This window comes from Lentzea xinjiangensis, from assembly GCF_900110955.1.
In the GTDB taxonomy this organism is placed as follows: domain Bacteria; phylum Actinomycetota; class Actinomycetes; order Mycobacteriales; family Pseudonocardiaceae; genus Lentzea; species Lentzea xinjiangensis.
The window spans coordinates 1-56,407 of record NZ_FOFR01000028.1 but is presented as its reverse complement, the minus strand read 5'-3'; the positions used below and the strand labels follow the sequence as shown (position 1 = coordinate 56,407).

50 protein-coding genes (1 of these 50 cut by a window edge) are annotated in these 56,407 nt (G+C 71.6%); 26 read left to right on the top strand and 24 right to left on the bottom strand.

The window, feature by feature from the left end:
* The 3 genes in view from BMW88_RS37030 to BMW88_RS37020 are tightly spaced (at most 19 nt apart) and all read left to right on the top strand, a layout consistent with a single transcriptional unit that may run on beyond the window.
* On the top strand, window positions 1-718 hold the 3' portion of the coding sequence (locus BMW88_RS37030; protein WP_089960547.1) for a bile acid:sodium symporter. 194 nt of this gene lie to the left of the window's left edge; 718 of the gene's 912 nt are visible here — the last part of the coding sequence; the start codon falls outside the window, past its left edge; it ends in the stop codon at window positions 716-718.
* Window positions 719-737: 19 nt separating this feature from the next.
* Window positions 738-1,055: a Cd(II)/Pb(II)-sensing metalloregulatory transcriptional regulator CmtR gene (cmtR, locus tag BMW88_RS37025; protein ID WP_089960545.1), complete on the top strand. Its 318-nt coding sequence runs from the start codon at window positions 738-740 to the stop codon at window positions 1,053-1,055.
* The gene (locus tag BMW88_RS37020) at window positions 1,048-1,674 is read left to right on the top strand and encodes a cation efflux transmembrane domain-containing protein (protein ID WP_089960543.1); all 627 of its coding nucleotides are present in this window, start codon (window positions 1,048-1,050) and stop codon (window positions 1,672-1,674) included. The genes cmtR and BMW88_RS37020 overlap by 8 nt, the downstream gene beginning before the upstream one ends.
* Before the next feature lie 41 nt (window positions 1,675-1,715).
* Here BMW88_RS37020 and BMW88_RS37015 read toward each other — a convergent pair whose 3' ends face one another.
* Both BMW88_RS37015 and BMW88_RS37010 read right to left on the bottom strand, forming a co-directional pair.
* The gene (locus BMW88_RS37015; protein ID WP_089960541.1) at window positions 1,716-2,096 is read right to left on the bottom strand and encodes a hypothetical protein; all 381 of its coding nucleotides are present in this window, start codon (window positions 2,094-2,096) and stop codon (window positions 1,716-1,718) included.
* Window positions 2,089-2,469, bottom strand: a complete 381-nt coding sequence (locus BMW88_RS37010; RefSeq protein WP_089960537.1) for a hypothetical protein — start codon at window positions 2,467-2,469, stop codon at window positions 2,089-2,091. Before BMW88_RS37010 ends, BMW88_RS37015 begins: the two co-directional genes overlap by 8 nt.
* 148 nt (window positions 2,470-2,617) lie before the next feature.
* Here BMW88_RS37010 and BMW88_RS37005 point away from each other — a divergent pair, with 148 nt between their 5' ends.
* Window positions 2,618-3,088: a GNAT family N-acetyltransferase gene (locus BMW88_RS37005; RefSeq protein ID WP_245778318.1), complete on the top strand. Its 471-nt coding sequence runs from the start codon at window positions 2,618-2,620 to the stop codon at window positions 3,086-3,088.
* 8 nt (window positions 3,089-3,096) lie between these two features.
* Here the strand turns inward: BMW88_RS37005 and BMW88_RS37000 are convergent, their stop codons facing one another.
* Both BMW88_RS37000 and BMW88_RS36995 read right to left on the bottom strand, forming a co-directional pair.
* Window positions 3,097-3,813, bottom strand: a complete 717-nt coding sequence (locus BMW88_RS37000; RefSeq protein ID WP_089960535.1) for an anti-sigma factor — start codon at window positions 3,811-3,813, stop codon at window positions 3,097-3,099.
* Window positions 3,810-4,412: a sigma-70 family RNA polymerase sigma factor gene (locus BMW88_RS36995; protein ID WP_089960532.1), complete on the bottom strand. Its 603-nt coding sequence runs from the start codon at window positions 4,410-4,412 to the stop codon at window positions 3,810-3,812. The genes BMW88_RS37000 and BMW88_RS36995 overlap by 4 nt, the downstream gene beginning before the upstream one ends.
* Window positions 4,413-4,589: 177 nt before the next feature.
* Here BMW88_RS36995 and BMW88_RS36990 point away from each other — a divergent pair, with 177 nt between their 5' ends.
* Window positions 4,590-5,495 carry a S1 family peptidase gene (locus BMW88_RS36990; RefSeq protein WP_089960528.1) on the top strand — a complete coding sequence of 302 codons (906 nt, stop codon included), beginning with the start codon at window positions 4,590-4,592 and terminating at the stop codon, window positions 5,493-5,495.
* Window positions 5,496-5,722: 227 nt separating this feature from the next.
* Here BMW88_RS36990 and BMW88_RS36985 read toward each other — a convergent pair whose 3' ends face one another.
* Together BMW88_RS36985 and BMW88_RS36980 are read right to left on the bottom strand one after the other, a co-directional pair.
* Window positions 5,723-7,348 (bottom strand): long-chain fatty acid--CoA ligase, encoded by a 1,626-nt coding sequence (locus BMW88_RS36985; RefSeq protein ID WP_089960525.1) that lies wholly within the window; start codon window positions 7,346-7,348, stop codon window positions 5,723-5,725.
* 104 nt (window positions 7,349-7,452) lie between these two features.
* Entirely contained in the window at window positions 7,453-8,301 is an 849-nt protein-coding gene (locus tag BMW88_RS36980) for a LysR family transcriptional regulator (RefSeq protein WP_089960522.1), read from the bottom strand.
* Between the two features lie 69 nt (window positions 8,302-8,370).
* On the opposite strand from BMW88_RS36980, the gene BMW88_RS36975 reads away from it, so the two are divergent.
* From BMW88_RS36975 to BMW88_RS36965, 3 genes are all read left to right on the top strand, one after another.
* Complete coding sequence (locus BMW88_RS36975; protein WP_245778316.1) at window positions 8,371-9,231, top strand: EamA family transporter; 861 nt, start codon at window positions 8,371-8,373, stop codon at window positions 9,229-9,231.
* A 26-nt stretch (window positions 9,232-9,257) separates the two neighbouring features.
* On the top strand, window positions 9,258-11,258 hold the full coding sequence (locus tag BMW88_RS36970; protein ID WP_089960651.1) for a neutral/alkaline ceramidase: 2,001 nt from the start codon (window positions 9,258-9,260) through the stop codon (window positions 11,256-11,258).
* Between the two features lie 323 nt (window positions 11,259-11,581).
* Window positions 11,582-12,517 carry an alpha/beta hydrolase gene (locus BMW88_RS36965; protein ID WP_089960516.1) on the top strand — a complete coding sequence of 312 codons (936 nt, stop codon included), beginning with the start codon at window positions 11,582-11,584 and terminating at the stop codon, window positions 12,515-12,517.
* Here BMW88_RS36965 and BMW88_RS36960 read toward each other — a convergent pair.
* Genes BMW88_RS36960 through BMW88_RS36945 form a run of 4 tightly spaced genes read right to left on the bottom strand, consistent with a single transcriptional unit; the run spans window position 12,514 to window position 20,945 of the window.
* On the bottom strand, window positions 12,514-12,912 hold the full coding sequence (locus BMW88_RS36960; protein ID WP_089960514.1) for a hypothetical protein: 399 nt from the start codon (window positions 12,910-12,912) through the stop codon (window positions 12,514-12,516). The genes BMW88_RS36965 and BMW88_RS36960 overlap by 4 nt on opposite strands.
* Window positions 12,913-12,918: 6 nt before the next feature.
* Entirely contained in the window at window positions 12,919-13,770 is an 852-nt protein-coding gene (locus BMW88_RS36955) for a universal stress protein (protein ID WP_089960511.1), read from the bottom strand.
* 58 nt (window positions 13,771-13,828) lie between these two features.
* The gene (locus tag BMW88_RS36950; protein WP_245778315.1) at window positions 13,829-17,128 is read right to left on the bottom strand and encodes a CARDB domain-containing protein; all 3,300 of its coding nucleotides are present in this window, start codon (window positions 17,126-17,128) and stop codon (window positions 13,829-13,831) included.
* A gap of 52 nt (window positions 17,129-17,180) precedes the next feature.
* On the bottom strand, window positions 17,181-20,945 hold the full coding sequence (locus BMW88_RS36945) for a galactose-binding domain-containing protein (RefSeq protein WP_245778314.1): 3,765 nt from the start codon (window positions 20,943-20,945) through the stop codon (window positions 17,181-17,183).
* A 472-nt stretch (window positions 20,946-21,417) separates the two neighbouring features.
* Between BMW88_RS36945 and BMW88_RS36940 the strand changes: the two genes are divergently transcribed.
* Window positions 21,418-22,245, top strand: a complete 828-nt coding sequence (locus tag BMW88_RS36940; RefSeq protein ID WP_089960502.1) for an NmrA family NAD(P)-binding protein — start codon at window positions 21,418-21,420, stop codon at window positions 22,243-22,245.
* Here BMW88_RS36940 and BMW88_RS36935 read toward each other — a convergent pair.
* Entirely contained in the window at window positions 22,230-25,307 is a 3,078-nt protein-coding gene (locus BMW88_RS36935; RefSeq protein ID WP_143116433.1) for a S8 family peptidase, read from the bottom strand. The two genes, BMW88_RS36940 and BMW88_RS36935, sit on opposite strands and share 16 nt — an antisense overlap.
* A 105-nt stretch (window positions 25,308-25,412) precedes the next feature.
* Between BMW88_RS36935 and BMW88_RS36930 the strand changes: the two genes are divergently transcribed.
* A complete protein-coding gene (locus tag BMW88_RS36930; protein WP_089960494.1) occupies window positions 25,413-26,003 on the top strand; it encodes a TetR/AcrR family transcriptional regulator in 591 nt (196 codons plus the stop codon).
* On the opposite strand, the gene BMW88_RS36925 is transcribed toward BMW88_RS36930, so the two are convergent.
* On the bottom strand, window positions 25,993-27,237 hold the full coding sequence (locus BMW88_RS36925; RefSeq protein WP_089960492.1) for a cytochrome P450: 1,245 nt from the start codon (window positions 27,235-27,237) through the stop codon (window positions 25,993-25,995). The two genes, BMW88_RS36930 and BMW88_RS36925, sit on opposite strands and share 11 nt — an antisense overlap.
* Before the next feature lie 95 nt (window positions 27,238-27,332).
* Window positions 27,333-27,749: a VOC family protein gene (locus BMW88_RS36920; protein WP_089960488.1), complete on the bottom strand. Its 417-nt coding sequence runs from the start codon at window positions 27,747-27,749 to the stop codon at window positions 27,333-27,335.
* Between the two features lie 65 nt (window positions 27,750-27,814).
* On the opposite strand from BMW88_RS36920, the gene BMW88_RS36915 reads away from it, so the two are divergent.
* Window positions 27,815-28,453 carry a GntR family transcriptional regulator gene (locus BMW88_RS36915; RefSeq protein WP_089960486.1) on the top strand — a complete coding sequence of 213 codons (639 nt, stop codon included), beginning with the start codon at window positions 27,815-27,817 and terminating at the stop codon, window positions 28,451-28,453.
* 214 nt (window positions 28,454-28,667) lie between these two features.
* On the opposite strand, the gene BMW88_RS36910 is transcribed toward BMW88_RS36915, so the two are convergent.
* The 4 genes from BMW88_RS36910 to BMW88_RS36895 form a co-directional block, all read right to left on the bottom strand.
* Window positions 28,668-29,273, bottom strand: a complete 606-nt coding sequence (locus BMW88_RS36910; protein WP_089960483.1) for a response regulator transcription factor — start codon at window positions 29,271-29,273, stop codon at window positions 28,668-28,670.
* Window positions 29,270-30,331, bottom strand: coding sequence for a sensor histidine kinase (locus BMW88_RS36905; RefSeq protein WP_218148361.1), 1,062 nt, complete (start codon window positions 30,329-30,331; stop codon window positions 29,270-29,272). Before BMW88_RS36905 ends, BMW88_RS36910 begins: the two co-directional genes overlap by 4 nt.
* A gap of 10 nt (window positions 30,332-30,341) precedes the next feature.
* Entirely contained in the window at window positions 30,342-31,082 is a 741-nt protein-coding gene (locus tag BMW88_RS43745) for a hypothetical protein (protein ID WP_089960478.1), read from the bottom strand.
* A 108-nt stretch (window positions 31,083-31,190) separates the two neighbouring features.
* On the bottom strand, window positions 31,191-31,583 hold the full coding sequence (locus BMW88_RS36895; protein ID WP_177221595.1) for an ATP-binding protein: 393 nt from the start codon (window positions 31,581-31,583) through the stop codon (window positions 31,191-31,193).
* 91 nt (window positions 31,584-31,674) lie between these two features.
* Here BMW88_RS36895 and BMW88_RS36890 point away from each other — a divergent pair, with 91 nt between their 5' ends.
* The 4 genes from BMW88_RS36890 (at window position 31,675) to BMW88_RS36875 (ending at window position 38,778) form a co-directional block, all read left to right on the top strand.
* Window positions 31,675-32,958 (top strand): hemolysin family protein, encoded by a 1,284-nt coding sequence (locus BMW88_RS36890; protein WP_089960472.1) that lies wholly within the window; start codon window positions 31,675-31,677, stop codon window positions 32,956-32,958.
* Between the two features lie 64 nt (window positions 32,959-33,022).
* On the top strand, window positions 33,023-33,961 hold the full coding sequence (locus BMW88_RS36885) for a sigma-70 family RNA polymerase sigma factor (RefSeq protein ID WP_089960469.1): 939 nt from the start codon (window positions 33,023-33,025) through the stop codon (window positions 33,959-33,961).
* Between the two features lie 166 nt (window positions 33,962-34,127).
* Window positions 34,128-35,942 (top strand): S8 family peptidase, encoded by a 1,815-nt coding sequence (locus tag BMW88_RS36880; protein ID WP_089960466.1) that lies wholly within the window; start codon window positions 34,128-34,130, stop codon window positions 35,940-35,942.
* A gap of 55 nt (window positions 35,943-35,997) precedes the next feature.
* Entirely contained in the window at window positions 35,998-38,778 is a 2,781-nt protein-coding gene (locus tag BMW88_RS36875; protein ID WP_143116432.1) for an AAA domain-containing protein, read from the top strand.
* Here BMW88_RS36875 and BMW88_RS36870 read toward each other — a convergent pair.
* Both BMW88_RS36870 and BMW88_RS44195 read right to left on the bottom strand, forming a co-directional pair.
* Window positions 38,759-40,261, bottom strand: a complete 1,503-nt coding sequence (locus BMW88_RS36870) for an alpha/beta hydrolase (RefSeq protein ID WP_089960460.1) — start codon at window positions 40,259-40,261, stop codon at window positions 38,759-38,761. The two genes, BMW88_RS36875 and BMW88_RS36870, sit on opposite strands and share 20 nt — an antisense overlap.
* A gap of 95 nt (window positions 40,262-40,356) precedes the next feature.
* The gene (locus BMW88_RS44195; RefSeq protein WP_281249501.1) at window positions 40,357-40,491 is read right to left on the bottom strand and encodes a hypothetical protein; all 135 of its coding nucleotides are present in this window, start codon (window positions 40,489-40,491) and stop codon (window positions 40,357-40,359) included.
* A 269-nt stretch (window positions 40,492-40,760) separates the two neighbouring features.
* Between BMW88_RS44195 and BMW88_RS36865 the strand changes: the two genes are divergently transcribed.
* From BMW88_RS36865 to BMW88_RS36855, 3 genes are all read left to right on the top strand, one after another.
* Window positions 40,761-41,744, top strand: a complete 984-nt coding sequence (locus tag BMW88_RS36865; protein WP_089960647.1) for a ribose-phosphate diphosphokinase — start codon at window positions 40,761-40,763, stop codon at window positions 41,742-41,744.
* Between the two features lie 167 nt (window positions 41,745-41,911).
* Window positions 41,912-42,541 (top strand): TetR/AcrR family transcriptional regulator, encoded by a 630-nt coding sequence (locus BMW88_RS36860; protein WP_089960458.1) that lies wholly within the window; start codon window positions 41,912-41,914, stop codon window positions 42,539-42,541.
* Entirely contained in the window at window positions 42,538-44,091 is a 1,554-nt protein-coding gene (locus BMW88_RS36855; protein WP_089960456.1) for an MDR family MFS transporter, read from the top strand. The genes BMW88_RS36860 and BMW88_RS36855 overlap by 4 nt, the downstream gene beginning before the upstream one ends.
* A gap of 79 nt (window positions 44,092-44,170) precedes the next feature.
* Here BMW88_RS36855 and BMW88_RS36850 read toward each other — a convergent pair whose 3' ends face one another.
* The 3 genes from BMW88_RS36850 to BMW88_RS36840 are packed head-to-tail and all read right to left on the bottom strand — an operon-like array spanning window position 44,171 to window position 47,956.
* A complete protein-coding gene (locus BMW88_RS36850; protein WP_245778313.1) occupies window positions 44,171-45,616 on the bottom strand; it encodes an aldehyde dehydrogenase family protein in 1,446 nt (481 codons plus the stop codon).
* Window positions 45,617-45,646: 30 nt separating this feature from the next.
* Window positions 45,647-46,408 carry an IclR family transcriptional regulator gene (locus BMW88_RS36845; RefSeq protein ID WP_089960454.1) on the bottom strand — a complete coding sequence of 254 codons (762 nt, stop codon included), beginning with the start codon at window positions 46,406-46,408 and terminating at the stop codon, window positions 45,647-45,649.
* Between the two features lie 24 nt (window positions 46,409-46,432).
* Entirely contained in the window at window positions 46,433-47,956 is a 1,524-nt protein-coding gene (locus BMW88_RS36840) for a hypothetical protein (RefSeq protein WP_089960452.1), read from the bottom strand.
* Between the two features lie 37 nt (window positions 47,957-47,993).
* On the opposite strand from BMW88_RS36840, the gene BMW88_RS36835 reads away from it, so the two are divergent.
* From BMW88_RS36835 to BMW88_RS36825, 5 genes are all read left to right on the top strand, one after another.
* On the top strand, window positions 47,994-48,737 hold the full coding sequence (locus BMW88_RS36835; protein ID WP_089960450.1) for a phosphotransferase: 744 nt from the start codon (window positions 47,994-47,996) through the stop codon (window positions 48,735-48,737).
* 22 nt (window positions 48,738-48,759) lie between these two features.
* Window positions 48,760-48,912, top strand: coding sequence for a hypothetical protein (locus BMW88_RS42480; protein ID WP_177221594.1), 153 nt, complete (start codon window positions 48,760-48,762; stop codon window positions 48,910-48,912).
* Between the two features lie 16 nt (window positions 48,913-48,928).
* The gene (locus tag BMW88_RS42475) at window positions 48,929-49,096 is read left to right on the top strand and encodes a hypothetical protein (RefSeq protein ID WP_177221593.1); all 168 of its coding nucleotides are present in this window, start codon (window positions 48,929-48,931) and stop codon (window positions 49,094-49,096) included.
* A 22-nt stretch (window positions 49,097-49,118) separates the two neighbouring features.
* Window positions 49,119-50,114, top strand: a complete 996-nt coding sequence (locus tag BMW88_RS36830) for a YdcF family protein (RefSeq protein WP_089960447.1) — start codon at window positions 49,119-49,121, stop codon at window positions 50,112-50,114.
* A 127-nt stretch (window positions 50,115-50,241) separates the two neighbouring features.
* Window positions 50,242-50,697 carry a DUF4396 domain-containing protein gene (locus BMW88_RS36825; protein ID WP_089960445.1) on the top strand — a complete coding sequence of 152 codons (456 nt, stop codon included), beginning with the start codon at window positions 50,242-50,244 and terminating at the stop codon, window positions 50,695-50,697.
* Between the two features lie 4 nt (window positions 50,698-50,701).
* On the opposite strand, the gene BMW88_RS36820 is transcribed toward BMW88_RS36825, so the two are convergent.
* The gene (locus BMW88_RS36820; protein WP_089960444.1) at window positions 50,702-51,148 is read right to left on the bottom strand and encodes a hypothetical protein; all 447 of its coding nucleotides are present in this window, start codon (window positions 51,146-51,148) and stop codon (window positions 50,702-50,704) included.
* A gap of 201 nt (window positions 51,149-51,349) precedes the next feature.
* Here BMW88_RS36820 and BMW88_RS36815 point away from each other — a divergent pair, with 201 nt between their 5' ends.
* On the top strand, window positions 51,350-53,614 hold the full coding sequence (locus BMW88_RS36815; protein WP_245778312.1) for a glycosyl hydrolase family 18 protein: 2,265 nt from the start codon (window positions 51,350-51,352) through the stop codon (window positions 53,612-53,614).
* A 139-nt stretch (window positions 53,615-53,753) separates the two neighbouring features.
* Here BMW88_RS36815 and BMW88_RS36810 read toward each other — a convergent pair whose 3' ends face one another.
* Window positions 53,754-54,335, bottom strand: a complete 582-nt coding sequence (locus tag BMW88_RS36810; protein ID WP_177221592.1) for a maltokinase N-terminal cap-like domain-containing protein — start codon at window positions 54,333-54,335, stop codon at window positions 53,754-53,756.
* Window positions 54,336-54,468: 133 nt separating this feature from the next.
* Here BMW88_RS36810 and BMW88_RS36805 point away from each other — a divergent pair, with 133 nt between their 5' ends.
* Together BMW88_RS36805 and BMW88_RS36800 are read left to right on the top strand one after the other, a co-directional pair.
* Entirely contained in the window at window positions 54,469-54,903 is a 435-nt protein-coding gene (locus BMW88_RS36805; RefSeq protein ID WP_245778311.1) for a helix-turn-helix transcriptional regulator, read from the top strand.
* A gap of 10 nt (window positions 54,904-54,913) precedes the next feature.
* Window positions 54,914-55,336 (top strand): VOC family protein, encoded by a 423-nt coding sequence (locus BMW88_RS36800; RefSeq protein WP_089960639.1) that lies wholly within the window; start codon window positions 54,914-54,916, stop codon window positions 55,334-55,336.
* Window positions 55,337-56,407: the final 1,071 nt, after the last annotated feature.

Here is a 56,407-nt window from a genome sequence, read left to right as displayed (position 1 = left end):
GGCCGCGCTGGTGGTGAACTTCGCGGTGGTCCCGCTGCTGGTGGCCGCGATGACCGCCGTCCTGCCCGCGGACCGGGCCGTGCGGCTGGGCGTGCTGCTGGTCCTGCTCAGCCCGTGCGTGGACTACGTGATCGTCTTCAGCGGGCTGGCCGGCGGGGACAGCCGGCGCCTGCTCGCGGCGACGCCGCTGCTGCTGATCGCGCAGGTGGTCCTGCTGCCCGGCTACCTGCTGCTCCTCCTCGGGCCCGGTCTCGCGGACGTCGTCGAGCCGGGGCCGTTCGTCCAGGCGTTCGTGGTGCTGGTCGTGCTGCCGCTGGCCCTGGCGTGGCTCACCCAGCGGCGGACCCGGCTCACCGAGGTCATGAGCACGACGATGGTGCCGTTGATGGCCGCGACCCTGTTCGCGGTGGTGGCCTCGCAGGTGCCCCGGCTCGGCGGCGACCTGCCGCAGGTCGCGCGGGTGGTGCCGGTCTACGTGGTCTTCCTGGTGGTGATGGCCTTCGCGGGGCTGGCCGTCGCCCGCGCTTTCCGGCTGGACGTCGCGTCGGGGCGCGCGATCGTGTTCACCGGCGCCACGCGGAACTCGCTGGTCGTGCTGCCCCTGGCGCTGGCGGTGCCCGGCGACCTCGCCGCCGCGGTCGTGGTGACGCAGACGCTGGTGGAGGTCGTCGGCATGGTCGTGTACGTGAAGGTGGTGCCGCGCCTGATCGTTCAGTGAGCGCTGTACAGTTCAGCGCATGCTGACCTGTGAGACGAGGGAGTCGGCGCTCGCCCGGCTCGGCCGCGCGCTGGCCGACCCGACGCGCTGCCGGATCCTCGTGGCGTTGCTCGACGGCCCCGGCTACCCCGCGCGGCTCGCCGAGAAGCTGGAGCTGACCAGGTCGAACGTCTCCAACCACCTGTCGTGCCTGCGGGGCTGCGGCCTGGTCGTGGCCGCCCACCAGGGCAGGCAGGTGCGGTACGAGCTGGCCGACCGGCACCTCCGGCGGGCGCTGGGCGAGCTCCTGGACGTCGTGCTCGCCGTCGAGCCGGGCGTGGAGTGCGTCGATGGGTGACGCCTGCTGCACACCGGTCGTCCCGGACGGGCGCGCGCTGCTGCTCCGGCGCCGCATCCGGCTGCTCGTGGCCGTGACGATCACCTACAACGTCGTCGAGGCGGTCATTGCCCTCGCGGCGGGCTCGGTCGCCGGCTCCACGGCCCTGATCGGCTTCGGCCTCGACTCGGTGATCGAGGTGGCGTCGGCGGCGGCCGTGGCCTGGCAGTTCTCCGGGAGCGACCCGGAGAGGCGCGAACGCACGGCGCTCAAGGTCATCGCGGTGTCGTTCTTCGCGCTGGCGGCGTACGTGGCGGTCGAGTCCGGGTTGTCGCTGGTGCAGGGCGACCGGGCGGGCCACTCGACGGCCGGCATCGTGCTCGCCGCGGTCTCGCTGCTGGTGATGCCGGCCCTGTCCCACGCCCAGCGCAGGGCGGGACGCGAGCTCGGGTCGGCGAGCGCGGTGGCCGACTCGAAGCAGACGTTGCTGTGCACCTACCTGTCCGGTGTGCTGCTGGTGGGACTGGTGGTCAACAGCCTGTTCGGCTGGTGGTGGGCGGACCCGCTGGCGGCTCTCGTGATCGCCGTCGTGGCGGTGCGGGAGGGGCGCGAGGCGTGGCGGGGGCAGCACTGCTGCTGAGCCGGCGCTCGCTCGTCCTCGATCGCGCGGGCGTCAGGCCGTCACGCCGTCCTGCGCAACCACAGCAACCCGAGCACGGGCAGCACGAGCGGGATGAACCCGTAGCCGATGCCGAACGACGACCACACCGTCGCGTCCGGGAACGCCCGCGGCACGAGGAGGCTGACCAGCCCGACCACGACCACCCCGGCCAGCTCGACCCCGCACGCGACGAGCGCCACCCGGTGCGAGCCGCGGGCCAGTGCGACGGTCGCCAGCACGTACACGACGGCGGCCAACGCCGACAGCAGGTACGCCACCGGCGCCTGGTCGAACCGCGTGGCGAGCTGCACCGCGGACCGCGAGGTCGCGGCGAGCGCGAAGATCCCGTAGACGGCGATCAGCATCCGGCCGGGTCCCTGGCGGGTCGCCGCGTCACGCATGCCCGGCCCAGATCTGCCCGAGCCGCACGATCATGACCGGCACGCTGAGGCACGCCACCGCCAGCACGCCGCCGCTCCAGCGGGTGCGCTCGCCCGCAGCCCAGACCACCGCGACCGGGATGATCACGACGGGTCCCGCGAGGTAGCCGGCGAACGACAGCCGGTCGATCTCCCGGTCCAGGCCGAGCATCCGCACGACCCCGATCACGGCCTGCGCCAGCAGACCGGCTTCGAGAACAGCGAGCAGGCCCAGCAGGCCGCGGTTCGCGGTCGTGAGCGGCAGCAGCGCCTGGTCGCGCACGACCAGCACCACCGACCAGGCGGCGCCCGCCAGCGCGAGGACGGTGAGCACCGTCGGCAACACGTCGATCATGAGGCTCGTTTCCGAGGGGACAACTACCGCGGGAAACTAGCAACACGGGGGCGGCGGAGACGTGCTGGGGTTCCCGCTCAGGTGGCCGTCCGGTTTACCGGTGAACTGGGTCTTCCGAGAGGCCACTTGCGCGACGAGCATCGTCGTCGTGACGACTCAGCACACCACCGCCAGCACCGCCAGCACCGTCGGCACCAGCACCGTCACCGAGCTGACCGGCGACGACACCGCGCTGGCCTACGACGCGCTCCGCGAGCTCCGCCCGCACCTGGCCTCCGTCGACGAGTTCGTCGAGCTGGTGCGCGTCCAGCGGCGGGAGGGCTACCGGCTCGCCGCCTCGTTCGGCGCGGACGGCCGGGTCGCCGCGGTGGCGGGGTTCCGGCGGATCACCAACCTCCACGCCGGACCGCACCTCCACGTCGACGACCTGAGCACGCTGCCGTCCGCCCGCAGGCAGGGCCACGCCGCCGCCCTGCTGCGCTGGGTCGACGAGGAGGCCCGCCGGCTCGGCTGCGCGGGGGTCCACCTGGACTCGGGGACCCAGCGCCACGGCGCCCACCGGCTCTACCTCGGCGCCGGGTACGTCATCCCGGCGTTCCACTTCTCCAAGGCCCTCTGACCCACCCGTCAGGTCAGCGCGATCACCACCACGGGATCGCTGGTCGGGTCCTGCGACCCGCCCGCGGGTTCGACGGTGAGCGCGGCCTTCTGGGCGCCCGACACGCCGTCCGTGACGTGCGGCGCCGTGGGGGAGGCGAGCACCCCGGCGCCGCGAGGACCGTGGGCGTCGATCAGCCACAGCTGGTAGACGCGGTCGCCGGGCAGCGCAGGCAGGTCCCTGCTGAGGAACAGCAGCTCGTCGCGGCTGGGGGAGACGACCGCGGTGCCGGTGGCGCCGCCGGCACCGGTGGCGGTGACGAGCCGGGCGTCCGGTGTGGACAGCAGGTCGGAGAACCTGCCGTACTGGCTGGACAGCTGCGCCAGCCGGTCGTCGTCGGAACCCGTGCGCTGCACCGTCACGAAGGCGACGGCGACCAGGCACGCCGCGGCGAGCAGCCCGCCCGCGCGGCCCCAGCCACGCGCGCGGGGCAGCCGCGGGGTGTGCGGGGAGAGCTGCCGGGTCTCGGCCGCGGCGGCGAGCACCCGTGCGCGCAGCTGGGGTGGCGGCGCGAACTCGACCGCCAGGCCCAGGCGGGTGGCCGTGGCCGTGAGCTCGGCGACCTCCGTCGCGCAGCTCTCACAGCGGAGGAGGTGCGTCTCGAACGCCGCGCGTTCGGTGTCGGTCAACGCGTTCACGGCGTAGGCGCCGGTGAGCGTGTGCAGGTCCGCTGAGGTGGTTCTCATCCGGTCACCCCCATGCAGTCGCGGAGCCGGATCAGGCCGTCGCGCATCCTCGTCTTCACCGTGCCGAGCGGGATGCCCAGCAGGCTCGCGACCTCCGGGTACGAGTACCCCTGGTAGTAGGCGAGCAGCACGGACTCGCGCTGCAGGCCGGTCAGGAAGCTCAGGCAGCGGCGCACCTGCCGTTGCTCGAGCCGGCCGGAGACCTGTTCGCTCACCTCGTCGAACGGCCGGGCGGGGTCGAGCCGCGCCACGTGCTCCTCGCGGTGGGTCGCCGCCTGCGCGGACCGGACCCGGTCGACGGCGCGCCGGTGCGTCATCGTCATGATCCAGGTGTTGGCGCTGCCCCTGCCGGGGTCGAACCTGGTCGCGGTCCGCCACACCTCGAGCATCACCTCCTGGAAGACCTCCTCCGACTGCGCCTGGTCCCGCAGGACGCGCCTGATCAGGCCGAACACCGCGCCGGACACGACGTCGTAGAGGCGCTCGAACGCGGCCTCGTCGCCTCGTGCCACCAGGGCCAGCAGGTCGTCGGCCGTCGGCTCTGCGGTGGGCCCGGCGTCGGGCGGAAGGCTCTGCAGCGACCGCTCGCGCTTCGGCATCTCGGGGTCCTCTCCTGGAGCGTTGACTCCTGACGTTCGGAGCGGGAGCGCCGTTGGATCGGTCGGGATCGCACCCGTTGCGGTGAACCCGCCTCAACCGAGCCGGCTCGCCGCACGTACACCCGGACAGGAGCGGAACTCAGCCGGCTCGACCGCGACAGCACGAGAGGGCACCACATGGGCGCGCACCACCAGGACGGCCGCAGGAGCAGGGTGATCGCGGCGGCGGTCGGGCTGCTGGCGGCGGCGATCACCGCCACGACCTTCACCGCGAGCCAGGCGGCGCAGGACGAGCGCACGTCGTCCGCCGACGCCACCGCCGTGCTGCGGCAGAAGGCCTCGGCACCGGGCACCGCCTGGGCCGTCGACCCGGCGACCGACGAGGTCCTGGTCACGGCGGACGGCACGGTGACAGGTGCGCGCTGGGACACCCTGGTGGACACGGTGGAGGCGATGGGATCCGGAGTGCGGTTGCAGCGCGCTCCCGGCACGTTCCGCCTGTTCGCCGAAGGCGGTGACGCCATCTTCGCGGGCCGCAACCGCTGCTCGCTCGGCTTCAACGTCGTCACCGGCGACGGGCGCCCCGGCTTCCTCACCGCGGGCCACTGCACGGCCGCCGGACGGCAGTTCTCGCTCGCCGCCGGTGGCAGGCCCGCGGCCACCGTGACCGAGTCGACGTTCCCCGGCAACGGCGACTTCGCGCTGCTCACCTACAACGACCGCGGCGCCGATGCGCCCAGCGAGGTCGACACCGGCAACGGCCGCACCGTGCGCATCGAGCGCGCGGCGGAAGCACAGGTCGGCAGGCAGGTGCAGCGGATGGGCAGCACCACCGGACTGCGCTCCGGACGCGTCACCGGCCTGAACGCCACGGTGAACTACCCGGAGGGCACGGTGACCGGGCTGATCCAGACGACCGTCTGCGCGGAGGGCGGTGACAGCGGCGGACCGCTGTTCGCCCGCAACGGCGACGCGCTCGGGCTGACCTCGGGCGGCAGCGGCGACTGCCGCGGTGGCGGGGTGACGTTCTTCCAGCCGGTCACGGACGCGCTGGAGGCCGTGGGCGCCCGCATCGGCGACTAGGCCGCCGTTGCCCCCGGTTCCGGCGCGGGCTTGGGGGCGGCATCGCCGCGGCACCCGAATACGTCCGGTACGACAGGCGTTGCGGCGGCACCGCCCCCGGAACTCTCGTGCGTGACTTTCGTCGAATGGACTCCCGGGACACGCCTTGGGCCACCGCCACCGCCACCGCCACCCCCGCTCCGGCGCGGGCGCGGGCTTCGGCGGCGGCACCCGCTCCGGCGCAGACGTCAGTTCCAGGCCTGGGCGACACGCGCCGAAGCCCGCAGTTCGGTCTTCGAGAGCTTGCCGGTGCCCGTCTTGGGCAGCGCGGTCATGAAGACGACCTCGTCGGGCAGCCACCACTTGGCCACCATCGGCGTGATGTGCCGCAGGAGCTCCTCGCCCGTGGCGGTGCTGCCGTCGCGCAGGACGACGTAGGCGACGGGCCGCTCCACCCACCGCGGGTCCGGGCGGGCGATCACGGCGGCCTCGACGACGTCGGGGTGCGAGACGAGGGCGGCCTCCAGCTCGACCGAGGAGATCCACTCGCCCCCCGACTTGATCAGGTCCTTCATCCGGTCCACGAGCCGCAGGTAGCCGTCGCCGTCGATGGTGGCGAGGTCGCCGGTGCGCAGCCAGCCGTCGGTGGTGAAGCGGTCGTCCGCGTCCACCTGGAAGTAGCCGCCCGCCACCCAGGGCCCCGCCACCTGCAGCTCGCCGACCGCCCGGCCGTCGCGCGGCAGCTCCTCGCCCGTCTCGACGTCGGCGATCCGCAGGGTCACGAGCGGCAGGGGCTGGCCCTGGGAGGCCCGCACGGCGACCCGGTGCTCGGCGGAGGCGTCCCGGTGCTGGGTGCGGGTGCCGCCGATGGTCCCGACCGGGCTGATCTCCGTCATCCCCCAGGAGTGGGTGATGGGCACGCCGAGCGCGGCGCGGTAGGTCTCGGACAGCGCCGGGGCGATCGCGGAGCCACCGCCGAGCAGGAACCGGGTGGCGCCGAGGTCGTGGGAGCGCAGGCCGGGCACGAGGCTCGTCCACACCGTCGGCACGGCGCCGGCGACGGTGACCCGCTCGGACTCCATCAACCGCAGCAGGTGGTCCGGTTCCGCGGACGGGCCGGGGAGGACCAGCGAGGCGCCCGCCATCATCGCGCCGTAGGGCAGACCCCAGGCGTTGGCGTGGAACATGGGCACGATCGGCATGACGACGTCGCTCTCGCTGAGACCGATGAAACCGGCCGCGAGCGTTCCCAGGCAGTGCAGGACCGTCGAGCGGTGGCTGTAGAGCACGCCCTTGGGCGGTCCGGTCGTGCCGGAGGTGTAGCACAGCCCCGAGGCGAGGTTCTCCTCCGCGAGCGTGAACGAGTCCTCGAACGAGCCCGCGAACGGATCGGCGGCGGCGACCAGCTCGTCGTAGTCCAGGACGCGGGGGTCGGCCGGGATCTCCGCGCCGCTGTCGTCGGGCAGCACCACCCAGTGCCGCACCCGCGGCATCCGGGCGGCGCTCGGCCAGATCCGGGGGAACAGCCCCCGGTCGACGAAGACCACGTCGTCCCCGGCGTGGTTGACGACGTACTCGAGGTGCTCGGCGGAGAGCCGGATGTTGATCGAGTGCAGCACCCGCTTCGTGACCGGCACCGCGAGGTACAGCTCGAGGTGGCGCCGGGTGTTGGTGGCGAACGTGGCGACGCGGGCGCCTGCCGGGACGCCGAGGGAGTCGAGCGCGGTGGCGAGGCGCCGGGTCTGCCCGGCCACGCCGGCGAAGGTGACCCTCTCGACGCCGGCCGTGACGACCTGCTTGTGCGCGTAGAGCCGCTCGGCCCGCTCCAGGACGTGCGCGATGGTGAGCGGCCGAGGCTGCATGAGCCCGTCCATGACTTCGGTCCCCCTTCGGTGTGCCCTCAGTCACCGTAAGTGCGCTCCCGGACGGGCAGGAGGGGAGAACCTTCCACTCATTCGCCTGCTCCGGAGGCGTTTCCTCACACTCGATAGGCGTCGCACGCGAGCGTGATCAGGTCGTTCAGGTGCTGCGGCGGCTGGTCCTTCCACCACGCGAGCCACACGGCGATCGGCGGCGCGTCCACCACGGCGCGGTAGGCCACGCCGGGGCGCGGGTTGAGGCTCGCGGTGGCCTCCGACGTCATGCCGACGGCCTGGCCCGCCGCGATCAGGGTGAGCCACTCGTCGACGCTGCGCGTGTTGCGTACGACGGCGGGCGCCGTGCCCGGCTGCCAGAGGTCCAGCGTGGTCGTCCCGGTGCGGTCGTCCACCGCCAGCGAGTACCGGGTGAGGTCGGCGAGTCGCAGCGAACGCTTGCGCGCCAACGGGTTGTCCGTCGCGACCACGCCGTAGCGCCGTTCGGTGCCGAGCAGCGCCGTCTCGAACCGCGGGTCGTCGAGAGCCTTGCGCACGACCGCGACGTCGGCCGCGCCGTCCGCGAGGCCCGCGGTGGGCGTGTTCGACTGGACGAACACCAGCGGCAGGCCGGGGTGCGCCGCGGCCCAGGCCTTCTGCACCCGCCGGGTGTGCTTGCCCAGCGCCGCCCAGGCGTAGCCGATCCGCAGCTCGGTCAGCGACTGCGCGGCGATCCGGTGCAGGTGCGCGACCTCGTCCAGCACCCGCCGGGCGGTCGCGAGCACCTGGGTGCCCACCGCGGTGAGCGCGACGTGGCGGGTCGACCGTTGCAGCAGGCGCACGCCCAGCGCGGCCTCCAGCCCGGCGACCGAGCGCGACACCGACGCCTGGGTCAGCCCCAGTTCCCTTGCCGCGTCGGTGAACGTGCCCGCGTCCACGACCGCGACGAACGCGCGCACCTGCCGGAGATCCATGCGTTCAGCGTATGACTGTCGCGGCTCATGCATTTCTCGTATCGATCCCGGGATCGCAGGCTGGGCCGCGTGAAGAGCATCGGTGGATTCGCGACGATCACCGCGAGCGCGGCCAGCAACCAGCTCGGCGCCGCCGTGGGCGCCCACGCGTTCGGCGCCATCGGCCCGGCCGGTGTCGTGGCGGTGCGCCAATTCGTGGCCGCCGCGGTGTTGCTGCCGGTGGCCCGGCCGGACCCGCGCACGTTCACCAGGGCGCAGTGGTGGCCGACGATCGCGCTGGGCCTGGTGTTCGCCACCATGAACCTCAGCCTCTACGTGGCGATCGACCGCATCGGCCTCGGTCTCGCCGTCACGCTGGAGGTCCTCGGGCCGCTCGGCGTCGCGCTGGCCGGTTCGCGCGGCCGGCGGGACGTCCTGTTCGTGCTGCTCGCGGCCGTGGGGGTGTACGTGCTGGTGCTGCCGGGTCCCAGCAGCGACTACCTCGGGGTCGGGCTCGGCCTGCTCGCGGCGGCGTGCTGGGCCGCGTACATCCTGCTCAACCGGCTGGTAGGCGCGCGGCTGCCCGGTCTGCAAGCGCCCGCGGTGGCCACGGCGATGTCGGCGGTGCTCTACGTCCCGGTGGCCGTGCTGCTGGTGCTGCACGGGAAACTGACCGGCACGGCGATCCTGTACGCGATCGGCGCGGGCGTGTTCTGCAGCGTCGTCCCGTATGCCGTCGACGTCATCGCGCTGCGGAAGGTGCCCGCGCGCCTGTTCGGGCTGGCCATGAGCGTGCACCCGGTGCTCGCGGCACTGGCCGGGCTGGTGGTGCTCGGCGAGCGGCTCGAGCTCCACCACTGGGCGGGAATCTCGCTCGTCGTCACGGCGAACGCACTCGCAGTCACTTGCTCTCAGTGGTCTGGGTCACCTACCGTTCGTCCTGAAATGTGAATCCAATTCACTTAGCGGGGGTGTCGATGCGGACCACAGTCTTGACGGTCGTTGCCGCGCTGGCCGGTGCGGTGCTGGTCAGCGGTCCGTTCGCCTGGGCGGAACCCGAGCCCTACCTCGTCGGCCGCGGCATCTCCGACGTCACCGGCCCGGCCGCCGAGAACGGCATGATGGGCTACTCGAAGTTCGACCAGAAGACGACGGGCATCCACCAGCGGCTGCGGTCACGGGCCTACGTCGTCGTCGACCGCGAGACGAACAAGCGGGTCGCCTACGTCAACGCCGACCTCGCGATGATCTTCCGCGCGGTCCAGGAGGGCGTCCTGGACAAGCTGCGGGCCAGGTACGGCACCACCTACACGCGCGAGAACCTGCTGCTCTCGGCCACGCACACGCACAGCGGCCCCGGCGGCTACTCGCACAACCTCGCCTACAACCTCTCGATCCTCGGCATGCAGCCGCAGGCGCTGGCCGCGGTGGTCGACGGCATCACCGAGTCGGTCGTCGAAGCGCACGAGGACCTCGCGCCCGGTTCGATCAGCCTCGGCTTCGGCGAGCTCACCAACGCGAGCGTCAACCGGTCGCGCGCCGCGTTCGACCGCAACCCGGACAGGGGGTTCTTCCCGCAGGGCATCGACCCGCAGATGACCGTGCTGAAGTTCCGGCGGTCGGGGGCCGACGTCGGCGCGATCAGCTGGTTCGCCACGCACAACACCTCGGTCACCAACGCCAACACGCTGATCACGCCGGACAACAAGGGCTACGCCGCCTACCAGTGGGAGCACGACGACGAAGGCGTGCGCTACCTGGACGACGCGCCCGGCTTCGTCGCGGCGTTCCCGAACACCAACGCGGGCGACATGTCGCCGAACCTCAACCTGAAACCCGGTTCCGGTCCCACCGAGGACGAGTGGGAGAACGCCCGCCTCATCGGCGAGCGGCAGAACCGCAAGGCGCAGGAGGTCTACCGCGGTCCGCAGGCCGAGGTCTCGGGCGGCGTCGACCACCGGATGCGGTTCGTGGACATGTCGACCGTGCAGGTCGACGGCCGCTACACCACCGACGGCAAGCCCGGCACGACCTGCTCCGGTGTCGTCGGCGCGTCGACGATCGCGGGCAGCGTCGAGGACGGTCCGGCCATCCCCGGCTTCTCCGAGGGCATGCAGTCGCCGCTGAAGAAGCTCTTCGAGCCCCTCGGCGTGGAGGTGCCGCAATGGCTGCGGGACTGCCAGTTTCCCAAGGCCTCCCTGGTGCCGACGGGCCTGGTCGCCGCGACGCCGAACGTCCTGCCGCTGCAGCTCGTCCGGATCGGGCAGCTGCACCTCGTCGCCGTGCCGGGGGAGGTCACGATCACCGCGGGCCTGCGCATCCGCAGGTCGGTGGCGCAGGAGCTGGGCGTGCCGGTGCGGAACGTGCTGATCCAGGGCTACGCCAACGACTACAGCCAGTACGTCACCACGCCGGAGGAGTACGACTCGCAGCAGTACGAGGGCGGCTCCACGCTGTTCGGCCGCAACACCACGCCCGCCTACCAGCAGGAGTTCGGCAAGCTCGCGGCATCGATGCGGACCGGGTCCGCGCTGCCCGCCGGTCCCACGCCGGGCAAGCCGCCGTTCACCGACATCAACCTGCAGACCGGCGTCGTGCTCGACGACAAGCCCGCGGACAAGAAGTACGGCGACGTGGTCTCGTCGCCCAAGTCGTCCTACGCGCGCGGTGAGACCGTCACGGCCGTGTTCGTCACCGGGCACCCCAAGAACAACCTGCATCGCAACCACACCTTCCTGGAGGTGCAGCGGCAGGTGAACGGTCAGTGGGTGCGCGTCGCCGACGACGGCGACTGGTCCACGCGCTACCGGTGGGAACGGGTCGGCATCGCCTTCTCGAACGCCACGACCACCTGGCAGATCCCGGCGGACACCCCCGCGGGGACCTACCGGATCGTGCACCACGGAGACGAGAAGAGCGGCTGGACCGGCAAGATCACGGGCTTCACCGGGGCGACGGCCGGCTTCACCGTCAGCTGATGATCCCGGCACCCGCCGCGGTGGTGAGGCCAGGGTCGAAGGCGGTCGCGGGCGTGCCAGCGCCGGGCTCGCCTTCGCCCCATGGCGAGTCGCGCCGCCGGCCAGCCGGCCGGTGGCGAAGCGGCGCACCGGCCGCGATCACGGCCGCCCTCGGTGAGGCCTTGGAGCGGCGCGGGAGGCTCGGCTCGTGGCAGGGTTGGTCGCGGGCTGCTTCGAGGGGGCGGTCGAGCTATTCCCGGGCATGATGAGTCCGTGATTACATTGTGCACGATTTAATCGTGTACTAGCTTTATGGCAGCACCCCGGACCGCCAGGAGGAAGCCATGAAGCGCCCAGTTCTCGAGCCCGCCGCCGCCGAGTTCGCCGCCGCCACCGCGAAGCCGCCGTTCCTGTTCGAGCTCACGCCGGACGAGGGCCGCAAGGCCGTCGACGAGGCGCAGTCGGGCGAGGTCGACAAGCCCGCGATCGACGAGCAGTGGGTGGAGCTCGACGGCTTCAGGGTCCGCGTGGTCAAGCCGGCCGGTGCCACCGGGCAGCTCCCGGTCATCCTCTACATCCACGGCGCGGGCTGGGTGTTCGGCAACGCCCACACACACGACCGCCTGGTGCGCGAGCTGGCCGTCGGCGCGGGTGCCGCGGTGGTGTTCCCCGAGTACTCGCTCTCGCCGGAGGCCCGCTACCCGGTCGCCATCGACCAGAACTACGCCACCGCGCGGTGGATCGTCACCGACGGCGAGGAGCACGGCCTCGACGCATCGCGCATCGCGGTCGCCGGTGACTCGGTCGGCGGCAACATGGCCGCGGCTCTCACCCTGCAGGCCAAGGAACGCGGTGACGTCCCGCTCAAGGCCCAGGTGCTCTTCTACCCGGTGACCGACGCGAACTTCGACACCGACTCGTACCTGCAGTTCGCCGAGGGGTACTTCCTGCGCCGCGACGGCATGCAGTGGTTCTGGGACCAGTACACGACGAACCCGCTGGAGCGCGCCGAGATCACCGCGTCGCCGCTGCGCGCCACCAGGGAGCAGCTCGAAGGGCTGCCGCAGGCGCTGGTGATCACCGCGGAGGCCGACGTGCTGCGCGACGAGGGCGAGGCCTACGCCGACAAGCTGCGCGAGGCCGGCGTGCCCGTCACCGCCGTCCGCTACGCGGGCGCCATCCACGACTTCGTGATGCTCAACGCGTTGCGCGGCACGCACGCCGCCGAGGCCGCGATCACCCAGGCCACCGGCTTCCTCCGCGCGGCCCTGGGCGACTAACCGCGCCGGGTCCCGGTGACGTGGAACGGCGTGCCCTGCTGGCAGGTCGTCGTCGCACCGGGCTCGGCCCTCCCGCTCACCTCCACCACGGCGCCGGCCACCGCGATCGCGGGGTCGGCGCCGAGCAGCAGGTACTGGGCGGTGCCGGTGGCGAGCAGGAGGCAGCCGGACTCGGCGCCCGCCGACACCGTGCCCCGCACCGTCGTCTCGCCCTGGCCCGGCACCCGTGACGGCGTCGTGGTGAGCGCAGCGGAGGAAGGCGGCAGCGGCGCGGGTGCGGACGTGCCAGGAGGTGCGACGGGCAGCTGAGTGCCCGACGCGGGACCTTGTGGCGGTGCTTGATCGGCACAGCTCGTCAGGACCAGGCACAACACCACGGCTGCCAACCCGCGCATCTCACGTCACCTCCGATGGACCACCGCGACGGTGCACGGCGCGTGGTGGAGCACAGCGTGGCTCGTGGAACCCAGGATCGCACGCTTCACCGCCCCACGGCCGTGACTGCCTACGACGAGGAGTGCGGCGCCATCGGCTGCTTGGAGCAACGCGTGTGCCGGTGCGTTGAACGCGACCTCTTGCGCCACGTGCACGCCGGGATGGCGGGAGCGGTGCGGGGCGAGCTGGTCGTCGAGCAGCTTCGCCAGATCCGCGCGGACGTGGTCGACGTCCTGCTCGGGCAGCTCGGCCCAGCCGGCGTCGTTGAACGCGTGGACCGCCAGCAGTTGACGGCCGTGGCGTTCGGCGTAGGAGAAGGCGTGGGCGATGGCTTCGGCGGAGATGTCCGAGCCGTCGACGCCGACGACGACCCGGCCGTCCAGCGGACCGGTGCGGGTGACGACGACCGGACGGCCGCCGGCCGCCACCAGCTCGGCGGTGGTGGAACCCAGGACCATCCCGGCGATGCCGGTGCGGCCGGACGAGCCGAGCACCAGGACGTCACCGGGCTCGCCGGCGAGGACGTCCGCCGCCCGTCCGACCCGCACGCGGGTCTCCAGCCGCAGGTCCGGCCGGGCCGCGCGGAGCTCCCGCGCGAGCCCGGCGAGCTCGTCCTCCGCGGCACGGGACAGCGTCTCCTCGGACACGAACTCGCGGACCGGGACCGACATCGGGGTGAAGACCGGCTCCGGCAGCGGTGCGCGCACGGCGTGCACCACCCGCAGGTCCGCCCCGGTGCGCCCGGCTTCCTCCGCGCCCCAGAGCACCGCCCGGCGCGCCTGCTCGGAGCCGTCGAACCCCACAACGACCGTGGACATGGGAAACCACCTCCTGCCGGGGGCTTACCCGGCAGGAGGTGGTTCGAAAGGTGATCCGCTAGTTGATGACGAACTGGGAACCCGGCTCCACGGTGATGTCGCCGTCCCTGGAGTTGGTGATCGTGACGTTCGTCAGCCGCGCCGAGCCCTTCGCCTGGGCCATCGCGAGGATGCCGGAACCGTTGTTGGACCTGTCGATGCGCACGTTGGTGATCTGCACGCCGGGCATCCCGGTGCCGCCGCCCTTGAACTGGATCCCGTCGAACGTGGAGTCCAGGATCTCGGTGTCGCGGATGACGACACCGGGGATCGGCAGGTTGTCCGAGAACAGCGTGATGGCGCCGAACTCCTGCGCCTCGTTCCAGAACGCGCCACCGGTGCGGTGCAGGGCGTTGTTGGCGAGCAACGTCGTACCGCCGAAGGGCAGCGGGTCGTGGTCGGTCGCCAGCATGATGCCCGGGTAGTTGGCGGTGTCGGAGACGATGTTGTTCTCCGCCCGGTTGTTCGACCCGCCGTAGATCGCGATGCCGTTGGCTCGCCACGGCAACGAGATCGTGTTGTTGAGGAACGCGCTGCCGCTGCCGACGTCCACGTTCTGGTCCTTCACGTGCTTCGACGCCCACACCGCCAGCGCGTCGTCGCCCGTGGTGCGGAACGACGAGTTGTAGACGGTCGAGTTGCGCGTGCCGTTGGTGAAGTTGATGCCGTCGGCGTACGTGTCGCGGATGCGCATGCCGCTGAACTGCAGGCCGTCACCGGGGTTCCAGCGGTCGGGCAGGTTCGCGTAGTCGCGGCCGACCCAGACGCCGACGTTGGCGTGCTCGATCCACACGTTCGTGATCTTCGTGTTCTTGCCGAACCGGCCGTTGAGACCGACGCCGCCCTCGGCGTTGCCGTCACCGCCGCGGATCCGGCCGGAACCGAAGATCGCGATGTCGGAGATCTGCGTGTTGTCGTCGATGTCGAACCCGAAGTTGCCCTCGTGCGGGTGGTTGATCGTGCCCGCGTCCTGCGGCTGGATCAGCGAGAACAGCTGCGAGTGCCACATGCCGGCACCGCGGATCGTGACGTTGCGGATGCCGACCTGGTTGTAGCCGCCGCTGCCGAACTGGGTCAGGACCTTCTTCTCCTGCCGGAACCGGCCTTCCGGGATCCAGACGCAGGGGATCTCCCCGTTCTGGTCCGCCGTCACGGCCCGCTGGATCGCGTCCGCGTCGTCGGTCTGGTCGTTCGCCGTGGCACCGTACTGCGTGATCGAGACGCAGTCCGCGGGCTTCTGCGCGGCCGGCGCGACCTGCTCCAGGTCGACCAGGTCGATCACGTAGAACTGCGCGCTGTCACCGGAGTCGCGCTGGAGCTTGAAGCGGGTGCCAGCCGGGTAGCTGTTCGCGAGCAACGCCGAGGACTCGTCGAACAGCCTGCGGGCGTCGCCACCCGGCCGGTTGGTGAGGCACTCCGGCTCGTCGCAGGTGCCGTAGAGCCAGCTGTGCCGCGAGGACAGCGTCAGCTTCTGCACGAACTGGTCGTTGGCGTACAGGCTGATCGTCGCTTCCTGGCCGCCGCCACCTGCCGCGTCCGGGATGGAGTTGCGCACGACGATCGAGTTCGTGCTGACCGTCGAGGTGATCTCGACGAACTGGCCCTGCGCGTCCAGCCGCACCGACTTGCGGCCCGAGGACTCGGAGCCGAAGTTGGTGTGCCCGAACGTGCGCTTCGCGTCCGCCTCCAGCAGTTGGCCCTGGTAGCGGCCGGACTCCGCCTCGTAGGTCGTGAACGGCACCGCCGCGCCGCGTCCGACCACGATGGACCGGGTGGCGGTGTTGTTGTTCTCGTTGGTCTCCGCGACCTGGTTCGTCGCGTCCGCCGTGGCGGTGGCGGTGGCACCGCCGTTGGTGGCGGTCCAGGGACCGACGTTGACCGTTGCGGTCTGACCGGCGTTGACGGCTCCGGTGCTGGCGTTGAGCGTGCTGCCGCCGACGACCACACGGGTCACCGAAGCGCCCGCCGCGGAGGTGCCGCGGTTGTTCACCGACACCGCGAACGTCACCTGCTGGCCCGCCGCCGGGCTCGACGGGTTCGGCGTGACGCCGGTGATCTGGAGGTCCGGTCCCGGTGCCTGGCCGACGACCAGGGGAGAGCCGGAGGTGAAGGTGTTGTTGCCCTCGTTGGTCTCCGCGACCTGGTTGGCGGGGTCCACGGTGGCCGAGGCCGCGTACGACCCGGCACCGCGCCGTCCGGCGTCCACGGCGACGGTGGCGGTGGCACCGGCGGCGAGCGCGCCCACCTGGGCGGTGCCCGCGGCGGTGCCGCCGAGCGCGACGGTCAGCGTGCTCGCGCCGGACGCGACGGTGCCGCCGTTGCGCACGGTCGCCGTGAGCCTGATCGCGTCGGCCTCGCTCGGGTTCTGCGGGGTCCACGTCAGGTTGGTGACGGTCAGGTCGGGAGCCGGAGCGGTGGCGCCGAACACCTGGAACTCGGCGACCTGGCCACCGGGCGCGCCGGTGTTCGAGTAGAAGTGCAGCCGCACGTCCGACGCCCGGCCGGTGACGGGGATCGTCACGGTGTTGCCCGTGGCCGGGTCGAACCGGTAGTCCGCCCGTGCTTTCAGGGTGGCGAACGCGGTCGCGCTCGCCTCACGGCCCAGCACCTCGAAGTTCTGCGTGCGCGCACCCCATGCCGAATCGGGGTTGAGCTTCACGACGACCGAGGTGAGGTCCGCGTTCGAACCGAGCTTCGCGGTCAGGTGACCGGGAAGCCCGCTGGACTCCCAGTACGAGCCGGTGTTGCCGTCGACGGCGTTGCCCGGCACGAAGTCGTGCACGTGCCCGGACTCCTCCACGGGTTTGCCCGCCGCGAGGTCGTCACCGGGCGGCGGGTCGGCCGAACCGGGCTCGCCGTGCACCTCGAACTCGCTGAGCTGGGCGGCCTGCCAGCCCGTGTTCGCGGTGACCGTGACGCGCACGTACCGGGCGCTGGTGGCCGCGAAGTCCAGTGTCACCGTGTTGTTCGAGCCGGGCGAGAACACCCGGCCGCTCGACCCGGCGATGTCGCTGAACTGCGCTCCGTTCGAACTCCCCTGCACGGCGAGGGTCTGCGTGCGCTGCTCCCAGTCCGAGGGCAGGCGCAGCACGACCTTGCTGACGCTCTTCGCGGCACCCAGGTCGGCCTGGATCCACTGGGGGAACGCGCCGTTCGCGCTCTCCCAGTAGCTGCCCTGGTTGCCGTCGCCGACGTTCCCGGCGCCGTACGCGCCGTTGCTGCTCGACGCGGTCAGGTTCGCGGACAGCCGGGCGACCGCTGCTCCCGCCGTGGGTGTCAATCCGACCAGTGCGAGTGCGCTGACCAAGGCAGCGCTCATCGCACGCCTCACTAGCGTGTTCTTCATTGAACTGTCCTTCGCGGCAGGGGTGTCAGTTGTTGATGACGATCTTGAAGGTGGAGGTGGTGTTCCTGATGTCCTGGTGGTTGTTGCTGAACCTGAGGCCGTTGAACGTGACCTCGCCGACCGCGGGGCCCTGGCCCTGCTCCGGCATCTCGTTGGCCCACAACCCGAACCCGGACTTGGCGTCGAACTCGTCGCCGCTCTTGCGGGCACCCGAGATGCTCACGTTGGTGAGCACCGTGTCCTGGAAGGTGTTCTCGGGACCGCCGTTGTACTTGGTCTGGAACATGATCCCGCTGTACGTCGGGTCGATGATCTCGACGTCGTTCACCCGGATCGCGGTGTACTTCTTGGACGCCGAGAACATCCAGATCGCGCCGAAGGTCTGCGCGCCCCAGAAGTGGCCGCCGGACCGCACGAGCGTGAGCCCGCTGAAGGTCGTCGGGTCCGGCCCGAAGTCCTCCATCGGGTAGCCGAAGTCGAGCGAGCTGATCGTCACCGCGGAGTAGGTGAGCGTGTCCGCGACGTAGATGTTGCGGACCGTGTTGTTCTTGCCGCCGTAGACCGCGACACCGGCCGCACGCCAGGGGGTCAGCGCCGTGAGGTTCTCCAGGACGTTGCCCTGCTGGCCGGTTCCCCCGGCGTCGGTGGCGGCGAACAGCGCGAACGCGTCGTCACCGGTCGAGCGGGCCTCGATGTTCGCGATCCGGTTGCCCGCCGAGCCGTTCGTCAGGTTGATGGCGTCGGCGAAGAGGTTCCGGACGCGGCTGTCCCTGATGACGGTGTTGTCGACGTTGGTGCCCCAGAACATGCACACCATGTGCTCGACCCAGATGTTCTCGATGGTCATGTTCTGCACGCCGGTGAAGTTGAAGACCTTGCCCGGCCCGTTGATGCGCGTGGTGTAGTTGCCGAACACCGCGAAACCGCTGAACGTGGAGCCGCTCGCGGACGACTGGGCGTCGAAGCCGATGTCGGTGTTCTCCTGGTTGGCCGGGGCCTGGAACCGGGTGAACCAGGGACCGGCACCGACCACCCGGATCGGCTTGCCGTAGACGGTGAACTTCTGCGCCGTCTGGTAGGTGCCCGCGGGCAGGTAGACGCCGACCAAGTTGCCCGTCGTGTCCATGCGCACGCGGTCGAGCGCGCTTTGCACGTCCTGGTGGGTGAACCCGGCGGGCACCGCGTACCGCGCGGCGTCAGGGTTCCCCGCGGCCGTCACCTGTTCGAAGTTCACGAAGTCGATCGCGTAGTTCGTGGTGTTGGCCGCGTCCTTCTGCAGCTTGATCTTCGTGCCCGCCGGGAACGTCTGGTCGAGCATGACGTTCGCCTCGTCGTAGATGTGGCGCGGACCGCCGGCTCCCGGTGAGTTGCCCGGTTCTGCCTCGTTGCCGTAGAGCCAGATGTACCTCGACGTCAGGTCGATCGGCTTGTGGAACTGGCCGTTGACGTAGACGTTGAGGTTCGAGGTGATACCACCGCCACCGGAGCTGTCGGGGATGGAGAACCGGGTGACGAGGGTGTTGGCCGGGCCGGACGTGGTGAACTCGACCGACTGGCCGGTGCCGGTCAGCGTGACGGCACGGCGGCCGGACGCCTCGCCGGCGAGGTCACCGATCGTCCTGTTCGGACTCAGGACCTGCGCGCCGCCACCGGCGACGGCGTCCTCGGCCTCGACGTGCTGCCACGGGACGCTCGCCCCGCGGCCGATGAACAGGGACTGCTCGCTGGTGTTGTTGGCCTGCTTGGCCGGGATCTCGTTGTCGTCGTTCGCGATCGTCGTGCGGACCGTGTACCGGCCGTCGGCGGCCTGCCAGGTGCCGAGGCTGACCGCGGCCGTCGTCGCACCGGCGTTGATCGTGCCGTTGTGGCTGCCGGTCAGCGTGCGGACGGTCTGACCGTTGGCGTTGAGGATCGTGACCGTGATCCCGTGCGCTCCGGCCGCGCTGCCGACGCTGCCCTGGTTCCGGATGGCGACGCTGAACGTGGTGTTCTGGCCGTTGCCGGGGTTGCTCGGCGACCAGGACGGCACGGCCACCAGGTCGGAGCTCGGCACCGGCGTGACGACGAGCCGGTCCGGGTGGACGCGGGTGTTGTTGGTCTCGTTCTGCTCCGCGACCCTCTTGGTCTCGTCGACCTTGGCCGTGTACTCGTAGGAGCCTTCCGGCCGTGCGGGGATCGTCGTGCCGACGTTCGCCTGCGCACCGGCCGCGAGCGCGTCGACCTGGGCGGTGCCGACCGCGGTGGTGCCGAGGAAGAACGTCACGTCGGTGGCCGTGGCGGCCGCGGTGCCCGCGTTGCGGACGGTGGCGTTCACCGTGATCCGGTCGGTCTCGACCGGGCTCGTGGGCGTGAACGACGTGCCGGTGACGGTGAGGTCGGGGTTCGGGGCAGGGGTGCCGAACACCTGGACCTCCGCCACCTGGGCGCCGGGAGCACCGGTGTTGGACGTGAACCGGAGCTGGACGTCGGCGACGCGCCCGCTCGCGGTGATCGTGACGCTGTTGTCGTTCGCCGGGTCCCAGCGGTAGTCGCGGCCGGCGACGAGGCTCGTGAAGCCGGTGGCGTTCTGCTCGCGGCCGAGGACCTCGACGTGCTGCGTGCGCGCGCCCCACGCCGGGTCGGGGTTGAGCTTGACGGCGACGGAGCTGACGTCGGCGTTCGATCCGAGCTGGACGGTCAGCGTGCCGGGCAGGCCGTTGGACTCCCAGTAGCTGCCCAGGTTCCCGTCGTTGGCGTTGGCCGGGACGAACGTGTGCACGTGCCCGGACGCGATGACGGGCCTGCCCTGCGCGAGGTTCGTGCCGGTGGCGCCCTCCCGCGTGACGGAGTTGCTGGCCGGCGACTGGTTGCCCGCCGCGTCCTTCGCGACCACGTGATAGGTCACCCGCAGGCCGTCGGGCTGGGTGTCGGTGTAGGTGGTGCCGGTGACGGTGGTGCGCAGGCTGCCGTTGGCGTAGACGTCGTAGCCGGTGACGCCGACGTTGTCGGCGCTGCCGGTCCAGGTCAGCCGGATCTGCCCGGCCTGCGGCTGGGTGAGGGCGAGGCCGGCGGGTGCGGACGGCGCCTGCGCGTCACCACCGGTCGGGCCCTGGACCTCGAACTCGCTGATCTGGCCGGCCGGCCAGGCGGTGTTCCCGGTGATCCGCAGCCGGACGTACCGCGTGGTGGCCGCGGTGAAGCCGATGGTGACGGTGTTGTTCGAGGCCGGGGTGAACTCGTACCCCCTGCTCGCCACGAGGTCGGTGAAGGTGCTGCCGTCGGTGCTGCCCTGGACGGCCAGGGTCTGGGTGCGGGCGCCCCACCCGGCCGCCGGGAGCTTCAGCACCACGCGGTCGGCTTTCAGCGCGGCGCCGAGGTCGGCCTGGATCCACTGCGGGAACGCGTTGTTCGCGCTCTCCCAGTACGTGGCCTGGTTGCCGTCACCGGCGTTGCCGGCGCCGTAGTCCTGGGTGCTGCTGCTGGCGCTGTAGCTCGCCCGCAGCAGCGCGCTCGCGGCGGCCTCGCGGACCTCGAGCCTGGCCGTGGTCCTGGTGGCGCGGACGTGCCGGACCAGCGTCGGGTCGACCTGGAACGACACCTTGCCGTCCTGGAAGGCGTGTGGTCGCTCCGCGACCAGCGTCGACCAGCCTCTGCCGTCGAGGCTCGTCTGCACGGCGAAGGTTTCGGTGCTGTTGCGCGGCGCGGTGAGCGTCACCTGGTCGATGCGGGTCTGCTCGCGCAGGTCGAGGCTCACGGGTGCGGCTTGCGCGGCGGGGGAGGTCGTCAGGGTGGCCGCGGCAGTGATCAGCACGATTGTCGGGGCTAGCAGGGAGCGAGCGCGTGTCGTCGATGACATGGCGTGCTTGGCCCTTCTCGGTGGGGACGCGAGGGGGTGTGGTGCGCCTCACCGTAGAAGTGCCCAGCAGATTACCGCAATATGTCGACGTGATTGCGCAAATTTGCGACAGAGTGCTCTGAACAGGAAAGACGGGTGGCCGAGTGGGTCTCCGAACGGTTCCGGCGTGGGTCGAGGGGCGGTCACCAGCGGCAGGCTGTGGCGGTCGGCAGGAGGTTCGTTCCCGAACGGCTTCGTCGAGCCAGCCGGATTTCGGTGGACCCGCTTGCACGGGCTTGCGGCGGCGTTGCGGCGCTTCCGCAAGGCTTGCGCAAGTTCCGGCGATCCCGGGCGTCCGGCTGGCTCGGTTCAGCGGAGCCGGCCTGTGTCCCGGCTCCGCGCCGGAGGGCTTGATCTCCACCTTGCTGGAGGTTCTAGCGTCGGGTCCATGACGGTTCTCGTGACGGGAGCGACCGGCAACGCCGGTCGGCAGGTGGTGCGCGAGCTGCTCGCACTGGGGCAACCGGTGCGTGCCGTCACCAGGAACGCCGCCGCGGCACGGCTCCCGGCCGGGGTCGAGGTCGTCGAGGGCGACCTGACCAGGCCGGAGACGATCCCGTTCGACGGCGTGACGGCGATGCACCTGCTCTCCAACGCCGGCGCCGACTACGCGCCGCTGCTGCGCGGACCGGACCTGCTCGAGCGGGCGGAGCGGGCCGGGGTCCGGCGGGTCACCGTGCTGTGGAGCGGGTACCGGAGCCCGCTGGAGGAGGCGGTCACGGCCGGCTCGCTCGAGTGGACGGTGCTGCGGCCGATGGACTTCATGTCGAACGCGCTGGTCTGGGCCGAGTCGGTGCGCGACAGGGGAGAGGTGCGTGAGCCGTTCGCCCACGCGCGGAGCGCCCTCGTGCACGAAGGCGACATCGGCGCGGTGACGGCCGCCGTGCTCGTGAGGGGTGGGCACGGCGGCCGCACGTACCCGCTGACCGGACCGGAGGCCCTCACCGTGCCGGACCAGGTGGCGGCCCTCAGCGCGGCCACCGGCCGGGAGATCAGGTACGTCGAGCAGTCCGAGGCGGAGGCGCGGGCGGAGATGCTCGCGGCCGGGCGGCCCGCCGAGGTGGTGGACGCGCTGCTGTCGTGGAGGCGGGACATGCCCGCCGAGGGACGCACGGTGGTGCCGACGGTCGAGGAGGTGCTGGGAAGGCCCGCGCGCTCGTTCGCCTCCTGGGCGCGCGAGCACGCGGGCTACTTCACCGCTCAGCGCAGCCGGTAGGCGTTGACGATCGTCTGCTCCACGGTCTGGCCGTCGCCGGACGCCTTGGCGCGCAGGGAGACCGACTCCGCGTCCCGCGGGTGGGCGAGCAGCACCCGGTTGGCCCTGATCGGCGTGGGGCGCCACGTGCTGCCACCGTCGTAGGAGACCTCGACGGACGTGACCCGCACCGAGCCCGCCTGCGACTGCGTGGCGACCGGCACCCCGAGCACCTGGCCCGCGCGGGCGTAGCCGTCGTCGTCGAGCTGCGGGGTGAAGCGGATGACCGACAGCGGCAGCGCGGTCCGCTCCGCCGTGGTGTCGCTGCGGAACGTCCAGACGCCGGACACCTCGGTGCTCAGCGGGTTGTCGCGGGTCGCCGTCACCTCCAGGCGGTAGTCCGCGGCACCCGGCCGGACGTCGGCCAGTGCCCAGCCCGGCTCGGCCGTCGTCACGACCTCGGTGTTGTCGCGGTACAGCGTGGTCCTGGCCCCGGTGACGGGCCCGTAGCCCTCGTTGCCCGCGTTGTCGCCGTACAGCGGGACGGTGACGCGGACGAAGTCACCCGTGCGGAACGTGTGGGGGACGTCCCGCGTCTCGGGCAGCGCCGGGCCGAACACCGCGCGGTTGAGCGGTTCCACGTACGACCGGCCCGGCCGGTAGTGCTTGAGCGGGCCGACGAGCGCGCCGACGTTGCCGGTCGGGTCGAACAGGTTGACCCTGCGCGACCAGTCGCCGCCCTCGCCCCCGTAGTACTCGGTGCGCGGGCCGGGTGGCAGCTCGTCGAGCGAGCCCCAGCCCCAGTCGGCCCTGCCCGCGGGCGCGGAGGTGTGGCCGATGGACGCGGTCTGGCCTTCGCGCAACGCCGGCATGTCGACCTCCACCGCGGCGAGGTCCTCGCGCGCGATCGTCTTGGTCAGGCCGCTGGGAGCCGATCCCGCCCGGTACCAGGCGAGTCCGTAGAAGTCCCGGCCCGCCGTCCAGAAGGTCGCGGTCTTGCCGGTGACCTCGGCCGAGTCGGGGCCGAGGCTCGCGAGGCCGAGGTGGTCGACCGCGCCGCCGACCGAGAAGGTGCCGATGGTGTACCGGGTGCCGCCGACGACCCGTTCGAAACCGGTCTGCAGCAGCGAGAGCCGTGCGGGGACCGGCAGCGTCAGCCGCACCGGCCTGGCCTGCCGGGCGTCGAGATCGATCGTCGTGGGACCGGTGACGGTCAGGTTCGGGTAGCTGATCGAGTCGTGGGTGTAGGTGCTGCCGGACGACATCACGCTGCCGGACAGCAGGTAGCGTCCCTTGGCGAGCCGGGCGACGCCGGTCGCGCTGTCCGGCCAGACGCGGGCGCCGGTGCCGACGTCGATCAGGAAGGCGAACGTCGAGGACGCCTTGGCGCCGGTCCGGTCGGTCCCGGTGATCGTGACGTCGTAGCTCTCCCGCTCCAGGTCGGCGACCACCGCGGTGCGCAGGCCGTTCGCGACGACCGCGCCGCCGAAGACGCCCCCGTCCGGCTGCTTCGCGACGTCCGCGGTGACCGTGGCGGTCGCGGTGCCGCCGGCGGGCACGGTGAGCCGGGTGGGCCGGACGCTGAAGAGGTCGCCGTTCGCCTCGGTCGTGAGGTCGAGCGTGACCGGCTCGGAGCCCGCGTTGGAGTAGGTGATCTCCTCGGTCAGCGCGGGATCGCCGGTGTGCGGCCACCGGTGGGAGCCGAAGCTGATGCCGGTCGGCGCCGACGTCACGTTCTGCTTGATCAGCTTGGCGACGTCGACGCGACCGGTGCCCTGGTCGAACGGCGTCAGCCGCTCGTGGGGCGTGGCGCTGCCGGTGAGGCGGGCCTTGAGCGCGGCACCGCCCAGCCCGGGGTGCTGCTGGCGCAGGAGTGCCGCCGCGCCCGCCACGTGCGGGGTCGCCATCGAGGTGCCGTCGAGCGCGGTGTAGCCGTCGGCGACCGGCGGGCCGATCCTGCCGTCGGAGTGCCGCGCGGCGACGATGCCGACACCCGGCGCGGTGAGATCCGGCTTGAGCGCGCCGGTCTGGGTCGGGCCGCGGCTCGAGAACTCCGCGATCCGGTCCTCGTGGTCGACGGCGCCGACGGTCAGGGCCGCCGCGGCCGAGCCGGGGGAGGAGACGGTGCGGGAGCCGGGACCGCTGTTGCCCGCGGCGACCACGAACAGCGTGCCCTTCTCGGCGGACAGGCGGTTGACCGCTTCCTCGAGCGGCTCGACCGCAGGCGTGTCGACGCCGCCGAGGCTGAGGTTGACGATCTGGGCGCCCTGCTCGACCGCCCACTCCATCCCGGCGATGATCCCGCTGTCCTGGCCGGAACCGTTGTCGCCCAGCACCTTCACGTCGAGGATGCGCGCGTCCGGCGCCACCCCGCGGTACTTGCCGCCGCTCCGCGCGCCGGTGCCCGCGATGATCGACGCCACGTGCGTGCCGTGGCCGTGGTGGTCGCCGTTGTCCGGCGAGGTCGTGAAGTTGCGCTCGGCGATCTCGCGGTCGGCGAGGTCGGGATGCGTGTGGTCGACGCCGGTGTCGAGGACGGCGACCGTGACGTCCTTGCCGGTGAGGCCGGCCGCGTGGGCGGCGGGGGCGTTGATCTGGGCGACGCTGCGGTCGAGGCTCACCCGGCGCCGGGCGTCGAGCCAGATCCTCGCCGCGCTCGTCGTGGCGAGGCCACCGGCGAGCGGCGTCTTCGCGGCGTCGAACGCCACGCCGTTGATGCTGCGCAGCGGGAGGCCGGACTGCGCGCTGACGGTGCCCTCGGGGTAGGTGGCGATGACGGGCAGGGCACCGCCGTAGGTGGCGAGCTCGGTGACGTCGAAGAGGCGCTCGTCGAGGCGGCCCTCCGCGATCATCGGCATGGCGTCGCCCGGCACCACGTACTCGTGGCCCCCGGCGGTGTAGGTGGTGAACACGACGTGCTCGCGGCCGGGGGCCGGTCTGACCGCGCGGTGCCCGGTGAGCACCTGGTCGCCGGTGATCAGGGTGATGGTGGGCGCTGGTGCTGCCGCACGCGCGGGCGCGGCCTGGGCCCCGCCCGCGGTGAGCAGGGCGCCGGCCAGCACGACGACTCCGAGTAGACGCACCCGGTCCTCCGTAGGTCTGTGAGAGCGATCTCACGGAACGTAGTGAGGTGCTCACCAGCGTGGCAAGGTCTGGACCAATTTCCGGTACGGCCTACGCTGTCCGCCATGACGGGCCTGCGTGAACGCAAGAAGGCGGCGACCAGGGAGGCGTTGGGTGACGCCGCCTGGAGCATGTGCGTCGAGCACGGCCTGGACGGCGTGACGGTCGAGCAGATCGCGCGGGCGGCCGGGGTGTCGCTGCGGACCTTCTTCAACTACTTCTCCTCGAAGGAGGAGGCGGTGATGGCCGGGGACACGCTGGCCGCCGAGACGTTCGTGCGGGAGTTCGCCGCCCGGCCTCCCGGCGAGCCCGTGCCCGTCGCGGTGCGGGAGGCGCTGCACTCCCTCTACCAGGAGCACGTCGACCTCGACCGGCTGCGGAAGCTGCGGGAGCTGCGCCGGCACCCGGCGCTGCTGCCGCACGTGTTCGCCGCCTACTCCGCTCGCGAGCAGGAGCTGGCCGCGGCGATCTCGGCGCGGTCCGGGGTGGACGCCTCGGTCGACCCGTACCCGGCCATGGCGGCCTCGATGATCCTCACGTCGTTGCGCGCGGTCGTGCAGTGGTGGCTGGACACGCCGGCGGCCTCCTCGCGCTACACCGCCGCCGAGCTGATCGAGCGCATGATCGACCAGCTCGGCGGCGGCATCACCAGGTGACCGGGAGCCGGTGCACGCCGTAGATCGACATGTCGGTCCGCAGCGGCACCTCGTCCGCGGGCACGGCGAGCCGCAGCGACGGCAGCCTGCGCAGCAGCTCGGTGAAGCCGACGACCATCTCCACCCGTGCGAGCTGCTGGCCGAGGCACTGGTGGATGCCGTGCCCGAACGCCACGTGGTGACCGCGCGGCCGGTCGACGAGCAGCTCGTGCGGGTTGTCGTACTGGCTCTCGTCGCGGTTCACCGCGGGAACCGACACCACGACGGTCTCCCCGGCGCGGATCGTGGCACCGCCGATCGTGACGTCCTGCTTGGCGTGCCGCGAGACGCCCATGCTGATGATCGACAGGTAGCGCAGCAGCTCCTCGACGGCGTTGTCGACGAGCTCGGGGTCCCGCTGGAGCTTGGCGAGCTCCTCCGGGTGCTCCAGCAGCGCGAACGTGCCGAGCGCCAGCATGTTCGCCGTCGTCTCGTGTCCCGCGATGAGCAGCAGGTTCGCGATGCCCCCGAGCTCGTTCGCGGTGAGGTCGGTGTCGCGGACGAGCCCGGAGAGCAGGTCGTCCCCGGGGTTGCGCTGCTTCTCGCGGACCAGCGACTGCATGAACCGCCGCAGCTCGGCGCTGTTCCTGATCTGCTCGTCGACCGTGGTGGTGAGGCTGAGCAGGGTGGCCGTGCGGCGCTGGAACTCCTCGCGGTCGCCGTAGTCGACGCCGAGCAGCTCGCAGATCACCAGCGACGGCACCGGCAGCGCGAAGTCCTGCACGAGGTCGGCGGGTGGCCCCTTCTCGACCATCGCGTCGAGGTGGGTGGTGACGATCTCGTGGATGCGCGGCGTCAGGTCGCGCATCCGGCGCACGGTGAACTGCCCGGTGAGCATCTTGCGGATGCGGGTGTGCTCGGGGGCGTCCATGAAGATGAACGACCCGGCCCGCCGCTCCGGCGGGAACATCTCGGCGTGCAGCTCGGGCGAGATCAGGGCCCTGGCCCTGGGGCTGTTGATCCGGTCCGCGCTCATCGCCGGATCGGCGAGCACCGCCCGTGCCTCGTCATGTCCCGTGACGAGCCAGACGGTGTCGCCGTTGTGCTCGATCCGGTGGATCCGCCCGCGCTCGCTCAGCTCGGTCAGCCCGGCGGCCGGGTCGAACGGGCACCCGGCGCGCTTCTCGGTGAGCTCGGCTGGCAGTTGCGGACGGATGAGCTCCTGCGCGTTGCGCTGCCGTTCGGCCGTGGTCATGGCCTCTCCCTGTCTGACCCGATGTGATCGGGTCGTGGCTCGGCGTCACCCCCACGCTACCGAAACTTGCGCACCGTGCAAGATTCTCCCGGCTTTCAGACCGCGAACACCTGCGCGTCGTCGGCGAAGGCCTTGAACTCGAGCGCGTTGCCCGCCGGGTCCAGCAGGAACATCGTCCACTGCTCGCCGGGCTCGCCCTTGAACCGCACGTACGGCTCGATGACGAACGCCGTGCCGGCCTCGGTGAGCTTCGCCGCGAGGGCCTGGAACTCCTCGACCGCCAGGACCAGCCCGAAGTGGGGGACCGGCACGTCGTGCCCGTCGACGGGGTTGTGGACCCGCTCGACCCTCGGCGCGAGGTGCGTGACGAACTGGTGGCCGTGCAGGTTCCAGTCGATCCAGGTGTCGGAGCTGCGGCCCTGTTCGAGGCCGAGCGTCTCGCCGTAGAAGCGGCGGGCGGCGGCGAGGTCGTCGACGGGCATGGCGAGGTGGAAGCGGGGGATCTCAGGCATGACCGAATGTTAACATCGCCAATGTTAACATTCCTACAAATTGTCTCCTCGTTAACATCGAGTCCATGACGGTGGGTCCGGCGCGACGGCGGAGTTTGGGCAGCGAGGTGGCGGACGTGATCCGCGAGGCGATCTTCGACGGCCGCTACCCGCCCGGCAGCGCCTTGCGCGAGGTGGAGCTGTCCGAGGCGCTGCGGGTCAGCCGCGGCCCCGTCCGCGACGCGCTGCGCGTGCTGGAGCAGGAGGGCCTGGTCCGGGCCGAGTGGCACCGCGGCGCCACGGTGGCCGTGCTGTCCCTTCAGGACGTGGCGGAGCTGGACAGCCTGCGCGGCGCGCTGGAGGCCCTGGCGGTCGAACGGGTCGTCGCTTCCGGCGCGTCGCTGGACGCGATTTCGGCGGCCGCGCTGGCCATGGAACGGGCCTCGACGCCGCACGAGATGGTGCGCTGCGACATCGCGTTCCACGACGCGGTGTACGCGGCGGCCGGCCACTCGCGGCTGGTCCAGGCATGGCAGGCGATCCGGTCGCAGGTGCACCTGTTCCTGATCACCAGGGTGAACGTGAGCACCGACGGGTACCTGGAGCAGATCCGGGACGAGCACCGGGACCTGGTGGCGGCGTTGCGGCTGGGCGACGCCGGGAGGGCGCTGGAGCTGTTCGCGGAACATCGCCGGCACGCCTTCGACCTGCTCACGCGGCCGTGAGCTCGCGGTGTGCGATGTCGCGCCCGCGATCGTGTGGTGACGGGCCGCTGGAGCCAACCGTGCGAGTGCGCGAGCCGGAACGCCCCGGCGCGGCCTTTGACGGCGTGGGAGCGCTGAGCTGTTCCGGAGCACCGCCGACTCACGTTCGTCCTGCTCACCCAGCCACAAGCCCCAGCACGCGACGCCACACCCGCAGTCGTGCGGCAACGGGTGCTCAGAGCCAGCCGTGCGAGTGCGCGAGCCGGAACGCCTCGGCGCGGCCGGCGACGCCGAGCTTGGCCACCGCGGCCGACAGGTGGTTGCGCACCGTCCCGGCGGACAGCGACGTGCGGGCCGCGATCTCCGCGACCGGTGTGCCGAACTCGCTGAGCCGCAGCACCTCCAGCTCGCGCCGGGTGAGCGGGCACGGCGGTGCGGCCAGCGCGTCGGCGGCCAGGGCCGGGTCCACCCAGCGGCCTCCGGCGTGCACGCGGCGGATCACGTCGGCGAGCGTGCCGCCGGGGGAGCCCTTGGGCAGGAAGCCCCTCGCCCCCGCGTGCAGAGCCTGTTGCAGGTGCGGCGGGCGGCCGCGGCCGGTCAGGATCACCACCGCGCACGACGGCAGTGCGCGCGCCAGTTCCTCGGTCACCTCCAGGCCGTCCAGGAGGGGCATCTGCAGGTCGACCACGGCGACGTCCGGGCGGTGGGCCCGCGCGGCCTCGACGGCGGCCCTGCCGTCACCGGCGCGGGCCACCACCTCGAGGTCCGGCTCCAGGTCCAGCAGCGCCGCGAGCGCGTCGCGGATCAGCTCCTCGTCGTCGGCCAGCAGCACCCTGATCACGCGGGCACCACGACCTGGAGCGTGAACACGTCGCCGGACCTGTTGGTGGACACCTGGCCGCCGAGCCCGGCCAGCCGTTCGCCCATGCCCCTGATCCCGTTGCCCTCACCCGGCGGCTTCTCGGTGCCGTCGTTCGTGACGGTCATCCGGACCTCCTCCTCGGCGACAGCGACGTCGATCATGCACCACGTCGCGTGGCTGTGCCGCAGGACGTTCGTGCACGCCTCCCGCAACGCGAGCGCGAGCTGCGTGGCCCGTTCGCCGTGCACCGGAACGTCCGAGACCGTGCACCGGATCCCGGCCTCCCGCAGCACGTTCCGCACGGCCTCCAACTGCTCGGGCAGGCTCACCGCGCGGTAGCCGTGCACGGCCTCGCGCACCTCCTCCAGGGCCGAGGACGCGAGCCGTTGTGCCTCGAACGCCTCGTCGGCCGAGCGCTCGGGATCGGTCGCGGCCAGCCGCCCGGCGAGCTCGGCCTTCAGCGCGATCACGGTCAGCCGGTGGCCCAGCAGGTCGTGGACGTCGCGGGCGAACCGCAGCCGTTCCTCGCTCACCGCGAGCTCCGCCCGCGCCTCGCGGCCGGCCCGCGCCTGTTCGAGGAGTCCCGCGAACCACAGCGGCAGCCCGGCCATCGCGATGATCGTCGCGCCGACCGCGGCCGCCACCATCTGGTACGTCGTGTGGTCGCGGTCGACGAAGAAGCCCACCACCCCGGCGAGCGCGACCGCGCCGACCGCCGCGATCCAGCGCCAGGCGCCGGTCAGCAGCAGTGCGGCGAAGCCGGCGGAGCAGCCGCCGATCCACGCCCACGTCCACATCTCGTCGGGACCGGCCGGTGCCACCAGCGGGATCGACACGAGCGTCGCCGCCACCAGCCACCGGATCCGGCCACCCCGCAGCGTCAGCGCGTAGGCGACGGCCAGCACGAGCAGGCCGAGAACCCCGGCCCAGCGCATCGCTGACGGCTCGCGCAGCACCGCGACCAGCGGCGTGACCAGGCAGCTCACCCACAGCAGGTGCAGCGTGCCGCGCAGCGCGGTGTGCGGAAGGTCGTTCACCGCCATCAGCCTAGAACCACGCCAGCAGGATCGTGACGGCCACGACGAGGTCGAACACCCCGCAGAACTCCGACCACCAGCGCGGCACGACGGCGTTGCGCAGGTGGTGCACGAGGTCCCACCCGGCGTGCGCACCCCATCCGAGAGCGATCAGCAGCACCCCGAGGTCCGGGGACACCACGACCACGGCCGCCGCGAGCACCACGTAGACCCCGAGGACCGCGAGCTGCCGCCGCGGCGCCCGCCGGCCCCAGACCAGGTAAGCGGCCTGGCACAGCAGCAGCGTCCAGACAGGCGGAATGACAGGTGTCTGCCAGAAACCGAACGATGCCGCCAACGCGATGGCCATCGGCCAGCGGTCACCCAACGCCCGGATCACCGGATGGGTGCTCGGGGTTCCGTGCTCGTGCCGGTACCGGACCAGCACGGCGACCATGGCGGGCAGCATCAGCAGATGCCCGCCCATCTTCACCGCGTGGCCGTCCAGCACACCGAACCAGTACGGCACGAGCAGCACGAGGTACGGCACGAACATCGCCGCGCACATTTCGAGGATTCGGCCGTGACCGCGGTAGCGCATCCACAACGCCATCGGCACGGACATCGACACCGCCATCCACAGTGCCGCGAACTCGACCCGTTCGGGCTGCCACAGGGGCCCGAGCAGCGCCATCCCGATGAGCATCGCCACGAGCATCTCGGCTCCGTGGCGCACCAGCGGCCGGACCGCCGGAGAAACTGTCGTCGTCATGCATCGAGCGTCGGGGAAACGCCCGGCAAGACCCATCCGTGCGGTGTCATGACTTTGCTGTGCGAAACGCCCGGACGAGCCGGGTGTTCGATCACCTGGCGCCGATCGCTAGCTGGTGATCTCAGCCCACACGGTCTTGCCGCCGGTGAAGCCGAGGGTGCCCCAGCACCGGGAGAGCTGGGCGATCAGCAGGAGGCCGCGACCTCGTGAGTCGCCGAGCCGTGACTCGCCCAGGTTCGGCAGTTCCGCCGGTGTGTGGTCGTCGACCTCCACCCGGACGAAATCGGTATGTCGTTGCACCCGTACAGCTCTCGGTCCCTCAGCGTGCTCGTAGGCGTTGCTGGCCAGTTCTGTGCACACCAGTTGAACGTCGAGCTGGACGTCCTCGGAGAGATCGCTCAGCAGCTCCGTGGCCCACACCCGCAACGCCGCCAGGTCCGGCTGGTCCGGCAGGGGGTACCGGGTCCTCTCGGGGGCGCTGAGCACCTCGGGAGTGTCCATCTCCATCCACCCTCGTTCGACTGAGGCCTTCCTGGCTGCTCAAGATGGCCGTCAGGGTGCGAAATACCACTGTGCGTGCTACCCCAAACGTGTGGATGGCTTTGGCTTGGACCTCGCGCTCGTCGCGGTGCTGGTGCTGCTCAACGCGACGTTCGCGGGCAGCGAGATGGCGTTGGTGTCCCTGCGGGAAGGACAGCTCCGATCCCTGGAGCGGGAAGGGCGCCACGCGCTCGTCCGGCTGGCCAGGGATCCGAACCGGTACTTCGCGACCGTGCAGATCGGGATCACGCTCTCCGGGTTCCTCGCGTCGGCGACGGCGGCGGTGTCGCTCGCGCAGCCTCTCGTGCCGTTGCTGAGCTTCCTCGGCGGCGCGGCGAGCGGTGTCGCGATCGCGCTGGTGACGATCGTTCTCACGTTCTTCACGCTGGTCTTCGGGGAACTGGCGCCCAAGCGCCTCGCGATGCAGTACGCGGTGCGCTGGTCGAAGATCATCGCGCGGCCGCTGGACTTCCTGTCGATCGTGTCACGTCCGGTGGTGTGGCTGCTCAGCAAGGCGACCGATCTCGTGGTGCGGGTCCTCGGCGGTGACCCGGACGCCGACGAGGAGCAGATGTCGGCCGAGGAGCTGCGCGATCTCGTTGAGGTGCAACAACATCTGAACGCCGAGCAGCGCACCATCATGACCGGTGCGCTGGAGATCCACGAGCGCAAGCTGCGCGAGGTCCTGGTACCGCGCCGGCTCGTCACCGTCCTCGAATCAGGTTTGGACACCGCCACCGCGCGGGAAGTCTTGGCCAAGTCCGGACATTCGCGAGCACCCGTGACCAAGGACGGTCACCTCGACGACGTGATCGGCGTGGTGAACCTGCGCGATCTGCTCGACGACGCGGTGGCGCTCGCGGACGTGGCACGCACCCCGATGGTGCTGCCGGACTCGGTGCGCGTCACGGACGCGTTGCGCCGAATGAAAGCAGAGCACGAGCAGATGGCGCTGGTGGTCGACGAGCACGGCGCGGTCGGCGGCATCGTGACTCTGGAGGACCTGCTCGAGGAGATCGTCGGTGAGATCTACGACGAGACCGACGCCGACGTGGTGGCGGTGCGGGCCGAGCCGGACGGCTCGATCGAGCTGCCCGGCACGTTCCCGGTCCACGACCTGGCGGATGTCGGCGTCGAGCTGAAGGACGCCCCGCCCGGCCCGTACGCCACGATCGCCGGCCTGGTGCTGCTGGTCCTCGGCCGCATCCCCGAAGAACCGGGTGACGTGGTGGAGGTCTCCGGCTGGAGGATCGAGGTGCTGGCCGTGGAGCACCACGCCGTCACGCGGGTGAGGCTGAGGTCACAACGCGCCCCGCGGAATGACCAGGCCTTCTGAACCGTTACACCCAGTGCAGCCAGTTCGGCTGCCACTCCTGCCAACGGAAACGGGGGGATTTGTCATGCCTGCAGATCTGAAGAACCGCGCGTCCGGACAGCAGGACGCGGACCTGGTCGGCCAGTACCTGCGCGATGTCGGCGGCACGCCGCTGCTCACCGCGTCGGAGGAGGTCGACCTGGCCAAGCGCATCGAGGCGGGCGTCTACGCCGCCCACCTGCTGCGGACCGGTGCCACCCGCGGCGACGCCAGGCTGCTGCGCCGGGTCGTCGCCGACGGCGAGCGCGCCAAGGACCACATGATCCGCGCGAACCTGCGCCTGGTCGTGTCGGTCGCGAAGAAGCACTCGTTCCGCGGGCTGCCGTTCCTGGACGTCGTGCAGGAGGGCAACCTCGGCCTGATCCGGGCGGTCGAGAAGTTCGACTACGCCAAGGGCTACAAGTTCTCCACCTACGCGATGTGGTGGATCCGTCAGGCGATCGAGCGGGGTCTGGCCGAACAGACCCGCACGGTCCGCCTCCCGGTCCACGTCGTGGAGGAGGTCAACAAGCTCAAGAAGATCGGGCAGAAGCTCTCCGCGCAGTTCGGCCGCGAGGCGACCGTCGAGGAGATCGCCGCCGAGGCGAAGTGCTCGGTGGGCCGGGTCCAGGACCTGCGCGACGCCGCGCGCACGTGCGTGTCGCTGGAGACGCCGGTCGGCGACGAGGGCGACTCGGTGCTGGGCGACCTGATCCAGGACACCGACGGCGTCTCGGCACCGGACCTCGTGGAACGCCAGGAGTTCACCGAGGGCGTGCGGTCCCTGTTGGACGTCCTGCCCGAACGCCAGGGCCGGATCATGCGCCTGCGGTTCGGCCTGGAGGACGGGCGTGAGCGCACCCTCCAGGAGGTCGCGGAGGAGCTCGGCCTGACCCGCGAGCGGATCCGCCAGCTCGAGAAGCAGTCGCTCGCGGTGCTCAAGCAGTCCGGTCAGCAAGACGAGCTCTTCGCGCTCGCCGGCTGACAACAGTACGAAAGTCGCTTGTAGAGAGCGTTGTCCCAACTAAAGACTCATCACGTCCGCTGATCGGCGGGCTACCGCTGTTTCGCAACCGCGTGTGAACGCATCTGTTGGGCCGTCGAGGGCCGGCCCGCGTTCACACGCGGTTCCCTGCGATCAAGGAGCAGTGATGGGACAACGCACCCTGCGCACGCTCGGTGTGGCGGCGATCGCCGCCATGGGATCGGTGTTAGCGCTCCCACAGACTGTCGCCGCACAACCGGAGGGCCCGATCGTCGCGGAGAGCGCGCCGAACGCCGTCCAGGACAGCTACATCGTGGTGCTCAAGGACAACGCCGTGGCGCGGTCCGAGGTCGGCGGCCGTGCCGACGGCCTGCTCGGGCGCTACGGCGGCAAGGTCGGCTTCACCTACCGGGCCGCGTTCAAGGGCTTCTCGGCCACCATGTCGAAGCAGCAGGCCAAGCGCCTCGCCGCCGACCCGTCGGTGGCCTACGTGGAGCAGGACCGGACGGTGCAGGTCCTGGCCGACCAGCTCAACCCGCCGTCGTGGGGGCTCGACCGGGTCGACCAGGCCGACCTGCCGCTGAACAGCAAGTACAGCTACAGCACCGGCGCCGCGAACGTCACCGCGTACGTGATCGACACCGGCATCAACTACGACCACGCCGACTTCGGCGGGCGGGCGTCGTTCGGCTTCGACGCGTTCACCGACGGCCGCAACGGCAAGGACTGCCAGGGCCACGGCACGCACGTGGCGGGCACCGTCGGCGGCGCGGCCTACGGCGTGGCGAAGAACGTCAAGCTCAAGGCCGTCCGCGTGCTCAACTGCGCCGGCGGCGGCTCCGTCGCCACCGAGGCGGCGGGCGTCGACTGGGTCACCGCGAACGCGGTCCTCCCGGCCGTGGCGAACATGAGCCTCTACACCGGGACCGCGAACGAACCGAGCCGCGTGCTGGACGACGCCGTCCGCGCGTCCATCCGCGGCGGCGTCACCTACGTCGTGGCGGCGGGCAACTTCAACGACGACTCCTGCAAGTACTCACCGCAGCGCGTCACCGAGACGATCAACGTCATGGCGACCGCCCGCACGGACGCCCGCGCGTCCTTCTCGAGCTTCGGCACCTGCAGCGACCTGTTCGCACCGGGGCAGGACATCGTGTCCGCGTCCCACAGCAGCAACACCGGCTCGGCCACGATGAGCGGCACGTCGATGGCGTCCCCGCACGTCGCCGGCGCGGCCGCGCTGCACCTCGCGGACCACCCGGCCAAGACCCCGGCCGAGGTGCACGCCGCGATCCTCGCCCAGGCCACCCCCGGCAAGGTCACCAACCCCGGTGCCAACTCGGCGAACCTCCTGCTGCGCACCGGCACCGGCGGTGTCCCCGGCGTCTCGGTGACCAACCCCGGCAACCAGACGACGGCGCTCAACGGCACGGTGAACCTGCAGCTGTCCGCGTCCGGCGGCACCGCGCCGTACACGTGGACGGCCACCGGTCTGCCGACCGGTCTCTCGATCTCCGCGTCCGGGCTCGTCACCGGCACCGCCTCGGTCGCGGGCGCCTACACCGTGACCGCCACGGCCACCGCGTCCGCGGGCGGTTCGGGCAGCACCTCGTTCACGTGGACGGTCGGCGCGGCGTCGTGCGCCACCCAGACCAACGGCACGGACGTCGCGATCCCGGACAACTCGACGGTGACGAGCTCGATCACCGTCGCGGGCTGCACCGGCACCGCGTCGGCCACCGCCAAGGTCGAGGTGCACATCAAGCACACCTACCGCGGTGACCTGGTCGTCGACCTGGTGGCACCGGACGGGTCGGCCTACTCGCTGAGCAACCGGTCGGGAGGCAGCGCCGACAACATCGACCAGACCTACACCGTCAACCTGTCGTCGGAGACGCGCAACGGCACCTGGAACCTCAGGGTCCGTGACGCGGCCACCACCGATGTCGGCACCATCGACACGTGGAGCCTGACGCTCTGATCCTGTTGTGAGCGGCGTACATCGTGGCATCTGTCCTGATGGCACGATGTACGCCGTGAACGTTCCGGCCGTCCTGCGCACCCTCGCCCGGTTGAGCGCCGCGGAGCAGCCGCGGAAGGTGCAGCTCGACCTCACCAAGGCGGCCGGTCTGCTGTGGCTCGGTGATCACGAGCCGTCGTGGCGGGCCATCACCGCGCAGCAGGACGGCGAGCAGTGGCAACCGGTCACGTGGAGCGCGCCGAAGCAGGCGCGGGAGCAGGCCGCGCGCCTGGCCGCGTTCGACGCCCTGCACCGGGAGGACCGGCTGCTGCGGCTGGGCTGGGCGTTCCTCACCGGGCCCGCGCAGGTCGAGGGCCGGCGCCGGCGCGTGTGCCTGCCGTTGGTCTCCCGTCCCGTCCGGCTGCACAAGGGGATCGGGTCCGGCTACGCCTTCCACGTCGCCGGTGACGCGGGCGTGTTCCCGTTGGTCGGCGACTGGACGAAGGCCGCCGAGCGGGAGGCCGCGCTCACGCCGACCGAGGAGTGGATCACCGAGACGCTGCGGCTCGCCGGCTTCGCGGACGTCCCGGTCGTCCGCGCGGACCCCTGGCCCCTGATCTCCGGCGATGAACTGGTCGTGGCGGTGGGCGCGGGGCTGCACGCGGGTGAGGCCGTCGTGACGACCGAGCAGGGCGCGGCGCTGTACGAGTGGGCGGCGTCGGCCGGCGTCGAGGACACCGCCCTCGCCGCCCTGTACGGAGCCGGCGCGGAACCCGCCGGCCCGGACGAGCCGATCAGCTCGCCGTTGCCGCTCAGCCACAGCCAGCGACGAGCCGTCGAGCACGCACGCCGTGCACGGATCACCGTCGTCGGCGGGCCGCCGGGCTCCGGCAAGACCCACACCCTGGCCGCGCTCGCACTCGACGCGGTGGCGGCGGGGAAGTCCGTGCTGCTCGCGAGCCGCACGCGCAACGCCGCCGACGTGCTCGGCGCCGCGCTGCGCCGGGCGGGTGGCCCGGTGCCGGTGCTGTTCGGCGACTCCGAGCTGCGCCAGGAGATGGCACGTGAGCTGAGCGACGGACTCGACGCCACCGCCGAGCACGACCGGCTGGAGGAACTGCGGAGAGCCCGGAGCGCGGCGGCCGCGGCTGTCGCACGGATCGAGACTGCGGTCGTGTCGGCGCTGAACGACGAAATGCTCGCCGCGGAGGCCGTGAGACACCAGGCGTTGATGGCCATGCATCGCGCGGTGGCACCCAAAGCGTTCGACGCGGGCGTGGATTTCCCTCGGCTGAAGGAACTCCTCCAGCCGCGCACTGGGTTCCTCAGTGGACTGCGCACGCGCCGGGCGCTGAACAAGGTCCGCAAGCACACCGGAGCGCACGAGGCCTCCCCGGAAGACCTGACCGCCGCGGTGCTCGCGGCCGAGCAGACCGCGGCCGCCGTCCGGCTCGGGGCGAGCGGCGGGACGGCGTTCGGCGAGCTGCGGTCGTTGCTGGCCGAGCAGGACGAAGCGAGCCGCGCGGCGACGGCCGCCTGGCTCGCGGAGCACGCGGTCAGCCGCAGGGGACCGGGCGCGCGCCGCGCGGTGGCGGCGCTGGCGAAGGCGCTGAGGTCAGGTCGGGCGGCCCGGCGGCGCGGGCTGGCGGAGGTCGACAGCGCGGATCTCGTGGCGGCACTGCCGCTGTGGGTCGGCACGCTGTCCGATGTGGAGGACATCCTGCCGCCGGTGCCGGGCATGTTCGACCTCGTGGTCGTCGACGAGGCCAGTCACGTCGACCAGCCGCTGGCCGCGCCCGCCCTGCTGCGCGGGCGTTCCGCGGTGATCGGCGGTGACCCGCGGCAGCTCCGCCACGTGTCGTTCGTGAGCGAGGAGACCGTGCGAGCGGCGGTGGAGGCGGAGGGCGTACCGGAGCTGCGCGACCGGCTGGACGTGCCGAAGGTGAGCCTGTTCGACGCGGCGGCCGCGACCGCGGGCGTGCACTGGCTCGACGAGCACCACCGCTGCGCGCCGCACCTCATCGGGTTCGCCGCCGAGAAGTTCTACGAGGGCAGGATGGCGCTGCTGACCACGCACCCGGCGATCGCGGACGCCGACTGCATCGACACCGAGCACGTCGCCGGGGAACGGACGCGGACGGGCGTCAACCGGACCGAGGTCGACGCCGTGCTCGCCCATGTGCGGCAACGGATCGCGGCGGGCGTGCGGTCGATCGGTGTCGTGACGCCGTTCCGCGCGCAGGCCGACGCCGTGGAGGCAGCGCTGCTGGAAGAGCTGGCGCTGGACGAGATCACCGCCGGTGGTGTCCGCGTCGGCACGGTGCACGGCGTGCAGGGCAGCGAGTTCGACGAGGTCGTGATCAGCCTCGCCGCCGACGCCAAGCCGGGCGCGTGGCGGTTCGTGAACGACCGCAACCTGTTCGCGGTGCTCACCACCCGCGCCCGCCGGCACGTGCACGTGATCACGTCGGTGCCGCGGCCGCCCGGCCTGGCCGGCGAGTACCTGCGGCACGCCGGAACCGCGCCCACCGAGACCGCCGGCGCCGAACCCGGCGACGCCTGGACCGCCCGGCTCGCCGAGGAGCTGAGGACCGCCGGGCTGACCGTGCGCACGGGCTACCCGGTGGGGCGGTGGAGGGTGGACCTCGTCGTCGGCGAGAAGGACGAGGCCGTGGCGGTGGAGACGCGCCCGCACCCGGACGGGGCATCAGCGCACCTGGGCCGCTGGCGTGCGCTCACCCACGCGGGGTGGCGCGTGCACGACGCGTTCGGCAGCCGGTTCGGCGACGACCCCGCGCGTGCGGCGCTGGAGCTGGTCCGGGAGCTGGCTCCCGGCGTCACCTCCGCGCGGGCGTGAACAACGGCTCGGCGGCCGCCACGCCGGGCAGGAACGGGTTCGGGTTCGCCGGGCACACCGTGCCGACCGGCGGCAGTGTTCCGTTGAGCAGGTAGGCGTTCGTGTGGTCGGTCGCGCACTTGCTCAGGCCGTACGCCGAGTGTCCCCAACCCGCATAAGCCAGCAGACGGCTTCCCGCGAGCTGCCGGTTCACGGCCTGCGCGCCGCGGAAGTCGGTGATGCCGTCGAAGTGGTTGCCCACCACCAGAACCGGCGCGCTGGTGCGGGTGCGCCAGCCACCGGTGTGGCGGTCGGGGTTGACCGGCCAGTCCGCGCAGGCCGCGTTGCCCCACCACCACGCCGGGCCGAACTCCGAACCGGCTGCGGCGTAACGGGAGATCGCCTGGTACGAGCGGAAGTCGCGGGGGAACTCGATGTCCGCGCACACGTTGCCGTTGTAGGCGTCGAACCCGTTGGGGTAGTCCGGTTCCGCCGCGGCGGACACCCCCGGGGTGGCGAGCCCGGCCGCGGCGTCGGAGAGCCGGTCGAAGAGCTCGGCGGCGGCCGGCCAGTCGTCCGGCGAGTACATGGCGCCGATCGCCGCGGCGATCACGGCGTCGTAGGTGTAGGTCTGGTCACCGAGCCGGATCGGCCGGGCGCGCACCGAGCCGAGCAGTGCGGTCCAGCGCTCCTGCGGCCGCGGCCCGAAGGCGCACGCCGCCTCCTCGCAGGTGCGGAGGAACTCGCGGAACTCCTCCGCGGTGGCGATCCGGTCGGACTCGACCTGGCGGCCGCTCGACCACAGCTCGGGGTCGAGCACGCCGTCGACGACGAGCGCGCGGATGTTGTCCGGGAACAGGTTCGCGTAGGTGGTGCCGAGGAACGAGCCGTACGAGAAGCCCAGGTAGCTGATCTTCCGGTCACCGACGGCGCGGCGCAGCAGGTCCATGTCCCGTGCGACGTCCGCGGTGCTCATGTGCCGCGCGATCCTCTGGTCGTCGCGGCACTCCGGGCCCAGCGACCGGTACTTGTGGAAGAACGGCCGCTCCTGCTCCGCCTGGTACGGGAAGGCGGGGACACCCGCGAAGAACTCGTCCCGCTCGGCCTCGTCGGCGAAGCAGTGCAGCGGGTCGGACCTGCCGACGCCGCGCGGGTCGAACCCGACGATGTCGAACCGGCCGTGCAGGTTGGCCGACAGCGCGTCGCCGGCGCGCAGGGCGAAGCCGACGCCGGAACCACCGGGCCCGCCGGGGTTGAGGAACAGCGAGCCGATCCGGCGCGCCCGGTCGGTCGCGGGCTTGCGCGCCAGCGCCACGGTGGTGGTGGCGCCACGCGGGTCGTCGTGGTCGAGCGGCACCCGCACCGAGGCGCACTCGAAGCCGGGGTGTTCCGGTCCGCACGCCGCCCAGGCGATCCTCGGGACCGCGGCACCTCCCGAGGCCTGTGCGGCGGCCGTGCCGGTGATCACGAGCGCGGCCGCGGCGGCCAGTGCGGTGAAACGCATTGACGAACTCCCCCTCCGGTTCGCAGAGGGGCCATTCCTACCCGTCCGGGGTAGGGCTCGTCGACCGCCGAAAGACGGGTCCGGCCGATCGGAGGTCAATCCGGCCGTAGCTGCTTCTGGCGCACTCCCAGCCGGTCGGCGATCTGGTCGTGGATGGGGGTGTTCATCACGATCGGGCTCGTGGGTGGGGCTTGCGGTGTCGGTCCGGGCGTCTCCTGGGTTTCCGGCATGCGAGGAGAGTAGGCACGGTCATAGAGGCTTCAGGCGCGTCGATCAAGAAATCACACTCGACATACCCCAAGAGGTGAATGCAGTGGCCTCGACCTTTACCGAGCGTGCAGCTCCGCCCCTGGTACAGGGCCACCTGTGGGTGGCCTCGATGGGGTTAATCCGAATGGACGGTGACGGCGAATTCCCGTCGGCGGACGTGCTGTTTGCGTGTTCTCGCGGCAATGCTGAACGATCGGGTCTTCTCGCCGGGCGGAGGGGGAGCGTGACGATGGTCAGCGGCAGAACCGGTGTCGCCACGCGGGAGCTCGTCCTGCTCACCGGCAGGGGGCACCCGGAGCTGGCGCGGTCCGTCGCGGAGGAGCTCGGCGTCGCGGTGACCCCGCAGGCCGCGTACGACTTCGCGAACGGGGAGGTCTTCGTCCGGTTCGAGGAGTCCGTGCGCGGCGCGGACGCGTTCGTCGTGCAAAGCCACAGCGCGCCCGTCAACGACCGGCTGGTGGAGCTCCTGCTGATGGTCGACGCGGCGAAGCGGGCCTCGGCCAAGCGCATCACCGCTGTCGTCCCGGCGTTCCCGTACGCGCGGCAGGACCGCAAGTACGCCGGGCGCGAGCCCGTGTCGGCACGGCTCGTCGCCGGCCTGCTCAAGACCGCCGGCGCGGACCGGATCGTCACCGTCGACCTGCACACCGCGCAGGCGCAGGGGTTCTTCGACGGCCCGGTCGACCACCTGCACGCCATGTGGCTGCTCACCGGCCACGTCCGCGCGAGGTACCGCGGTGAGGGCCTCACGATCGTCTCGCCGGACGCCGGTCGCACCCGGCTCGCCGAGAAGTGGGCGGACCTCCTCGGCGGCTGCCCGATCGCGTTCCTGCACAAGACCCGCGATTCCCTGCGTCCCAACGAGGTCACGGCGAACCGGGTCGTCGGCGACGTCGCGGGCCGGATGTGCGTGGTGGTCGACGACATGATCGACACGGCCTTGGCGAGCACGACGGCGGCGCGGGAGCTGCTGGAACAGGGCGCCAAGGACGTCGTCCTCGTCGCCACGCACGGCGTGCTGTCCGGTGACGCGTGCGAGCGGCTCGTCGCGAGCGAAGCGCGCGAGGTGGTCCTCACCGACGCGCTGCCGATCCCGCACGAGCGGCGGTTCCCCGGGATGGCGGTGCTCGGCATCGCCCCGCTGCTGGCGCGCGCGATCCAGGAGGTGTTCGAGGACGGCTCGGTCACCGGCCTGTTCGACGGCAACGCCTGAGCCGGAAGCCCGCCCGTCCGTGGTGCCGTGGGCATGGGCGACGGGGTGCGGCACGACGTTGTCATGGCCGGCGGCCGGAGACGCCCTGGTCGTAGCCGTTCCCGGAGAGGCGCAGTTCACACGCTGCAAACTTGCAGTGACTGCAAAAAAATCCGTACCCTGGCGTCGTGAACCAGCCGGGGGAGAGCCTGCGCGACCGCAAGAAGCGCCGCACGCGTGCCGCGCTCGAGCGGGCGACCCTGCGCCTCTCCGCCGAGAGGGGCTACGACCACGTCACCGTGGAGGAGATCGCCGCCGAGGCCGACGTCTCGGTGCGCACCTTCTTCAACTACTTCGCGAGCAAGGACGAGGCGCTGATCGGCGCGGACCCCGAGGCGGGCCCGCGCATGGCCGAGCGCATCCTCGCCGCCGGGGACGAGGTCACGCCGTTCGAGGCGTACCGGCGGTCGGTGCTCGCCGAGATCACCGACGAGCTGAACAGCGCGCGCGACCTGTGGCTGCTGCGCAAGGACGTCCTGATGCAGCGGCCGGACCTGCTGGTCCGCGCGTTCGCCAGCAGCGCGGAGTCCGAGCAGCTGCTCGCGGACGCGGTCGCGCGCCGGGCGGGACTCCCCGAGTCGCACCTGTACCCGCGGCTGCTGGTCGCCGCCGGGAGCGCGGCGTTCCGCTGCGCGGTCACCCGCTGGGCGCTCGACGACGACGTCGCGCTCGGGTCGCTGGTCGGCGAGGCGCTCGAGCTGTTCGCCGCCGGGCTGGCTCACGTGCCGCCGCACCACCACGAAGGGGGAACCTCATGACAGCGCAAGCAGAAGCGACACCGGTCCACAGCAAACGCGACGTCGTCCAGGCCATGTGGGGCCTGATGCTCGGCATGTTCGTCTCGATCCTGGCCAGCACCGTCGTGTCGAACGCCCTGCCGCGGATCGTCGCCGAGCTGAAGGGCTCGCAGTCGATCTTCGCGTGGATCGTGACGGCCGAGCTGCTCGCCATGACCGCGACCGTGCCGTTGTGGGGCAAGCTCGCCGACCTCTACAGCCGCAAGCTGCTGATCCAGGCGTCGCTCAGCCTGTTCGTGGTGGGGTCGCTGATCGCGGGCTTCTCCCAGAACGTCGAGATGCTCATCGTCAGCCGCGTGGTGCAGGGCCTGGGCGCCGGTGGCGTCACGGCGCTCGCGACCATCGTGATGGCCGCGATGATCCCGCCGCGGGAGCTCGGCAAGTACTCCGGCATGTTCGGCGCGGTGTTCGGCGTCGGCACCGTCGCGGGCCCGCTGATCGGCGGTGTGCTCGTCGACACCTCGTGGCTCGGCTGGCGCTGGTGCTTCTTCATCGGCATCCCGTTCACCCTCGCCGCGATCTACATGCTCCAGCGCACCCTGCGCCTGCCGGTCGTGCGCAAGGAGGACACCAAGATCGACTACCTGGGCGCGTTCCTGATCGTGTCCGGTGTCTCGACGCTGCTCATCTGGTCCTCGCTCGCCGGCCAGAAGTTCGCCTGGTGGTCGGGCTGGACCGCGGGCCTCGTGTCGCTCGGAGTCCTGCTGCTGGTCGCCGCCGTCCGCGTCGAGGCCACGGCGCACGACCCGATCGTGCCGCTGTCGATCTTCCGCAACCGCACCGTCTCGCTGACGACCGTCGCCAGCGCACTGGTGGGTGTCGCGATGTTCGGCGGCACGGTGTTCCTCTCGCAGTACTTCCAGCTCTCGCTCGGCAAGACGCCGACCCAGGCCGGTCTGCTGGGCCTGCCGCTGATCTTCGGCCTGCTCATCTCGTCCACGGTGGCCGGTCAGCTGATCACGAAGTTCGGCAAGTGGAAGGCCTTCCTGGTCTCCGGTGGCGTGGTCATGGTCGGCGGCATGCTGCTGCTGTCCACGATCACCGCCCAGACCACGGTGTTCATGGTGTCCGTGCACATGTTCGTGCTCGGCGTCGGCGTCGGCCTGATGATGCAGAACCTCGTGCTGGCCGCGCAGAACGACGTGCCGGCCAAGGACCTCGGCGCCACCACGTCCACGCTGACGTTCTTCCGCTCGCTCGGCGGTGCGATCGGCGTGTCGGCGCTGGGCGCGGTGCTGGCCAACAAGGTCTCGTCGCTCACGGCCGAGAAGTTCGGCGCGCTGGGCGGCGGCGACGCCGGTGCTCACCAGGTGCCGGACATCTCGGTGCTGCCGCCGGAGGTCAAGGCCGTGATCGCCGAGATCTACGCGACGGCGACCGCGGAGATCTTCCTGGTGGGCGTGCCGTTCGCGGTGCTCGCGCTGCTGGCGGTGGTGTTCATCAAGGAGAAGCCGCTCAAGGAGCAGAGCGGTGACGACAGGCTGGCTGCGGAGCTGGCCGCGGGCCACTGATCGTCGTTCGTCTGCTGCGGACCCCCGGCCGCCGCCGGGGGTCCGCTTCGTCTTCCGGTCGTCCGGATCGAGTGCGGGGCTAGAACGGGAAGTGGCCGGGCCGGCTCGCCACCGTCACCCAGCGCGTCGCGGAGAACGCCTCGATGCCCCACCGGCCGCCGAACCTGCCGTACCCGCTGGCCTTCACGCCACCGAACGGCGCCTGCGGCTCGTCGTCCACGGTCTGGTTGCCGACGTGCACGATGCCGGTGCGGATGCGTTGCGCGAGAGCGAGGCCCCGCCGTGAGTCCTCGGTCATGATGCCCGCGGTGAGGCCGTGCTCGGTGTCGTTCGCGACGGCCACGGCCTCGTCGTCGTCCGCGACGGGAACGACGATCACAGCCGGCCCGAAGATCTCCTCCCGGAAGATGCGCATCCGCGGCGTCACGCCGTCCAGCACGGTCGCACTCCCGGCACCGCCAGCCCGCACGGTCGCGCCTTGGCCGACCGCCTCGGTGACCAGGTCCCGGACGCGGTCGGCGGAGCGCTGGTTGATCACCGGCCCGATCACGGTGCCGGGATCGGACGGGTCGCCGTGCGGCAGCGACGAGACCTTGGCGGCGAGCTTCGCCGTGAACTCCTCGGCCACCGACCGGTGCACCAGCACGCGGTCGGTCGACATGCAGATCTGCCCGGCGTTGTGGAAGGCCCCGAACGTCGCCGCGTCGACGGCGTGGTCGAGATCGGCGTCGTCGAGGACCAGCAACGAGTTCTTGCCGCCGAGCTCCAGCACGGCGGGCTTGAGGTGCCGCGCCGCGAGCGTGCCGATGATCCGCCCGACCCCGGTGGACCCGGTGAAGTTCACCGCCCGCACCCGCGGGTCGGTGACCAGCGCCTCCGCGACGCCGGCGGCGTCCTCCGGCGCGTTCGTCACGACGTTGAGCACCCCCGCCGGCAACCCGGCCTCGTGCAGCACGTCGGCGATCAGCAGCCCGGCCGAGATCGGCGCGTCCTCGCTGGGCTTGAGCACGACGGTGTTCCCGGCGGCGATCGGCGCGGCGACCGCCCGCACGCCGAGGATGACCGGCGCGTTCCACGGCGAGAACGCCGCGACGACCCCGAGTGGCTCCCGGACCGCGAGCGAGAGCTGCCCCGGCGTCTCCGTCGTCAGCACCTCCCCGACGGGCTGGGTGACCGCGGCGGCCGCCTCGCGCAGCACGTTGGCCGCCAGCGCGACGTTGAACCCGGCCCACCCGCCGACACCGCCGACCTCGTGCGCCATCAGTGCGACGACCTCGGCCGCCCTGGCCTCGAGCACGTCCGCCGCCTTGAGCAGGACCCGCCGCCGGGCCGACGGCGAGGACGCCGACCACTCCGCGAAGGCATCCTGCGCCGCGTCGACGGCACGGGTGACGTCCGCAGCGCCGCCGGCGGCGACCACGGCGTACGCCTCGCCCGTGTAGGGGTTGAGGTCAACGGTCGTGCGGCCGTCGAGCGCCGGAACACTCCCACCGCCGATGAAGAGCTGACGAATTTCGCTTGCCACGGTGGGAGAGTCAAACGGCACGCGGCGCGCTCATCCAACCCCGGCTTCCGGTGGGTGGAAACCGGGCCCGAGCGACCGGCCGATCCCGCGCGCCGCCACCTGCAACGCCGCGACCAGCCGCACCCGCACGTTGCGCAGGTCCGGCACCACGATCCCCAGCGCCGCGACCACGTGCCCGTCCACCTCGACCGGCACCGCCACACTGCACGCCCCGAGTGTCATCTCCTCGAACGTCTGCGCGTACCCGTCCCGCCGAATGCGGTGCAACTGCGCCCGCAGCCGTCCAGGCTCCGTGACCGTGTACGCCGTGACCCGCGTCAGCCCGTGCGCCAACACCTCCTCCTGCACCTCCGACGGCGCGTGCGCGAGCAACACCTTCCCGACCCCGGTCGAATGCAAGGGCAGCCGACTGCCCGTGGTGCTCACAATCGGCACCGAGGCGTGCCCGGACACCCGGTCGAGGTAGAGGACCTCGGTGCCCTCCCGCACCGCCAGGTGCACCACGGCCCTGGTCGCGGCGTGCAGGTCGTGCAGGAACGGTTCCGCGACCCGGCTCAGGTCGACCTCACCCGCCGCCAGCAGCCCGAGCCGCCAGATCCGCCGCCCGATCACGTACTCGCCGGACTCCACCCGCCGCACCGCGCCCCACGTCTCCAGCTCGGCCAGCAACCGGTGCGCGGTGCTGATCGGCAACCCGCTGCGCCGCGCGATGCCGCTGAGCGTCTGGCGGCGGTGGCTGGTGTCGAAGGTGCCGAGCAGCGAGAGCAGCCTGGCGGAGACGGTGGCGGTCATGGGCGAATTCTGCCTCGCGACGACTCAGCCGGTGAGGTGCACCGGCACCTCGCGGTCACCCAGCACGACCGTGCACGATCCGTCGACCTGCGGATATCCGGCGCACACCGCGGACGCCGCGAGCGCGAGGCCACCCGTGACCCGGCGCGGGCCGTCCCAGTCGCGGTGCAGGACCAGATCGCCGGCCGCGGCGACGCGAGCGGCGGGGTGCTCGGCGAACACCCGCCCGGCCCACTCTTCGAAGTCGTCGGTGACGCCGAGGATCACCGCGGCCCCGCGGACGAGGGCCGCGTCGAAGCAGTCCTCGTCGGCCGCGATGTGCTGATCTGCCGCACCGGTTTCCGGCAACGAGGCAGAGAAGCGTTGCATCCCAACGGTTTTGTCATCCAGAGCCGTGATGATCACGCGGTGCGCCCCGACGTGCCGGGTCTCCGGCACCGGATCGCCGACGTGACCGGCGGGAGCCGGAGCGCCACCGGGGTCGAGCTCGATCAGCGAGTACAGCACCGATCGCAGACCGGGCGCGTCCCCGGCGAACACCTCGTCCGCGATGGCCCGCAACGGCGCGGTGTCCTGCCTCGACGCGGCCTGGACCTGGCCGAGCAGCGGCCCGTGCCCGAGCCGGGGAGCCCGGGCGCCGAGCGAGGCCATCGGGGTGTCCTCGACGACTTCCGCCGACCCGAACGCGGCCAGCAGCACCGGCAGGCCGATGGCGGCGGCGTAGAGGCTCACCGACCCGTGGTCGCCGATGAGCAGGTCGGCCGCGACGAGCGCCGCCCGCCAGCCCTCCTCCGGCGGGATGACGAGAAGACCGGCGTCCATCGCGGCCCCGAGCCAGCCGCGCACGGCGAACCTGCTGTGCGCGAACCAGATGTTGGGATGCAGCACGAGCGCGACCTGGTACTCGTCGCGCGGCAGCGCGGCCAGCAGTTCCAGGGCCAGCCCGGGGGCCCGGCCGAATGCCGACGCCCTGCCCCAGGTCGAGCTGAGCACGACCAGCCGTTGCCCCGTGTTGCCCAGCGCGCGGCGGTACCGGGCGCGGTGGGGCAGGCTCGCCCTCAGCCGGTCGAGGCAGACGTCGCGGGCCACCACGGCTCGCGGCAGTGCGGCCGGGAACGCGGCGGCGAGCTGGTCGAGCTGGGAGCGGTGCGAGAGGACGATCGCGCGGGGCGAGGAGCCGAAGCGGTACCCCGAGATCCTGCGCGTGCCCTTGGCGTACTTGTGGTGGCCCGCGCCGTGGGGGAGGAGCAGCAACGGTGCGCTCAGCTCGTGCAGGGCGCCGTTCTCGCTGGCGGAGATCGCGAGGTCGAAAGTCCCGCGGACGGCCTCGTCCCACGGCAGCACGTGACCGCCGTTGTCCTCGATGAACTTCGTGACGCCCGCGGTGAACGCCGAGGAGCGCTCGAACGTGAACACGACCTGCACCCGCGGGTCACCGCGCACCAGTTCGAGCACGTCGAGCAGCCGGGTCGCGGTGGTGACGGTGCGGACGACCGCCAGGACGACGCGCTCGCAGCGAACAGTGGTCCACAGATCGTCGCCGGGCACGGTTCCCGATCTTAGGAGTGCTGACGACACTGGAGCCATGACCTACCTCGGAGAGGGCTGGGACACCACCGCCGTCCTGGTGGCCGGCCACTGGGTCGAACGCCGCCCGCGCCGCCCCGCGGTGGAGCCGCAGCTCCGGCGCGAGACGGTGGTCATGCCGTGGCTCGCCCCGAGGCTGCCGCTGCCCGTCCCGATCCCGGTGATCGCCTCCGGGAACCCGCTCGTGGTGCGTCACGAACTGGTCCCGGGCGACGAGGTCACCACGCCGACCGCGACGCAGGGCCGGCAGCTCGGCGAGTTCCTGCGGGCCCTGCACGCGGCACCCGTGGCCGAAGCCGGGCGACGAGGCGTGGGACCGGCGGCACTCCCGGTGCAGCGGTTCCGCGAGGAGGTCCTCCCGCACGCGCCCGGCGGCGAGGGGCTGCTCGCCGCGCTCGGCGGGCTGCCCGCGGACACGCTCGTCCACGGCGACATCGGCCCCGAGCACGTGCTCGGGCGCGACGGCGTGCTGACCGGGGTGATCGACTTCGGTGACCTCCACGTCGGGGACGCGGCCGTCGACCTGGCCTGGGCGTTGCACTCGGCACCACCGGAGTTCGCCGACGCGGTCGCGTCGGCTTACGGGGTGACCGACGAGCTGCGGGAGCGGGCGCTGGTCTGGCACCGGCTCGGGCCGTGGCACGAGGTCCTGCACGGCAACGACGTCGGTGATCGGCGGATGGCGGAGGTTGGGCTGGCTGGAGTACTGCGCCGGCTCCGCGACGGGGTATCCCCGCGCTAACAGCCACTGTCAGGAGGACGAGATGCCCTGGGTTCGCCGTCACCGCCGCAGCGCGCCGTTCAGCTTCTTCCGCACCACGACGGTCCGCAGCCACTACCGCAGGCCCGCGACCGGCGCGCTGATCCCCATCCTCATCGCGATCGCCGTGATCGTGCTGCTCATCGCCGTGTTCTGAGGGTAGCCTCGCGGGCATGGGACAGTTGGGTGAGTTGTTCCCGGGCCGCAAGGTCCGCAGCGAGGCCGCGGACGCCGGTACCGGTGAGGACTACGAGGAGACCGGTCCGCTCGACCTGACGACGGGCGCGGTGCGGTTGAGGCCGCGCCCGAAGCCCGCTCCGGAGCCCGAGAGCACCGGCTGATCGCCGGTACTACCCTTGGCCGGTGCTCGCCGCCCTGCTCTTCCTCATCCCCGCCACGTTCTTCTGCTACGGGGTGGTGCGTGACCGCCGCAGGCTGAGCAACGCCGTCTGGCTCGGCGTCTCGCTGGTGATGCTGCTGCTCCTGCTGGCCGAGGCCGGGCAGGACAACCCGGCGGTGAGCCTGCCGCTGCTGCTCGCGTTCGTGCTCGCCGTGCTCGGCCTGATGCTCCTCCCGCTCGCGTTGCTGGCCAACGGACTGGTCATGCTCCGCAGGGAGGGCAGGTCGCTCGGCAACCTGCTGTCGCTGCTCGCGGGCCTCGCCCTGCTCGGCGAGATGGTCTACTTCGCCTGGGGCATCAGCCAGCCCAGCGACTGGATCCGCGGCAGCGCGATCGGGCTGTTCCTGGTGTCGGCCTACATCGCCTTCCTGTTCGTCAGCCTGCTGCTCTACTCGGTCATCTACGGCCGCACCGGCCGCCGCCACGGCTTCGACGGCATCGTGGTGCTCGGCGCCGGGCTCGTCGGGTCCAGCGTGCCGCCGCTGCTCGCGAACCGGCTCGACCGCGCGTTGCGGCTCTACCGGCGCGACCGCGAGGCGGGGCGGTCACCGGTGATCGTCGTGTCGGGCGGGCGGGGCGCCGACGAGGAGGTCTCCGAGGCGTTCGCGATGCGGGAGTACCTGCTCGCCGCCGGTGTGCCCGCCGAGGACGTCGTGCTCGAGGACCAGGCGACCACGACCGAGGAGAACCTCCGCTACAGCAAGGCTTTGCTCGCCGAACGCGGCCTCAACGGCCGGGTCGTCGCCGTCACGAACAACTACCACGTCTTCCGCACCGCCGTGCTCTCGCGCAAGCAGGGCCTGCGGTTGCAGGTGATCGGCGCGCCGACGGCGTGGTACTTCGTGCCCAGCGCGTTCCTGCGGGAGTTCGTGGCGCTGCTCGTCCGCAACCCCGTCGTGCACGGCCTGGCCTGCGCGACGCTGATGGCGGGCGGCCTCGCCCTGACCCAGGTCAACTGACCCAGGTCAACTGACCGGCGTCCACTTCGGTCCGGCCCCACGAAGCGGGGTGCTCAGACGGGGGACGACGCCTTGCACCGGATACCCCCTGGGGGTATGGTCGGCTCGACCTCGGAAGGAGGACGAGATGAACCACGCACCTGTGAGCCTGACCAGGCAGGCGATCTCGGCGACGCTGCACTGCCTCACCGGCTGTGCGATCGGCGAGGTGCTCGGCATGGTCATCGGCACGGCGCTGGGCTGGAGCGACCTCGCCACGATCGCGCTCGCCGTGGCGCTCGCGTTCGTGTTCGGCTACGCGCTGACGATCCGGCCGGTGCTGAAGTCGGGCCTCGCGTTCAGAGCGGCCGTCGGCGTGGCGCTCGCGGCGGACACCGTCTCGATCGCGGTGATGGAGGTCGTCGACAACGCGGTGATGCTGCTCGTGCCGGGCGCCATGGACGCGGGCCTGGCGAACTGGGTGTTCTGGGCGGCGCTGGCGTTCGCGCTGGCCGTCGCGTTCGTGGTGACGGTGCCGGTGAACCGCTGGATGATCGCGCGCGGGAAGGGCCACGCGGTCGTCCACCAGCACCACCACCACTGACGGGCTAGGCGCGGGTGAAGCGCATGACCCAGTTCTCCTCCCAGGTCTGACCGCCGTCGTGGGAGAACTGCTGCCGCCAGACGGGCGCGTCGCCGGCCGTCCAGTCGAAGCGGACCCGCACCGCCTGCCCGCCCACCACGTCGTCGCCGGAGAACACGCCGTGCCCGCCGGTGAACCGGCCCTCCAGTGGCGGGTCGAGCTTGCCGGGGGCACGGCTCGAAGCCCACCAGATGCGCCAGACGCCGTCGGCCGGGTCGTACTGCCGCAGGGTCATGCCCTCCCAGCCGGCGGCGCGGATCGTGTCGACGTTCGCCGCGCCGCCCAGCACCGGCCGGACCTCGGCCCGCGCGTCGAACTCGACCCACTCGGCGCCGCGCCCGGCGATGTCGGCGATTTTGCGGTTGGCCACGTGCCAGGTGCCGTGGAGGAAGTCGAAGTCGTTCTCGCTCATGACGGGAACCTAGATCGGTACCACTGACACCTGGTGTCAGTGGCGGACCTGCGGTCCTCGGCGCCGAAGCCTTGACGTAAAGGTCTGGACCATTTTACGGTTCTGGCAGTGGGCCGCCGCCCCAGCCAGGAGGTCCCTCCCTTGCGCCTGCTCGCCAGAGTGGTCCCGGTGCTAGCCCTGCTAGCCGGGACCGTGATAGCCGTGACCAACGCCCCGACCGCCGCCGCGGCCCACGAGGACTGCCGCCCGGACGGGCTGTACCGCACGCCGGGTGTCGAGGTGCCCTACTGCACCGTCTACGACACCGCCGGCCGCGAGACGATGGGGGAGAAGTCCCGCCGGGTGATCGGGTACTTCACCAGCTGGCGCACCGGCAAGAACGGCCAGCCGGGGTACCTCGCCAAGGACATCCCCTGGACCAAGGTCACGCACCTCAACTACGCGTTCGCGCACATCGACGCCCAGAACAAGATCTCGGTCGGCGCGGCCGGCGCGAACAACGCGTCCACCGGCATGGAGTGGCCGGGCGTGCCCGGCGCCGAGATGGACCCGTCGCTGCCCTACAAGGGGCACTTCAACCAGCTCACGAAGTTCAAGAAGCAGCACCCCGGCGTCAAGACGCTGATCTCCGTCGGCGGCTGGGCGGAGACGGGTGGCTTCCCCAACCCCGACGGCACGCGCAACGCCTCGGGCGGCTTCTACAAGCTCGGCCAGAACCAGGCGGCGATCGACACGTTCGCCGACAGCGTCGTCGCCTTCCTGCGCCAGTACGGCTTCAACGGCGCCGACATCGACTACGAGTACGCGACGTCGAACAACCACGCCGGCAACCCCGACGACTTCTGGATCTCCAACGCCAACCGCGGCACGCTGTGGGCCGGCTACCAGGCGATCATGAAGACGCTGCGCGAGAAGCTCGACCGCGCGGGCGCCGCCGACGGCAAGCACTACCTGCTGACCGCCGCCGTGCCGGCCTCCGGCTGGCTGCTGCGCGGCCAGGAGACCTACCAGGTCGTCAAGTACCTCGACTACCTCAACGTCATGAGCTACGACCTGCACGGCTCGTGGAACCACTTCGTCGGCCCGAACGCCGCGCTCTACGACGACGGCAAGGACGGTGAGCTCGCGGCCGGCGGCGTCTACACAGCGCCGCAGTACGAGGGCATGGGTTACCTGAACACCGACTGGGCGTACCACTACTACCGCGGCGCGATGCAGGCCGGGCGCATCAACATCGGCGTGCCGTTCTACTCCCGCGGCTGGCAGGGCGTCACCGGCGGCACCAACGGGTTGTGGGGCAAGGCCGCGCTGCCCGACCAGTCGAAGTGCCCGCCCGGCACCGGCTCGGCCGTCGGCTCGACCACGCCGTGCGGCAACGGCGCGTCCGGCGTCGACAACCTCTGGCACGACGTCACCGCGGGCGGCGCCGAAGTGCCGTCCGGCGTGAACCCGTTGTGGCACACCAAGAACCTCGAAGCGAAGATCACCGGCTCGTACAGCTCCCAGTACGGCCTCGACCCCGTCAACGACCCGGCCGACCGTCTCACCGGCACGTACGCGCCGCACTACGACTCGACGCTGAAGTCCCCGTGGCTGTGGAACGACACCAAGAAGGTGTTCCTCTCCACCGAGACCGAGCAGTCCATGGCCGAGAAGGCCAAGTACGTGCGGGACAAGGGCCTCGGCGGCATCATGATCTGGGAGCTCGCCGGCGACTACCGCTTCGACTCCGCGAAGAACGAGTACTTCATCGGCGACACGCTGCTGTCGACGATCGACGCCGGCCTCAACGGCGCCGCGCCCTACGGGGCGTCGAAGGCGTCGGCCCCGCAGGCGCAGGCGCTGGCGGTCGACGTGGACGTCCACGGCTTCGCGTTGGGCGACAACAACTACCCGATCACGCCGAAGATCAAGTTCACCAACCGCTCCCAGGTGACCATCCCCGGCGGCACGAAGATCGCGTTCGACTACGGCACCAGCGCACCCGGCAGCATGGCCGACCAGTCCGGCTTCGGGCTGCGGATCGTGTCGAAGGGACACAGCGGCCCCAACGCGGGCGGCCTGAAGGGCGACTTCCACAAGGCGGAGCTCACCCTGCCGTCGTGGCAGTCGCTCGCTCCGGGCGCGTCGATCGAGGTCACCGTCAGCTACCAGCTGCCGATCTCGACGCCGTCGAACTTCGTGTTCACCTTCGGCGGCCAGTCCTACGCGATCACGGCCGACCACCCGCGCGTCGGCGGCGGCAACCCGCCGACCTCCACGACCACGACCACGACGACCGCGACGACCACGACGACCACTCCGCCGGCGTGCTCGGTGCCGGCGTGGGAGCGGACCAAGGTCTACAACAACGGCAACGAGGTGGCGCACAACAGCCGCAAGTGGCGCGCCCAGTGGTGGACGCAGGGCGAGGAGCCCGGCACCACCGGTGAGTGGGGCGTCTGGCGCGACCAGGGCGCCTGCTGAGCAGAGCGCCGTGAAGTCGCGTCCGCGGCTCGCGTGACCTGACAGCGCCATGAACGTGGAGGCCTCGTCGGGGTGGATCCGATCACCGCACCGGAACCCACCGCGGCGAGGCCTCCACGCGTGAGCGCACGCCCTGCGCTCAGGTCGCGGAACTCCGGCTGACCGCCTTGACGATGGCGAGGCATCCGCTGACCGGGGACGTGTCCGGCCCATCGGGACACCAGGCCCCCACCAGCAGCCCGGCGAAGCCCGGCGCCGGACCGGGAGACCCCGGCCCCAGCACCCGCACCAGCTCCACCCGCACCTCGCGCGGCCACGGTCCCGGCGCGAGCCGCTCGCCCCGCGCCAGAGCAGGCCCCACGCCCTTGCGGCCGCCCGGCTCGGAAGCTCCTCCGGTGCGCACCAGGTCCAGCACGCACGCGCGCCACACCGGATCGGCCTCGGCGTCGTAGATCCACCGGGTGCCCAGCACGCTGTGCTCGGCGGTGGCGACCAGCGCGTCCGGCCCCACCTCCGCCAGGGGAGCACCCCGGTAGGTCATCGGGACCTGGTAGAGCACCCCTCCGCCCGCCACGAGGTGCGTCTCGACGCCGACCTCACCGGCGGGATCCTCGAAGCGGAAGAACCCGACCGGCGTCAGAGCCGGCACCCCCGTGCCCCGGTACCACGGCTGCCGCGCCACCCACGGCGCCAGGAACTCGCGAAAACCCGGCGTCAGCATCGCCCCAGCATGAATTCCCACCACAGGACGACACGCTATCCAGCCGTGCAGCCTCGAAGGAGCAGAACCGGCGGCCGATCCCTGCGGCAGCCGTGTCAGGACTTCGTCAGGTCCGGGCTTTACGCTGGCAGCCGTGACCGCCGAAGACCCGCGCCTGCAGGAGCTGGTCCTGCTCCGCAAGGTCCGCGACCGCATCGACCGCGAGTACCGCCAGCCGCTCGACGTGGCCGCACTGGCCCGCGGCGTCCACCTGTCCGCGGGCCACCTCTCCCGCGCCTTCCGCGCGGCCTTCGGCGAGTCGCCCTACAGCTACCTGATGACCCGCCGCATCGAACGCGCCATGGCGCTGCTGCGCCGAGGCGACCTGTCCGTCACCGACGTCTGCTTCGAAGTCGGCTGCACCTCGCTCGGCACGTTCAGCACCCGCTTCTCCGAACTGGTCGGCATGTCACCGAGCCAGTACCGCAAACAGGCGGCCACCGACGGCCAGGGCATCCCCAACTGCCTGGCCAAGGCCGTGCTGAGGCCGATCAGGAATCGAGAAGCGGCAACCGGTCCCGCCGATTAGGTTGACCGCCATGTCAGTCATCATCGCCGCCGCGTTCCTGCCGGCCGACGACCCCGAGAAGTCCCTGCGCTTCTTCCGCGACGCACTGGGCTTCGAGGTCCGCCAGGACGTGGGCCAGGGCACCATGCGCTGGATCACCGTGGGCCCACCCGCCCAGCCGGACACCTCGGTCGTCCTGCACCCACCCGCCGCCGACCCCGGCGTGAGCGAAGAGGAACGCCGCACCATCGCCGTGCTCATGGCCAAGGGCGTCTACACGGCGCTCTCGCTCGCCTCGAAGGACCTGCAGGGCACGTTCGACCGGGCCAGGGCCTGGGTCGAGGCGGAGGGGGAGGGTGAGGTGCTGCAGGAGCCGGAGGACCAGCCTTGGGGGGTTCGGGACTGCGCGTTCCGGGATCCGGCGGGGAACCTGGTCCGGGTCAACCAGCTCTGACAGTGGTGCTGGGGTGGCCTCGGGATCTGGCCGGCGTTGCGGGGCCGGGGTCGTGAGGTTCTTGATCGCGAGTTGTCCACAGGCTGGCGAGGCTGTGAGCTGGGGTTATCCGGATTCGGCTAGCCTGTGGACAGAGCGGGAACCGAATCGGAGGTTGCCGCGTTGCGTCAGGAGGAATCGCGCGGGGGAGCAGTGGGGACCGCGGTGGTCGTTCGGTCACGGTGGGGACCGCGGTGGTCGTTCGGTCACGGTGAGGTGTTGCCGGCTTGCTTCGACGATCGGCTCGCTGCTTCGGCTGTAGCGCCGTCGGCGCCTGCGGCTGTCGCTAGCCGCGCGGAGCTGGTGGTACGCAGAGCCGGCCGTCTTCTTGTGGCCGTCGCGCAGCGCGGATGACCCTGAGCGTCTGCTCGGCGCGTCTGCTCGGCGTCGCCTCGACTTGGGCTGCGGACGGGTCCGTTGGTGGGGTGCCCGGCGTGGCGGTGGACGGCGCTCGGTCGGGCAGCGGAACCGGGCCGTCCCCGACGGCCGCATGCAGCAAGGTGTGGTGCAGAGGTCCGTGCTGTCAGCGGCGTGCGGAGGGAGACCGCAGGCCGTGGTCAGCCCGTGTGGTCGCGCGTACCGCCGGAGTGGGTCGAGCGGGTCGAGATCGCGTCCATCCACAAGCGAGTGTCGCGGTCCGCGACGGTGTTGCTGAAGCGCTGGTTGTCGGGGCTTTGGGTACGGCGCTGTGTACGCGGGCCGCTGTCGTGTGCGCGAGCCGCCGTTGCCCCACCTGAGTCGCCGCCGTTGCCCCACTTGAGCCTGACGTCGCTTACGCAAGCCGCCGTCGGGAACTTGAGCCGCTATCGCCCAGGCGAGGCTCCGTCGTCCGGGAGAGGACGCTGTCGCGCACCTAAGCCGCTGTCGCGGACCCGAAGCCGCCGTTGCCCATGCGAGCCTGTTGTCGTACACCTGGGCCACCGTCGCCCATCCGCATCGCCGTGGCCTACCCGAGCCGCCGTGGCCTACCCGAGCCGCCGTGGCCTACCCGAGCCGCCGTGGCCTACCCGAGCCGCCGTGGCCTACCCGAGC

What these genes read in the sequence shown, in the direction of transcription:
- BMW88_RS36940 (WP_089960502.1), top strand. Translation starts at nt 21,418, where the DNA reads ATGACGGTTCTCGTGACGGGAGCGACCGGCAACGCCGGTCGGCAGGTG.
- BMW88_RS36950 (WP_245778315.1), bottom strand. Translation starts at nt 17,128, where the DNA reads ATGAGCGCTGCCTTGGTCAGCGCACTCGCACTGGTCGGATTGACACCC.
- BMW88_RS42480 (WP_177221594.1), top strand. Translation starts at nt 48,760, where the DNA reads ATGCCCTGGGTTCGCCGTCACCGCCGCAGCGCGCCGTTCAGCTTCTTC.
- BMW88_RS36810 (WP_177221592.1), bottom strand. Translation starts at nt 54,335, where the DNA reads ATGCTGACGCCGGGTTTTCGCGAGTTCCTGGCGCCGTGGGTGGCGCGG.
- BMW88_RS36970 (WP_089960651.1), top strand. Translation starts at nt 9,258, where the DNA reads ATGCGGACCACAGTCTTGACGGTCGTTGCCGCGCTGGCCGGTGCGGTG.
- BMW88_RS37020 (WP_089960543.1), top strand. Translation starts at nt 1,048, where the DNA reads ATGGGTGACGCCTGCTGCACACCGGTCGTCCCGGACGGGCGCGCGCTG.
- BMW88_RS36800 (WP_089960639.1), top strand. Translation starts at nt 54,914, where the DNA reads ATGTCAGTCATCATCGCCGCCGCGTTCCTGCCGGCCGACGACCCCGAG.
- cmtR (WP_089960545.1), top strand. Translation starts at nt 738, where the DNA reads ATGCTGACCTGTGAGACGAGGGAGTCGGCGCTCGCCCGGCTCGGCCGC.
- BMW88_RS44195 (WP_281249501.1), bottom strand. Translation starts at nt 40,491, where the DNA reads ATGCCGGAAACCCAGGAGACGCCCGGACCGACACCGCAAGCCCCACCC.
- BMW88_RS36880 (WP_089960466.1), top strand. Translation starts at nt 34,128, where the DNA reads ATGGGACAACGCACCCTGCGCACGCTCGGTGTGGCGGCGATCGCCGCC.
- BMW88_RS36980 (WP_089960522.1), bottom strand. Translation starts at nt 8,301, where the DNA reads ATGGATCTCCGGCAGGTGCGCGCGTTCGTCGCGGTCGTGGACGCGGGC.
- BMW88_RS36820 (WP_089960444.1), bottom strand. Translation starts at nt 51,148, where the DNA reads ATGAGCGAGAACGACTTCGACTTCCTCCACGGCACCTGGCACGTGGCC.
- BMW88_RS37000 (WP_089960535.1), bottom strand. Translation starts at nt 3,813, where the DNA reads ATGAGAACCACCTCAGCGGACCTGCACACGCTCACCGGCGCCTACGCC.
- BMW88_RS42475 (WP_177221593.1), top strand. Translation starts at nt 48,929, where the DNA reads ATGGGACAGTTGGGTGAGTTGTTCCCGGGCCGCAAGGTCCGCAGCGAG.
- BMW88_RS36915 (WP_089960486.1), top strand. Translation starts at nt 27,815, where the DNA reads ATGACGGTGGGTCCGGCGCGACGGCGGAGTTTGGGCAGCGAGGTGGCG.
- BMW88_RS36835 (WP_089960450.1), top strand. Translation starts at nt 47,994, where the DNA reads ATGACCTACCTCGGAGAGGGCTGGGACACCACCGCCGTCCTGGTGGCC.
- BMW88_RS36960 (WP_089960514.1), bottom strand. Translation starts at nt 12,912, where the DNA reads ATGCGCGGGTTGGCAGCCGTGGTGTTGTGCCTGGTCCTGACGAGCTGT.
- BMW88_RS36930 (WP_089960494.1), top strand. Translation starts at nt 25,413, where the DNA reads ATGACGGGCCTGCGTGAACGCAAGAAGGCGGCGACCAGGGAGGCGTTG.
- BMW88_RS36845 (WP_089960454.1), bottom strand. Translation starts at nt 46,408, where the DNA reads ATGACCGCCACCGTCTCCGCCAGGCTGCTCTCGCTGCTCGGCACCTTC.
- BMW88_RS36885 (WP_089960469.1), top strand. Translation starts at nt 33,023, where the DNA reads ATGCCTGCAGATCTGAAGAACCGCGCGTCCGGACAGCAGGACGCGGAC.
- BMW88_RS36825 (WP_089960445.1), top strand. Translation starts at nt 50,242, where the DNA reads ATGAACCACGCACCTGTGAGCCTGACCAGGCAGGCGATCTCGGCGACG.
- BMW88_RS36955 (WP_089960511.1), bottom strand. Translation starts at nt 13,770, where the DNA reads ATGTCCACGGTCGTTGTGGGGTTCGACGGCTCCGAGCAGGCGCGCCGG.
- BMW88_RS36985 (WP_089960525.1), bottom strand. Translation starts at nt 7,348, where the DNA reads ATGGACGGGCTCATGCAGCCTCGGCCGCTCACCATCGCGCACGTCCTG.
- BMW88_RS36865 (WP_089960647.1), top strand. Translation starts at nt 40,761, where the DNA reads ATGGTCAGCGGCAGAACCGGTGTCGCCACGCGGGAGCTCGTCCTGCTC.
- BMW88_RS36870 (WP_089960460.1), bottom strand. Translation starts at nt 40,261, where the DNA reads ATGCGTTTCACCGCACTGGCCGCCGCGGCCGCGCTCGTGATCACCGGC.
- BMW88_RS36925 (WP_089960492.1), bottom strand. Translation starts at nt 27,237, where the DNA reads ATGACCACGGCCGAACGGCAGCGCAACGCGCAGGAGCTCATCCGTCCG.
- BMW88_RS37015 (WP_089960541.1), bottom strand. Translation starts at nt 2,096, where the DNA reads ATGCGTGACGCGGCGACCCGCCAGGGACCCGGCCGGATGCTGATCGCC.
- BMW88_RS37010 (WP_089960537.1), bottom strand. Translation starts at nt 2,469, where the DNA reads ATGATCGACGTGTTGCCGACGGTGCTCACCGTCCTCGCGCTGGCGGGC.
- BMW88_RS36895 (WP_177221595.1), bottom strand. Translation starts at nt 31,583, where the DNA reads ATGGACACTCCCGAGGTGCTCAGCGCCCCCGAGAGGACCCGGTACCCC.
- BMW88_RS36990 (WP_089960528.1), top strand. Translation starts at nt 4,590, where the DNA reads ATGGGCGCGCACCACCAGGACGGCCGCAGGAGCAGGGTGATCGCGGCG.
- BMW88_RS36965 (WP_089960516.1), top strand. Translation starts at nt 11,582, where the DNA reads ATGAAGCGCCCAGTTCTCGAGCCCGCCGCCGCCGAGTTCGCCGCCGCC.
- BMW88_RS36995 (WP_089960532.1), bottom strand. Translation starts at nt 4,412, where the DNA reads ATGCCGAAGCGCGAGCGGTCGCTGCAGAGCCTTCCGCCCGACGCCGGG.
- BMW88_RS36920 (WP_089960488.1), bottom strand. Translation starts at nt 27,749, where the DNA reads ATGCCTGAGATCCCCCGCTTCCACCTCGCCATGCCCGTCGACGACCTC.
- BMW88_RS43745 (WP_089960478.1), bottom strand. Translation starts at nt 31,082, where the DNA reads ATGACGACGACAGTTTCTCCGGCGGTCCGGCCGCTGGTGCGCCACGGA.
- BMW88_RS36855 (WP_089960456.1), top strand. Translation starts at nt 42,538, where the DNA reads ATGACAGCGCAAGCAGAAGCGACACCGGTCCACAGCAAACGCGACGTC.